Origin of the sequence: Gemmatimonas sp. (genome assembly GCF_027531815.1) — a bacterium.
Lineage (GTDB): Bacteria > Gemmatimonadota > Gemmatimonadetes > Gemmatimonadales > Gemmatimonadaceae > Gemmatimonas.
In genome coordinates this window covers 1-56403 of record NZ_JAPZSK010000013.1, presented here as the reverse complement: position 1 = coordinate 56403, position 56403 = coordinate 1, and the positions used below count along the sequence as shown (strand labels likewise).

Genomic DNA, 56403 nt, shown 5'->3' with positions numbered 1-56403 from the left:
GCGTAGGAGACGAAGGAGAAGTCCGCGCGCAGGTTGAGGATCTTGTTGGGGTCGAGCGCGCGGATGACGTATCCGCCCAGCCCGAAGCCGTTGTTGGTATTGGCGGCGAATTCACCCTTGGGTTCGGTGACTTGAAAATGGAGGCCGACTGCTCCGAGGCCCGACGAGACTCGCTCATCGTTGGCGCGGGGGCGCGGACTATCCTGGGCGGCGGCCCGTCCACTGACGAGGACGGCGGCGGCAAGCATGAGGTGATGGAGGCGCATACCTGCCTATACGCCGAAGGGGCGCAGAGGTGTCACGGTCGGGCTCCCGAAAGTTTCCGAGAGCGTCCCTTGAATCCCGACCGAGGGAATCGACATTCTTCTGAGCTATGCCTTTCCGCCTCGTGTCCACGCTCTGGCTCTGGTTGGCGCTCCTCTGCGGAGCACCGGCCGGCGTTGCCCATGCGATCGCGCCGCGTGCGCCGATCGTGGAGGCCGTGGTCGCGCGTCATGCGGTCGCGCCAGTCGCCGCGCCGAATGCGGTGGACGCGCCCTCACTGCGCCCGGCGCTTCCCGGCGCCTCGCAGCTGTCGGGGAGTGAGCCGGCCGTGCACCGCCAGTCGCGCTCGTGGCACCGCAGCAGCAGCCGCCGCCACCAGCGGGACGCCGGCGGCCTACTCAACGTATCGGGGGGGACGGGGATCATTCCTGCCCCGGTGGCGTTGTATCGTGCGCGTGCGCCATGGCTGCGGCGCGGCGCCCTTGCGGGTCGTGTCACGGGGCGATTCGCGGCCCCGCCGCGCGCGCCGCCCACGCACAACTGACGAACTGCTGGACAACGCCCGTCCCGCCCGCACGTTTTCCCGCGGGTGGGCAGGCAGGCACAACGCGCCTCCGCGTTCGTGCTCCGCCCTTCCTCAGTCCCTTGAATTGCGAGCATGTCGGCACAGGCAACCCGCGTCAACCAACGCATCTCCGAGTCGCTCGGCCTCGACGTCGAGCAAGCCCGCTGGCGTGCGCTGACGCGCCAGATCTCGCAACAGGACCCGCTCCCCGGGCGTATCCGCTCCATTGGCGGCGCTGTGGACATCGGGTTCCTCGACCGCACGCTGAGCCTCGAGGAGATACGCACCGCCATTGCGGAGGGGCAACTGCCGCTGGTGTTGCTCAGTCGCGATGGCAGTGACGCCATCGTTCTGGATCGTGACGAGGAGGGGCGTGCGCGCGCCTGGCTGGTGAAGCCGGATGGCACCGAGCAGCGCATCGATGCCGATACGCCCCAGCTGGCCGACGCGGTCGTGCGCCGGTTGGGGCACACGGGTGCCGTACCGGCGCTGGCTCCCATGGCGCTCCGGTCACCGGTGGCCATTCAGGGAGACGGCGCACCGCACAGCCCGCTCGAGGGGCACGGCGCACACGAGGCCGAACATCTTTCACCGATCGACCGCACCTTCGCGCTGCTGGCGCGTGAGAAGCGCGAAATCACCACGGTGTTCTTCTATGCCACGCTGGCGGGTGGCCTGAGCCTGATCCTGCCGCTGGCGGTGGGTGGCATCGTGCAGCTGGTGCAGGGGCGCCTGTTCCTGCAGCCCGTCGTCGTGCTCATCTCGTTCGTCATTCTTGGCACGATCATGGCCGGTGTGCTGCAGATCGGCATTCTCAAGGTCGTCGAGCGCATCCAGCAGCGCATCTTCGCGCGCATGGCGCTGGAATTCGCCTTTCGCGTGCCGCGCATGAAGTACGCCTCGTCGCTCGAGCAGAACCTGCCGGAGCAGATGAACCGCCTGTTCGAGGCGGTGGCCATCCAGAAGGGCATGCAGAAGCTGCTCATCGATGTGCCCACCGCGCTGCTCACCGTGCTGTTCGGGCTCATCCTGCTCACGGTGTACAGTCCGTGGTTCTCGCTCTTCGCGGTGGTGGTGATCTTCATCCTGTACATGATCATCCGCCTGACCGGACCGGAGGGGTTGGCCACCTCCATCGTGGAGTCGAAGTACAAGTACAAGGCGGTGCATTGGCTGGAGGAGATCGCACGCGCCTTCCATGCCTTCAAGTATGCCGGCGACTCCACGTTGCCGGTGGAGCGCATGGACGATGTCATCACGGGGTACATCAAGTACCGCAAGAAGCACTTCGCGGTGCTGGTGAAGCAGACGATCGCACTGATCGGCTTCAAGACGTTCATCACGGCGGCCGTGCTCATCATCGGGGCCACGCTGGTGCAGACGAATCGCCTGCTGCTCGGGCAATTCGTGGCCGCCGAAGTGGTGATCGTGACAGTGCTGGTGGGAGTGGAGAAGCTCATGACGAGCCTGTCCACCGTGTACGACGTGCTCACGTCGGTGGACAAGTCGGGGCATGTGGCCGATCTGCCGCTCGAGGCGCGCGGCGGCCTGGCCCCCACTCACGCGCCCGGCACGGGAGTGGCCATCGAGACGCGCGACCTGCGCTACCGCTATCCGGGTGCCAAGTCGCCTTCGGTGGATGGCGTGTCGGTGCGTATCGCGCCGGGGGAGCGGGTAGCCATCATGGGCGTGGATGGCTCGGGCCGCAGCACGCTGGTGAAGCTGCTGGCCGGGCTCATCGACGATTACGACGGCACCATCCGCTTCGACGGCATTACCCTGCGCGATCTCGACCGGCCGGCGCTGCGCGCGCGCATTGGTCAGATGCTCTCCTGGGGTGACCTGTTCGATGGCACCATCGAAGAAAACATCAGCGTGGGTCGTGCGCACATCACGCCGCTCGACGTGCGCGAGGCGCTCGACGCTCTGCAGCTGACCGACGAGATCCAGCATTTGCCGCAGGGGATCCAGACGGAGCTGACCAACGGTGCCCGCAACCTGCCGGCCCACCTGGCCAACAAACTGCTGGTGGCGCAGGGCATCGCGGGGCGGCCACGGCTCGTCGTGCTCGACGACTTCTTCCAGAACCTCGACGCGTCGTCGCGGTCGCTCATTATCCGGCTACTCACCAATCGGGAGCGGCACTGGACGGTCATTACCGTGTCCCATGATCCCCAGCTGCTGTCAGCCTTCGACCGGGTGCTGGTGGTGCACGACGGCAAGGTGCTGCGTGAGGGCACGTTCCAGCAGCTTCGCAGCGATCCGCTCTGCCGCAGCCTCCTGCATGAGTACGTGAACGAATCCTCTGCCGCGAACGGAGCCTGATTCATGGCCTCCTCCGACATCAACATCGAGCGCGAACTCAAGGCGCTGCCCCTCGAGACCACGACCCTGCTTGGCGCGGCGGACAGCGGCCGCGTGGTCTCCCGCTGGCTGATCGGCATTCTGCTGGTGCTCGTGGCCATCATGTTCCTGCCCTGGCAGCAGAACGTGCAGGGCAACGGCAACGTCACGGCGCTCAGTCCGGCCGATCGGCCCCAGCAGCTGCAATCGCGCATCGACGGGCGCATCGAAGCATGGTTCGTGTCCGAAGGCCAATTCGTGAAGAAGGGGGACTCGATCGTCCGGATCTCCGAGATCAAGGAAGAGTACCTCAACCCGAGCGTCCTGCCCCTCACGCAACAGCAGCAGACGGCCAAGGAGAGCGCGATCAGCGAGAAGCTCAACAAGGCCGCCGCACTGGCGCAGCAGATCGTGCAGCTCGAGCAGCAGCGTGATTTCAAGCTGCAGCAGACCGCCAACAAGGTGCTGCAGTACCAGGCCGAGGTGCGGCAGGCCACGCTCGAGGATTCGGTGGCGCGCGATCAGCTGCGTCGCCGTGAGCGCCTGTTTCGCGACTCGCTGGGACTCGTCTCGGTGAACGACCTGCAGACCTTCCAGATTCGCGTGCAGTCGGCGGCGGCGAAGCTGGTGGAGAAGCAGCAGATGCTGGCCATCACGCAGACGGACCTGCAGAGCATTCCCGCCGAGTACGGCGAGAAGATCGCGAAGTCGCGCTCCGACCGCGCGGCCACGCTCGCCGAGGTGAGCGAGGGGCGCTCCGATGTGGCGAAGCTCAAGGACAAGGTGGGGTCGCTCACCCTGCGCAACTCGTTTTACATGATCGAGGCCCCGCAGGATGGGTACGTGGTGCGGGCCACGCGCGCCGGCCAGGGGGAAATCGTGAAGGCGGGTGAGCCGATCGTGAGCATCCAGCCGGCGCGCCCCCGCAAGGCCGTGGAGCTGTACGTGAAGCCAATGGACGTGGCGCTGCTCAAGCCGGGGCGCCATGTGCGCGTGTTCTTCGATGGGTGGCCCGCGCTGCAGATCTCGGGGTGGCCGCAGGTGGCGGTGGGGACCTTCGGCGCGCAGGTGGCGGTCATCGACCAGTTCCCGAGCGCCGACGGTCGCTTCCGCGTGCTGCTGGTACCCGACACCACACACGATGAAGACTGGCCCGCCCAGTTGCGGCTGGGTACCGGTGCCGAAGGTTGGGCGATGCTCGACAACGTGACCGTGGGGTGGGAGTTGTGGCGTCAGCTGAACGGCTTCCCGCTGTCGATCAAGCCCGGCGACGCGCTGTCCGGCGATGAAGTGGCGGGCGGCAAGGGCAAGGACGGCGGAGGCAAGAAGTGACGGCGACGTGGCGACTGGCAGCCCTGCTGCTGCTGGGAACGGCGCTGCACGGCCGCACAGCGGGCGCTCAGGCCATGTCCGCCGCCGACAGCGCACGCCTCCGCACCAGCGCGCTCATTGGCATCGTGGTGGATACATCCGGCACGCCGTTCACCTTCCCGGCTTTTGTAGACCTCGTGCTGGCCAATCACCCGGTGGCGCAGCAGGCGCGACTCGTCTCGGAGCAGGCCCGGGCCGAGCTGCGTCAGGCGTGGGGGGCGTTCGACCCCAAGCTCATGGCTTCGTGGGATCAGAAGCGCTACGCCGGCACGGAGTACTTCAAGTACTTCGATGCCGAACTCAAGATGCCGCTGCCCATTGGCGCCGACGTGACGCTGGCGTTCGACCGCACCATGGGGCGCTACTTCAACCCCGATCGTCGTACGGTAGGGAACGGCACCTTCTCGGCCGGCATCTCGCTCCCCCTGGGGCAACGCATCATCACCGACGAGCGGCGCACGGCGCTGCGGCAGGCACGGGCCGCGCGTGATGCGGGCGACGCCGAGCGCATCGGCATCCTCAACAAGCTGCTGTTTTCGTCGGCCAAGGATTACGGCACCTGGTACGAGATGTGGCGACGGCGCGCCATCGCCCAGGAGGGAGAGGCACTGGCCGACTTCCGCCTGCGCGCCGTGCGCCAGCGGGTGGCCAACGGCGAAAGCGCGCCCATCGATACGGTCGAGGCGCTCTTGGAGCTGCAGCGCCGTCAGGTCACGCGCTTCGAAACCGAGGCCTCGTTCTACGTGGCCACGCTCAACCTGATGGCGTACCTGTGGGACGACGCCGGTCGCCCCGCGGCGTTGCCGGAGAATGCCAAGCCGGTGCTTGACGGCATTGGGCGGGGTGGCATCGACTCGCTGCGCCTCGATGGCCTGCTGGCGCTGGCCACCCGGCGCAACCCCGACCTGCTCAAGGTGCAGGCCAAGGTGCAGCAGGCGGAGGCGGAGCGACTGCTCGCCACCCAGGGGCTCATTCCGCTGGCGGAGGCCAAGCTGGCCGGGCTGACCGAACGTGGAAGCGACGCCGCCTTCTTCAATCGCGAGCGGCTGGACAACAACTACAAGGCCGCGCTCACGTTCAGCACGCCGCTGCTCTTCCTCAAGGAGTCGGGCAAGTTTGCCGCCACCGGCGCCAAGCTCGAGTTTCAGGAGTTCGAGCGCGACCGCCTGCGCCGCGACGTGGAGTTCGACGCGCGGGCCGCCATCTTCGAGCTCGCCAACCTGCAGCGGCTGCTCGACCGTCAGGCCGCCAATGTGCGCAACGCGCGCCTCTTGCGCGATGCGGAGCAGGTGCGCTTCGAGAACGGTGAAAGCACCCTGCTGATTCTCAACCTGCGGGAACGGCTGGTGCTGGACGAGGCGACCAAACTGGCGGCGCTGGAGGCCAAGGTGGCGTCCGCGCGCGGGGCGTTGGCGCTGGCCACGGGCGACCGAACGCTCATCACGGATCCGCGCTAGATTGGAGCATGGCCGAACGGATCTGGGATGACGATGCCGACTTCTCCGGCGAGCTTGACGAGGAGCAGGAGGAGGACGACCTCGACGAGGCATACGGAGATGAGGACGCCGAGGATGACTCGGACGAGGACACGGATGACGACGACATGCTCGACGAGGAGTTTCCCGCCGGCGACGGCGCGGCGGACTCGTCGGGGGTGGTGTTCTGCCCGTACTGCGGTGAGTCCGTGGAGATCGCGCTCGATCCTGGCGGCGGCGCCAACCAGCAGTACATCGAGGACTGCCAGGTGTGCTGCCGTCCGTGGGTGGTGTCCGTGAGCTACGACGACGACGGTACCGCGCAGGTGTTCGTGGATGCCAGCGACGATCACGACGAGCACGATGACTGACGTGCGCACGCCGTCGGCGGACGACGTGCGCCAACTGCTCATCGACGGCCTGCGTCGGCCAGCGCAGGAGGGCGCGCGACTGGTGGCGTTGCATTGGCTGCACCAGCTGGCGGCGACCCGCGCCACCTGGCGCGCGATGCAGCGCGAGCAGCTGGCGGGCACCGCGTCGTCATCGAGCGTGGCGGGCGGCGTGGATGCCACCGAACTGCTGCACAAGGCGCGCGTGGCGCTCCGGCGCCTGCGGGCAACAGCGCGCGAGAACGCCCGCGTGCTCGACGGCGCAATCGATCGACGGGCCGCCCGATCGCTGCGGGCGCTCGGTCAGGTCACCAATGCGGTGCGCGATGCCGATGTGCAGCGCGCGTGGCTCGAGACGGAGGAGTCGCGACTGCCGGCCGCTGCCCGTGCGGAAGCCGCGGTACTGCGCACATGGCTGGCCCGCCGTACGTCGCCCTCGTTCGAGTCGGTGGAGCGCGCCTTTGCGGAGCACTTCGACCCGATCGAGGACCGGCTGTTCGCCCGACTGGGGCGCTACGAACTGCTCCGGCGCGTCGGCATCGATTCGGCGCCCATGCCGTTTGCCCGCCACCTGGCCACCCGCATCGTCCGCGCCGGGAACCGGCTGCGGCATGACATCGAACGGGTCACCGATGTGCACGCGCAGGACGCCATGCACGAGGTGCGCATTCGACTGAAGCGGCAGCGCGCGCTCCTGTCGCCGTTCGCGAAGACCCGCCCGGCCATCGGGGGCTGGTTCGACCTGGCCACCCGTGGGCAGGATCTGTTGGGCGCCCTGCGGGACGCCCACCTCCTCGCGCGGCGCGCCCACAAGGCCGGATTGCCGGTGCTGGAGCGCGCCCTACAGGACATCGTGCTGGCGCACTTCCAGCTCTTCCAGCACGACTGGTGCGAGCGCCTCGACGATGTGCTGCGCACCCTCGACGCTGCGGCCAACGCCTTACGGGCCGAGGGGTCGCCAATGACGGCCAGCGGGCTGCCCCTGGAGATCGAGCGCAAGTACCTGCTGCGCGCCTGCCCGCCAGCGGCGCGCGCGGTGGCGCCGGTGCGGATCGAACAGGGATGGATCCCCGGTCAGGCGCTGCGGGAGCGCCTGCGCCGACGGATCGCCCCCGACGGCACCGTCAGCTGCTGGCGCACGGTGAAGCTGGGGCCGGCCGAAGCACGCGTGGAGGTGGAGGAGATTGCCCAGCCCGAGCTCTTCGGAGCCATGTGGGAGCTCACGCACTCGGCGCGCGTGCTCAAAGACCGGTATGTCGTGCCCCACGGCGCACACACCTGGGAGATCGACGTCTTCCTCGATCGCGACCTCGTGCTGGCCGAGGTGGAGCTGGGTGATGTGAACGAGGCGGTCACGCTGCCGCCGTGGCTGGCGCCATATCTGGATCGCGATGTGACGGGCGATCCGGCGTACTTCAACGCGACGCTCGCGCGGCCGGCCGGCCCAGTCAACGGCCCATGCTGATCTCCCTCGCGCCGCTGCGCGATCGCCGGGATCGCGTGATGGGCTACGCCCTGAGCGCGTATCCCGCTGAGACGCGCGGCGCGCCGTTGAGCCCCGACGACGAAGCACGGCGAACGCTTGAACAGATACCGCAGCTGAGCCGCATGGTGGGGCGCAGCCTGCTGGTGCCGGTCACGCCGGCACTGGTGCGCGACGGCACGATGACCCGCTTCGCCTCCCTCGACGCGGTCTGGCTGGTCGCGTCGGAAGCGCTCGACGATGCCACGACGCGACGCGCCATGGACCGGCTCATCGGCTCCGGACTTCACTTCGCGCTGCAGGGCTTTCCCGAGGGCGAGCCCCTGCCCCCGTCGCTCGCCGGCAGCGCCATTGTCCTGGATGCGGCCCGCACGCCGGCGCGGCTGCTGGAACGCCATGTTCGCGCGCTGCTGGAGGCGGGGCTGCGTCCGCTCGTGCGCGGCGTGGACGACCGGGCGACCCGACATCGCGTGCTCTCCGCCGGGGTGCTGATGTACACCGGACGCCAGCTGACCCGCGGCGCGGCGGTGGCGGCCGACCGCCCGACCGAGGACAGCATCCTGCGCGCGATGGCCATACTGGCCGCGTTCAGCGATGGGCGGCCTCCCGATGGATCGTTCGACAGCTTCGTGCGCGAGGACCCGCATGTGGCGGCGTCGCTGCTCAAGGCCATATCGTCGGCCGCGCTGGGGGTGCGTGGTCCGCGCAGTGTGTCGCACGCCATTACGCTGCTCGGCCGTGATGTCATCATTGAACGGCTCGTCGCCGTGACGGCGCGCCTCATCGGGGAGGCCGCTCAGGACCCGGAGCTCGCGCTTGCCGCGCTGCGCCGGGCGCGCCTCTGCGACCGGGTGGGGACGGCGCTCGACGCGGCCCCGCACCCCCGGGCGCGTGTGGTGGCCGGGCTGCTGTCCACGCTCGAATTCGCCCTGGCTTCCCCCTCCCCCCTCATCGCGCAGCGGCTGGGGCTCCCGCCAGCGTTGCGCGACGTGCTGGACGCGCGCGAGCAGCCACTGGGGCAGTTGCTCGACGTGGTGGACGCCATGGAATACGGCTGGTGGGATGATCTCGTGATGCGTTGCCGACGTCTGGGTATCCGGCCGCAGGTGGTGGCCGACGCGTGGCTCGAAACCTGGAAGAGCTCGCGCGACGAACTGGGTATCGCCCGCACTGATTCTTTCTGATGGCACCGGAGCAGACATGGCCGAAACGGCACGCGAGTACCTGATCCATCGCTTTCGCGGCGACGCGCAGGCGCTGCGCTCCCGCTGTGAGGTGCTGCAACGCGGCACGAAGGTCCCGGGGCCTGACCTCCCCACGTCCCGTCAGATGGCGTCGGCGTGCGATACCGTGGTAGGCCTGCTCGAGGCCATCGCTCCGCACCAGGAATCCGCCGCCGGGTTGTCTGCCCTGGTGGCGCTGATCCCCGTGCTCGAACAGCACGCCAGGGGCCACGCCGCGTCGCCGCCGGTGCGCGCCGTGTTCGCCGGTGCGGCCACCCGCATTCGCGAAGTGGAGGCCGTGGAGCAGCGTGCGGCGCCAGCGGCGGCCGATGCTGGTGACGCTGACGATGGCGATGCTGACGATGGCGATGCTGATGATGGCGATGCTGATGACGACCGGGTGGCATGGGCGAGGGAGGACGACGAGGCATGAGCGGGGCACACGACGTGCCGGATGACAATGTGCCAGCGGCGGCGGGCAAGGTCCGCCTCGACAAGTGGCTGTGGGCCGCACGGTTCTTCAAGACGCGGGCGCTCGCTGCCGACGCCATCGACGGCGGCAAGGTGGACGTGAACGGCGACCGGGCCAAACGCGCCAAGCAGGTGCAGGCCGGCGATGTGGTACGCCTGCGGCAGGGGCCGGTGGAGTGGGTGCTCGCGGTGCGGGACGTGGCGGAGCGCCGCGGATCGGCGGACATTGCGCGCGGTTTGTACGAGGAAACGGCCGACGGGCGTCGCAAGCGCGAGGTCGTGACGGAGCAGCTGCGGCAGATGCCCACGGCGTTCTCGCACGGTGACAGCAAACCCGGAAAGCGCGACCGGCGCGCCCTGCGTCGGCTGAAAGGCGGCACCGACTGGTAGTTGGCGTGGCGCCCCCTCCACGCCCATGGTCGTGGCCACGGCGCACGACACCACGGCCGACGTTGTGCGCGCGCTCGCGCGCCTCAATCCCCCCCCAGAACCGCCTCCGCCCGGTGCACGATGCGCTCCATCGTGTCATCGGGCGTCGTGCTGATCACGGGGCAGCAGCCAGCGGTGCGTTTCGCCGTCTCGACCTCGCCGGACAGCGGGCCGGCGACGACGAGTCGCACTCGGCCATCGCCAAGACACTTGGCGAGTTCGGCGGGGCGGCTGGCGCTGCGCACCTCGTGGCCGCGTTCACGCAGCGCGGCCTCGACGGGCTGGCGCCAGCCGCGATCGGTGCTGAACAGGGCGATCATGCGGCCCTCACCGGCCCGGCCATACGCGGGCTCACGCCGCCGGCACCGCCGCGATGGCGGCAATCTCCACGAGGATGCCGCGCAGCTGCGCCCCCACGACCGCCCGCGTGGGAAATGGCGGCGAGAACACGGTGCGATACACCTCGTTGAATGTCCCCCAGTCGTTTTCGTCCGCGAGATACACCGTGACGCTCACGACATCGGCCAGCGTCGCGCCGCCAGTGCGCAGGATGCGTTCGAGGTTGGCCAACGTCACGCGCGTCTGCTCCTCCACCGTGGCACCCACGATCTCGCCGGTGGCCGGATCGCGCGGCGTCTGTCCGGAGACGAAGAGCAGCTGCGCGCCATTTGCGGTTCGCACCCCCGGAGAGTAAGCTCCCGCTGGCGGGGGCAGGTCTGGAAGAACGACAGGCGTCCATTGGCGCGCAGGTGCCGGGGTGTGCTGGGGTTCGGACATTCTCAGGTTGGCGGAGGTGGGGCGTTGGCAACGTATCTCGAGCAACTCGAGACACCGGTTCCGGTCGTGGATCTCGACCGGGTTGCCCACAATCTGGACCGCATGGCGGCATACGCCACCCTGCACGGGCTGCGATTGCGGCCACATGTGAAGACGCACAAGTCGCCGCGCATCGCCGCCGAGCAGCTACGCCTGGGGGCCGTGGGGCTCGCGTGCGCGACGCTGCGTGAGGCGGAGGTGATGGCGGAGGTGTGCCGCGACCTGCTCGTGGCGTATCCGCCGGTGGGGGCGGCGCGCCTCGAGCGCATGGCGCGGCTACCGTCTCATGTTCGGCTGGCGGTGGCGGCGGACGATGTGCAGGCCCTCGACGCGCTCTCCGTGGCCGCCCGACTTGGCCAGCGTTCGATCGACGTTCTTGTGGAAGCCGATCTTGGCATGCATCGGGTGGGCGTGACCTCGCCGGAGAAGGCGGTGGCCATGGCGCGCCACATTGACCGGGCCTCCTCGTTGCGCTTCGCCGGCCTCCAGTTCTATCCCGGCCATGTGCGGGCGCATGTCAAGGATCAGGACGCGGGGCTGGCGCAGGTGGGGCACGATCTCGCGGCGTACATCGAGGCGCTCACGGCGGCCGGATTGCCGCCGCATACCGTCAGCGGGGGATCCACCCCGCTGGCGTGGCGCATGCACGAGGTGCCCGGCGTGAACGAGGTGCGTCCGGGGACGTACGTGTACAACGACCGCACGACCGCGGAGATCGGCGCCTGCGACTGGGAAGACTGTGCCCTCACCGTGCTCGCCACGGTGGTGAGCGTGTCGGTGAAGGGGCAGGCGGTGGTGGACGCGGGCACCAAGGCGCTGGGTCGTGAACCGCTGCGCGCCGAGGGGGACGGCTACGGCGTGCTGCTCGATCACCCCGATGTGATCGTGTCGCGCATGTCGGAGGAGCATGGGATCCTCGACCTTTCGCGTTCCTCGTGGCGCCCGCGCCTGGGCGATCAGGTGCGCATCGTACCCAACCATGTGTGCATCGTGGTGCACCTCTTCGACGAGATCATCGGGGTGCGCGGCCATGCGGTGGAAACGCGCTGGCCGGTGACGGCACGCGGACGCGACTCCAACCGGGAGCTGGACCGCGCGCCAAGCGGGCCGCGCGCCGTCTAGCCGCGTCGCCGATTCTCCCGTCGCCCGTTCACCCGTCGCCGACTGTGCGAGGCTCAGCGGCGGGCAATGGCCGCCGTCGCCCCGCCCGTCAACACCAGCAGGTCGTCCGCGGACAGCGCGATTTCGAGTCCACGGCGCCCGGCACTCACGTGAATGCGCGGGAAGTGTTGCGCACTGTCGTCGAGCACCAGCGGCAGCCGTTTCTTCTGCGCCAACGGGCTGATGCCCCCCACCACGTAGCCCGTGGCACGTTCCGCGGCCTGAGGGTCGGCCATGCGGGCACGACGGCCACCCACGGTGTCGGCAAGCGCCTTGAGATCGAGCGTGGCACTCACGGGGACGACCGCGCAGGCCAGCCCCACCCCGTCCACGTCGGCCACCAGCGTCTTGAAGACCGACGCGGGGTCGAGCCCCAGAAGAGTGGCGGCCTCGAGGCCGAATGAGGCCGCACGCGGATCGTGCTCGTAGCTGAGCACGTCGTGCGGCACGCCGGATTTCCGGGCGAGAAGGATGGCGGGTGTCACCCATGCACGTTGCACGCGTGCGGTAGCTTTCCGCCATGACCCCCGCTCGCCGCATTCTGCTCGTGGACGCCGACGCGTTTTTCGTGGCGGTGGCACGCCAGGTCGATCCGGAGGGGGCCGGACGCGCCGCCCTGCTCATCGTGGGTGGCCGCCCCGGGTCACGCGGGGTCGTGTGCAGTGCCTCGTACGAGTGCCGCCGCTATGGGGTCCGCTCGGCCATGCCCATTGCGCGAGCGCTGGCGCTTTGCCCCGACGCCCTGTGCGTCCCCGTGCCGCGTGCGGCCTGCAGTGAACGGAGCCGCGCCATCCAGGGGGTGCTCGGGCGGTTTGCTCCCGTCGTGCAGGCCTCCAGCATTGACGAGTGGTATTGCGACCTCGCCGGCACCGAAGCGCTCTATGGCCACGAATCCCTCGCCGACACGGCGCGGCGCATCCGCGAGGCGGTCTTCGAGGCCACGGGATTGTATGTCTCCATTGGCGGCGGCACCTCGCGCCTCGTGGCGAAGATGGCAGTGGAGGTGGGGAAACCGAAGCCGGGGAGCGGTGCCACTGGCGTGCACTGCGTGGCCCCCGGCGAGGAAGCCGAGTTTCTCGGCCGATTCCAGCTGGCGGAACTGCCCATGGTGGGACCGCGGCTGGCAGAGACGCTGGCCCGCATGGGACTGGAGACCGTGCGGGAGGCCCAGCGCTGGCCGGAGGAGGCGCTCGTGAGCCGGCTGGGTGAGCGCACGGGGCGGTGGCTCGCACGGCGGGTTCGCGGTGTGGACGACAGCATCGTGTCGCCCCGGGAGCGCCAGAAACAGGTGAGCCGCGAGGACACCTTCGCCCGCGATCTGGATGACGACGACCTGCTGGAGCGGGAGTTGCTGCGGCTGGCCGTGCGCGTGAGCAGCGACCTGCGTCGGCAGGCGCTGCGAGCGCGCACGGTCACGGTGAAGGTGAAGGACGCGGATTTCCGGGTGCGGTCGGCGCAGCGCACCCTGGGCGGATTCATCGAATCGGAAGGGGCGGTGCTCAAGGCCGCCCGCCCCCTGCTCCGTCAGCTGCGCCGCAAGCGCCGCGTGCCGCTGCGGCTGCTGGGGATCGCGCTGTCGCACTTCGACGACGACGACCGGGGCGCCCCCCTCCCAGCCACCCAGCTTGGGCTGTTCGCCGAGCCGACGGCATCGGCCAGCCCCGGGGTCTCCCGCGGTGGCGGTGGAGAGGGGAAGGGGGAGGGTGGCGAGGGCCTCCCCTTCCCCGACCCCACGGAGTCGGAGCGGGACCGGGCCCTCACCCGGGCACTGGATCGCATCCGGGATCGTTATGGCAGCGAGGCCATTCTTCCGGCTCGGCTGGTGGACCCGGCGCACGAGACGGGGCCAAGGGTGGAAGAATGATCCGGGTCCCACTAGGTTCCCCCCGTTGCGACGGACCAGCTCCCCGGTGGATGGTGCGCCGGCAGGCGCTGGTGCCGCGTGTCGCCGATGGCAATCACAACCTGCTCAGGGTGTCTTCATGAGTGCTCAGCAGTACGATCCGAACAAGTTGGGGTGGGGCGCGGCCCTCGTGACCTGCGTCTTCACGGCGGCGCTCGGTTTCGGCGCGTGGACCATCCACAAGAACACCTACCGTCACCCGCGCGATCCGATGGCGCAGCAGGTGTACTACGAGCGCGATCAGGCCAAGCATGCCGCGGGCGGCGATCACAGTGCCGCCGCCGACCATGGCGGCGGTGGGGATCACGCGCCGGCAGCGGCTCCCGCGGGCGAGAAGCACTAGCCCCAGCGGCCGGTTGCACCGAAGAGAGGCGCCACGTCGTGGCGCCTTTTTTCTTGCGCGTTTTATCTATAGGCTTTTTGAATGTGTTTGCGACTAACATTCGATTTGGATTATGCACCGGGTTTGCGCAGACTACGGCCGTGATAGATCGCACCTGCTGGCGCCGGCGTCCCCCTCCATTCCCCCCATGATCGAAACGCTCAAGGCCAACCTGCTCTCGCCCATTCCCCTGGCTTTCGCGCTGGGCATCTTCGCGCGCCTGGTGAAGAGCGAGTTCTCGCTGCCGAAGGACATCTACAGCGCGCTGTCCATCTACCTCCTGTTCGCCCTCGGCCTGAAGGGCGGCGTGGAGCTTTCACACGCCAGCTTCGCTGCCATCGTCGCGCCCGCGGGGGTGACGCTGCTGCTGGGGTGCATCACGCCGCTGACGGCCTACGCGGCCATGCGGTACGTGGGCCGCTTCAATGCCAGCGACTCCGCCGGGATGGCGGCCCACTACGGGTCGGTGAGCGCCGTGACGTTTATTGCCGCGCAGCAGTTCATGGTGCGCGTGGGAGCGCCGGCGGAAGGGTACATGCCCACGCTGCTCACGCTGCTCGAAAGCCCCGGTATTCACATTGCGCTCGCGATTGGCGCCATTCAGCGCAACAAGCAGCTCATCGCCGCGGGCGGCCACGCGGCCGCTCAGGGAAGTATGAAGGACGTGCTGCACGAGGTGCTCACCGGGCGCACGATGATTCTGCTGGTGGGTGGCCTGATCGTCGGCTTCTTCATGGGTGAAGCCGGGTGGAAGGCCGTATCGCCGTTCTTCGACAGCGGCTTCAAGGGAGCGTTGATGCTCTTCCTGTTGGAGATGGGGGTGGTGGCCGGCGATCGCCTCGGTGACCTCAAGAAGGTGGGGCCGTTCCTGCTGGGCTACGGGATTGTGCTGCCGCTCGCGCACGGCGCGCTGGGCGTGGTGCTTGGTGAGTGGGCGGGGCTGTCGCCGAGTGGCGCGGCGGTGCTTGGCACGATGGCGGCGAGTGCGAGCTACATCGCCGCACCGCCGGCCGTGCGCCTCACCCTGCCGGAAGCGAACCCCACGTACTCACTCACGGCGGCGCTCGCGATCACCTTCCCGTTCAACATCCTCGCCGGTATTCCCCTCTACTACGCGCTCGCGCAGCGCCTTGCCGCCTGAGGTTCCCGTCATGCTCACCTTTCCGTTCAAGCTGGTCACGATCATCGCCGAGCCGGTGCTGGAGCCTCGTATCACGCAGGAGCTTCGCCGCCTGGGGGCGACCGGGTTCACCGTCGTCGAAGGGCGCGGTCAGGGATCGCGGGCGCTGCATGCCGCGGAGATCCCGGGGATCAATGTGCGCATCGAAACCATCGTCCCGCCCGACGTGGCGGAGCGCATCGTCGCCCACATCGCCCGCAGCTACTTCACCGACTACGAGGTGATTGCCTACCTGTCCGACGTCGCCGTGGTTCGCGGTGACAAATACCGCCAGTCCACCCCTACCGGAGGCCTCTGACATGTGCACCTCGAACGTTCCCCCTGCAGCCACACCGTCGCGTCGCGCCTTCCTGCATTCAGCCACGATGGCCGGGGCGGCCTTGCTGGGCGGCGGTGTGGCGTCCGGCGCACTGGCCACACCGGCGTGGGGCCACGGTGCCCCGCGGTCGGTGTCGCACCCGTATGCCGATCCCACAGCGGCGCTCGCGGCGCTGTACGAGGGCAACGCACGATTCGTGCAAGGTCAGGTCATGGCGCCCAACCGCAACATGGCGCGACTCAAGGAAGTGGCGGCCGGCCAGAAGCCCTTCGCCGCCTTTCTTGGCTGCGCCGACTCGCGTGTGCCCATCGAGATCGTCTTCGACCAGGGATTCGGCGACATCTTCGTGACGCGCATCGCCGGCAACGTGGCGGATCCGGCCATCATCGGGTCGCTGGAGTTCGGCACGGAGGTGCTGGGGGCGCAGGTGCTGTATGTGCTGGGGCACACGAAGTGCGGCGCCGTGTCGGCCACCATGGCGGGGACCGAGGTGCCGGGACAGATCTCCACCCTGTACCAGCACATCCGGCGCGCAGCCAAGGAAAGCGGCGGCGACGTGAACCGGGCCATTGCGCGCAACGTCGAGTTGCAGGCGGAGATTCTCAAGGAAGCATCACCGGTGCTTGCACGACGGGTGAAGGCAGGCACACTCGTCATTGCCGGTGGTGTGTATGACCTCGACACCGGCAAGGTGATGCCGGTCTCCGTGTGATGGCGCCGCTCTCCCTCAACACCCTCAACTACCAGCATCTGCTGTACTTCTGGGTGGTGGCGCGCGAAGGAAGCATCACGCGCGCCACGGAAGTGTTGCACCTCACGCAGCCCACCATCAGCACGCAGCTCAAGCAGCTGGAGCGCTCTCTGGGCGCGGCGCTGTTCGACAAGCGCGGGCGCAATCTCGTGCTCACCGAAACGGGGCATCTCGTCTTCCACTATGCCGACGACATGTTCCGCACGGGCCGCGAACTCACGGAAGCGCTTGCGCGCGGTGATGCACGACTCCCCGCCAAACTGGTCGTGGGGATCTCCGACTCGCTCCCCAAGCTCACCACCTGGCGGCTGCTGCGCCCGGCGCTCGACGCCCTGCCGGGGCTACGCCTCACCTGCCGTATCGACAAGACGGAGCGGCTGCTCGCCGACCTGGCGGTGCACGCGCTGGACGTGGTCCTCACCGATACGCCCGCATCGCCGGGGTTGCCCATCACGCTGTTCACGCACCTGCTTGGCGAATGCGGCCTCACCGTGTTCGGCACGGAGGCGCTGGCGAACAAGCATCGACGCAAGTTCCCGGCGTCGTTGGACGGTGCGCCCTTCATCATGCCGACCAGCAACACCGCCATGCGCCGCTCCCTCGACGCATGGTGTGTGGCGCAGGACGTGCGCCCCGACGTGGTGTGCGAGGCCGAAGACGTGGCGCTCCTCCAGGTGTTCGGCCAGGAGGGCATGGGCCTCTTCGCCGCGCCATCGGTGGTGGAGGCGCAGATCCGGCGCGCCTATCATGTGCGTGTGGTGGGCCGACTCCCCGACGTCCGGGAGCGCTTCTACGCCATCAGTGCCGAGCGCAAGCTGGCGCACCCGGCGGTGGTGGCGCTGAGCGAAGCAGCGCGGACGCGGCTGTTCGGGTGAGGTGGTGGGCCGAAGGCCCTACGCCGGCACGGTAAACCAGAACTCGGCCCCCTTCCCCACTTCCGAGTCCACGCCGATCTCGCCGCCGTGGGCCTCGACGATGCCCTTGGCGATGTAGAGGCCGAGCCCCGACCCTGCGCGCAACAGGCGCGGGGCCTGGAAGTAGCGCTCGAAGAGGCGCGGGACGTCGTCGATGGCGACGCCCGGCCCCGTGTCCCGTACGCTGATGCGCAGCATGTCGTCGTGCCGCGCCGCGGCGAGCACGATTTCACCACCGTGCGGCGTGAACCGCACGGCGTTTCCCAGCAGATTGGAGAGCACCTGCTGCAGACGATGGCGATCGGCCAGCAGCACCGGCAGGTCCTCGTCGAAACGGCGCACGAAGCGCAGTGCCGCATCGACCATGACCGGCTCGAACATGTCGGCGCATTCCTTGAGGATCTCCGCCGCGGGCACGCGTCGGCGTTCCACGCGCAGGCGTCCCGCCGAGATGCGCGAGACATCCTGCAGATCCTGAATGAGCCCGTCGGCCTGACGCGCAGCGGCGCGCACCGCCTCGACCTCGTCGCGCGCCATGTGCGCCTGCTCCACCTCGGGGGCGATGGCGTCGACGTCCCGCTTGAGCACCGCCCCGGTGAGCATCACGATGGCATTGACCGGATTGCGCAGGTCATGCGAGACAATGGCGAGCATCTCGTCGCGCTCACGCACGGCGCTGCGCGACTGCTGATACAGCCGGGCATTCTCGAGGGCGAGCGCCGCCAGGCCGGCGAACTGGTCGGCTACCTGCTGCTCCTCGAGCGAGTGCGTGGCCGCGGGGCGGGTGCGCACGAGGTGCAGGGCACCGAGCGCGCGTCCGCCTGCGCGCAGTGGCACGAGCAGCACCGCGCTCACGCCAAGTGATTCGGCGCGCGCGCGCGACGGGGCATCGTGGAAGTTCGCCTTGAGCCAGGCGCCAACATCGGTGATGCGCTGCGCCTCCGCTTCGTGAGCCACCCGTGCACCACTCGTGGGCAGCGGATCGAGCTCGAGCGGCTCCGCCACGCGCGACAGGAGCGCCGCCGTGTCCTCGTGACGCTGCAGGTCCGTGTGCACGGCGGCCGCCCGCCGCATGGCGCCGTCGGGGGTGAGCAGCTCGAGCAGGCTCCATTCCCCAAGCAGCGGTACAGGCAGCTCGGCGATGGTGGCCATCGTGGACTCCACGTCGAGCGAGGCCGCCAGCACCCACCCGGCAGTCGAGAGCAACTTCTGTCGCTCTTCGCTCTTCACGCGTTCACTCACATCACGCAACGTCACCATGAAGGTGCGTTCGCCGTCCATCGTGACGCGGGCAATGGACGCTTCGGCGGGGAACATCTCCCCGTTCCGGCGCAGCCCGGCAATGGCGCGGCGATGGGCCATGATTCGCGCATCCGCCGGACCCTCGGCGAAGGTGCGCATATGGCCGCGATGCACCGCGCGCGCACTCATGGGGAGCAGCCGGTCGAGCGGCTGCCCCAGCATGTCGGCCTCCTGCCATTGAAAGATCTGCTCGGCACCACGATTGAAGCGCACGATGCGGAAGTTGTCATCGAGCGCGATGATCGCGTCGGCGGCAATGTCAACGATCGCGGCAAGCGCCGCGTGAGAATGTGTATTGGTCATACCAGAGCAAGCTAATCAGGATTCATCCAGTCCGTGATTTCACCCTTGCGGGGCGCGGTACCGAGCCGCATGGATGAGAGCGTGCGCCGGGCGATTCTGCCACCCTCATGCGAAAACCCGATTGTCCTTCCCCATATCGCCTCCGCCGCTGATCGCGCTCGCGTTCCTGCTGGCCGGGTTCGCCACGCCGCTCGTGCTGTCGGCCGATCCGTGGCGCGATCGCGTGTGGCTGCTGGGGCTGCTTGTCACCGGGGTGCCGGTGGCGTGGCGTACATTGCGCGGCATGTTGCGCGGCGAGTTTGCCGCCGACGTGGTCGCCATGCTGGCCATCGTGGGAGCGCTGCTGCTGGGGCAACCACTGGCCGGTCTCGTCGTCGTGCTCATGCAGACGGGGGGCGAGGCGCTCGATGCCTATGCGGTCGCGCGCGCCTCGAATGCGGTGGCGGCCCTTGAGGCTGATGCCCCGCGGACCGCGCACCGCGTGCGCAAGGGGCGCGTGGAGGACATCGATGCCGGCATCATCGAACCCGGTGACGCCCTGCTGATTCGCCCGGGGGAGCTGGTACCGGCCGACGGCGTGGTGCTCGACGGCACGTCGCATGTGGACACGTCGCGTCTTACCGGCGAGCCCGTGCCGGTGCGAACGGCGGTCGGTGCCCGACTGCTCTCGGGAAGCGTGAACCAGGAAGGCGCGTTCACCATGCGCGCCGAACGTCGTTCGCAGGAAAGCCAGTACGCGCGCATCGTGGACCTGGTGCGCAGCGCGCAGGCGTCGAAGAGTCCGTTGCAGCGCACCGCCGATGTGTGGGCGGTGTGGTTCACCCCGCTCACCCTGCTGGCCTGTCTGGTGGCGTGGCTGGTGTCGCACGACTGGACACGCGTGCTGGCCGTACTGGTGGTGGCGACCCCGTGCCCGCTCATTCTCGCCGCGCCGGTGGCCATCATTGGCGGCATCAATCGCGCGGCGCGGCGCGCCATCATCGTGCGCCATGGCGCGGCGCTGGAGGGGCTCTCGCGGGTCGACACCGCCGTCTTCGACAAGACAGGAACACTCACCGTGGGCAAGCCCCAGGTGGCGCGGGTGATCGCCGGCGACGGAAGCGACCTGCTCACCGTGCTGGCCAAGGCCGCAGCCGTGGAGCAGGGCTCGGGGCACCTGCTGGCACGCGTGATCGTGGCCGAGGCGGAGGCGCGCGGCGCGACGCTGGCCATGGCCACGGCACTGCACGAAACGCCCGGCCGCGGAGTGACCGGTGAAGTGGCGGGCGAGTGGGTGGTGGTGGGGTCACCGGACTTCGTCCGCGAACGGCTGCAGGAGCGAGTGCCCGCAGCGGCCGGACTGCTCGCGACCATGGAAAGCGACGCGACCGGGCTGCGCGCGTATGTGGCCACCGCGGGGGGCGAAGTGGCGCGCATTGAGTTCGCCGACCAGATACGCCCGGAGCTCGCTCCCATGTTCGAGGCGCTGCGCGCGCTCGGGTTGCGCGACCTGTACCTCTTCTCGGGCGACCGGGAGGAGAATGTGCGCGCCATTGCGGAAGCGGTGGGGATCTCGCAGTTCGCCGGCGGCCTGACGGCCCAGGACAAGGCCTCCCGCGTGAGCGCCATCGAGAAGGGAGGTCGCCGGGTGCTCATGGTGGGCGACGGTACCAACGATGCCCCTTCACTGAGTACCGCCACCGTCGGGGTGGCGCTGGCGGGGCACGGCGGCGGGGTGGTGGCCGAGGCGGCCGACGTGGTACTGCTCGTGGACGACCCGGGGCGTATTCCCGAAGCGGTGGAGATCGGACGGCGGGCGCTGTTCATCGCCCGGCAATCGATTGGCGTGGGACTCGGGCTGTCGCTTGTGGGGATGGGCTTTGCGGCCGCCGGTATGCTCACCCCGGTGGCGGGCGCACTGATCCAGGAAGCGATCGATGTGGCCGTCATCCTGAATGCACTGCGCGCGTCAAGCGGTGCGCGCGCGAGCACCTGACAACGGGCCCACGGGCGCCGGCCCCCTCAGTCCGTGGGCAGTGAGAGACCGTCCGCCACGCAGACCCGTTCTCGGGCATGCTGCTTGGCCTTGTACAGCGCCTTGTCGGCGCGGGACACCCAGTCGGCCACCTCTTCGTGCCCCTCGAGTTGCGCCACGCCCACGCTCGCCCCGATCGCGAACTCCATGTTCTGGTGTGGCGCCGGCATGAGACTGAGCTGCTCCTGCAGCCGCTTGGCCAGCGTCAGCGCCATCTTCCAGTCGGTGTTGAACAGGATCACCGCGAACTCGTCGCCCCCCAAACGGCAGAGTACGTCACTCGAGCGCAGAAACGTCCTGGCGAGGGCCTTACCGAGGTTCACGATGGCCGCGTCACCCGACTGATGGCCGTACAGGTCGTTCACGAGCTTCAGCCGGTCGATGTCGACCATGAGCAGCGCCACCGGCTGCCGCCCGAGGGAATGCATCTGCCGCGCCCGGGACGCCACGATATCGAAGTGCTTGCGGTTGCCCAGCCCCGTGAGCGCATCGGTGGTGCATTCGCGACGGGCCTCCTCCAGCTGCTGACTCAGACCCTCGAGCTTGCGACCGAGGCTCACGTACTGCTCCTGCTGCTGCTCACGACGGGTCCGTAGCGCTCCCTCGATGGCGATCACAGCCCCAAGGACCTCCTGCTTGATGGAACCGGTCTGCATACGCTGCAACGCCGTCTTCGCCCGCTCCATCTGCTGTTCCGTGGTGGCATCCACCGCGTGGTCCACCTGCACGGCCTTGTGCACCGTTTCCACGCAGGCCCAGAGGGCATCACGGAGCTCATTGATGGAGGCCTTGACGTACCGGTGCTCGTCGCGTCGCTGCTCGGTGACGGTGCGGACCACCCCGCTCCAGTCACGTGCCGCCACGCCCACCGACGCGTCGTCGTGCTCGGAGAGCGCGCAGCCCATGGTGGCATGGCGACGCCATCTGGTCAGCTCGCGCGAGAGCTCCTCCCCCGATCGGTCGGGGAGGTCGATGGGATACCGCGACAGGGCCGCCAGGATACCGCCAAGCGCATCGAGCACCAGCCCCAGACCGTCGTCGACCGGAACGGACGGCTCACAACCCGCCACCGGCGCAGCGGCCGGGACGGTCGTGGCCGTCTGCACCGCGGCGTCGGTCACGCCGGTGGCCTGGGTTCCTTCAAACGCCGAGCACGGTTCGGAGCTTTTCTTGAAGAACATGGTGTGGGTGAGGGGCTTCCTGAGGGCTTCGGCACCACACACACAATGCTTGAGGCCGGGGGCGGGCTCCGGCCCGGACTGTCACACGGCGGGCACGTCAGAACTCGTCCGCCGACAGCGCCATGACCGGCGCGCTCCCTGCCTGGATGGCCGTCAGCAGCGCTGCCGTGCCGGGAAGGACGCGCCCGAAGTAGAAGCGGGCGGTCTTGAGCTTGGCCTCGTGGAACCGCCGGTCCTCCGCACCCGCCGCCAGCTGCTGTTGCGAGACCGTGGCCATGCGCAGCCACTGCCACCCCACCGCCGTGTAGCCCATGAGATCGAGATATTCGGTGGCCGCGGCGCCCACTTCATCGGGGTTGGCGAAGCCGCGCTCGGCGAGCAGCATGGTGGCTTTCTGCAGCTGGTACAGCGACGCCCCCAGTGCCTTGGCGAACTCCTCAAGCCCCGCCACCGCCGCGGCGGCATCCACGTCGGTCTTGACCAGCTCGAAGAAGCGCCGCACCAGACGACCGCCCTCCATGGGCAGCTTGCGCCCCACCAGATCGAGCGCCTGCACGGCATTGGTGCCTTCGTAGATTTGCGCGATACGGGCATCGCGCACGTACTGCTCAATGCCGTACTCCTTGATGTACCCGTGCCCGCCGAGCGTTTGCAGGGCGATGTTGGTGTTCTCGAAGCCACGATCGGTGAGGAAGGCCTTGATGACCGGCGTCATGAGCGCCACCAGATCGGCAGCATCCTGCCGCACCGCGGGATCGGGGTGCCGATGTTCGAGATCGATGCGAATACCCACGGCGTACGCCAGCGACCGCATGCCCTCGTTGAGCGACTTGATGCGCAACAGCCCCTTGCGCACGTCCGGGTGCACGAGGATGGGGTCGGCCACGCCGTCCGGGTGCTTGGGACCGGTGAGCGACCGGCCTTGCAGTCGCTCCCGCGCATACGCGCGCGCGTTCTGGTACGCCACCTCCGAGAGCCCGAGTCCCTGCAGCCCCACGGCCAGGCGCGCTCCGTTCATCATGACGAACATGGCGCGCATGCCCTTGTGCGGCTCCCCGACCATCCAGCCCGTGGCCTGATCGAAGTCGAGCACACAGGTGGCACTGGCCTTGATCCCCATCTTGTGTTCCACGCTGCCGCACGTGACCCCGTTGCGGGCCCCCAGCCCACCGTCTGCCGTGGGGAGGAACTTGGGGACCAGGAAGAGGGAAATGCCCTTGGTGCCGCTGGGCGCGTCGGGGAGCTTGGCGAGGACGAGATGCACGATGTTCGCCGTGAGATCGTGCTCCCCGGCGCTGATGAAGATCTTCTGCCCCGTGATGGCATGGGTGCCATCGGCATTCGGCACCGCGCGCGTGGTGAGGATGCCCAGATCAGTGCCCGCGTGCGCCTCGGTGAGACACATGGTGCCGCCCCAGCTGCCATCGATGAGCCGCGGGAGGAACCGCTGCTTGAGCTCCTCCGATCCGTGGCTCATGAGTGCGCTGTAGGCACCATGCGAAAGCCCGGGGTACATGGAGAAGGAGAGATTGGCCGAGCAGAGCAGCTCCTCCATGACGAAGCGCACCATTTCGGGGAGCCCGGTGCCACCGTACGTCGGCTCGGCGCTGATCGCGGTCCATCCGTCGGCGGTATAGCGCTGGTACGCCTCCTTGAACCCCGCGGGGGTGGTCACGATGCCGTTCGCGAGATGGACCCCCTCGGCGTCGCCGCTCTGATTGAGCGGAAAGAGCACCTCTTCGCAGAAGCGGGCCCCGCCGCGGAGCACTTCGTCGATCATCTCCGGCGTGGCCTCCTCGAACCCGGGGAGCGCGGCGAGCTGGCCAATGTCGTGCACGTCGTGCAGGAGATAGCGGATGTCGTCGAGCGGCGCGTGGAAAGCGGGCATGGACTGGACTCGGGAAAGAGGTGAATGGAAGCTGCGCCCCGGATCACGCGGCGGCAAGGGGTTTTGCGACGGTAGCGTCATGTTTATGCCGTGGGGGCCATGCCCCGACGGCGCACGCGGTCTTGAGCGCGTCCTGTCCCGGAACCGGCCGCCGCCCCGCCCCGTACCGGTTAATGTGTAGCAGTCCGTACGCTCGCCTTCCCCGGAGCCCCCTCTTATGAAGCAGTTCTTTGCGGCGCTGGCCGCGAATCTCGTCACGATTGCCGTGTGTGTGGTGGTCGGCCTGCTACTGATCGCCGGCATTGCCGCATCCGCCGGATCACGACCGGCCACCGAGGTGCGGCAGGGGGCGGTGCTCATCATCGACCTCGACCGTCCGCTCTCCGACCAGCCTGCGCATCCTGAACGGCGCGGGTTCTTCGATGACGCCTTCGAGCCTGGCGGCACGGCGCTGCCGCTCCGCTCGGCGCTGGTGGGGGTGCGCGCCGCCATCGACGACGATCGCATCAGCGGCATTCTGCTGCGCGGTACCGTCACCGGCGACGGCACCCGTTCCGGCTACGCCGCGCTGCGCGAGTTGCGCGAAGCGCTCGTGGCCTTCGCGGCGAAAAGGAAGCCGGTGCACGCGTACCTCGTGAATCCCGACGCGGCCACGTACTACGTGGCGTCGGCGGCGACCACGATTACGCTCGACCCGTTCGGCTCGCTGCTGCTGCCGGGACTCGTGTCGGAGCAGCTCTTTCTCACCGGGTTGTTTGAGAAGTACGGCGTGGGCGTGCAGGTGAGCCGCGTGGGGCGCTTCAAGGCGGCGGTCGAACCATTCACGCGCCGGGACATGAGCCCCGAAAACCGGCAGCAGGTGGCGTCGTACCTTGGCGACCTGTGGAGCGAGGTGAAGCGCGGCATCGCCCGCACACGCGGTATGGACACGCTGGCGTTGCAGACCTTGGTCGACGCCCAGGGCATCATTGCACCGGCGGAGGCGCAGTCCGCCAGGCTGGTCGATCGGGTGGCCTATTTCGACGTGGTCCTGACCGACCTGCAGAAGATGGCGGGAGTCGCGCCCGCCGACAGCGGCAGCGCCGCGGCAGAAGGAGCCGACAGCAGCCGCGCGGCCCGTCTGGCGGCCGCCCTCGACCAGCCGACGCTGCCGCAGATCACGATCGACAACTATGCGCCGATCGCGGTGGCGAAGGAACGGCTCGTGGGGGCCAGCCAGGCGATTGCCATCGTGTACGCCGAAGGGGACATCGTGGACGGTGAGGGCGGAGCCGGCCAGATCGGCGGCATGTCCTTCAGTCGCGAGCTGCGGGCGCTGCGCAGCGACCGCAAGATCAAGGCGGTGGTGCTGCGCGTGAACAGCCCCGGAGGCAGCGCGGTGGCTTCGGAACAGATTCAGCGGGAGCTCACCCTCATGGCGAAGGTGAAGCCGGTCGTGGTGTCGATGGGGTCGCTGGCCGCGAGCGGTGGGTACTGGATCAGCACGGCGGCATCGCGCATTTACGCCGAACCCAACACCATCACCGGGTCGATCGGCGTGTTTGCGCTCGTGCCGAACATCCAGGCGCTGGCCAACCGGCAGGGCGTCACGTTCGACACGGTGAAGACGGGGCGCTATGCCGACCTCTTCACCATTGCGCGTCCGCGCACCGAGGCGGAACTCGCCGTGTTGCAGCGCGGCACCGACATGGTGTACGACGCCTTCCTGCAGCGGGTGAGCACAGCGCGCGGGCTTCCACTCGATTCCGTACGCGGTCTGGCCGAAGGGCGGGTGTGGTCCGGGGTGCAGGCGCATCGCCTGGGGCTCGTGGACTCCCTGGGCAGCCTGCAGGATGCCGTGAAGGCGGCGGCAGCGCGGGCGAAGCTGACCGGTGACTACGACGTGCGCGAGTACCCGCACGTGAAGACCGCCACCGAGTGGCTGTCCGACCTGGTGGAGGACAAGCCCACGCCGGTGGCGGCACAGCTCGATGCCGCGGTGCAGCAATTGGGGGCGCGCGGGGCGGCGGCCGAGCTCGTGCGTGACATCACGCGCGAACTCGGCGCGCTCATGGCCTACAACGATCCGCGCGGCGTGTACGCGCGGATGCCCTTCATCCTGCGGGTGCGCTAACCGGCTGCGCTCACCCGCGAAGCGCGGTCAGTCGGCAATGACCGGCGTGGACCACGCGCCGTAGGTGACCTTGCGGTGGGTCTCGAGGCGGCGCGCCTGTGCTTCCCACGTGGCCAGTTCGGCGCGCGCCCCCGCGAGGTGCGCCGCGGCCTTGGCAATGCACGGCGCGATCCCGCGCGCCTGCACATCGGCGAGCGCCCATTCGGCGGCCTTCACACGCGCGCGCGCAATGGCCATCTGGTCCACGCAGCGCGTCGCGTGATAGCTGCTCCAGGCGTCGACCGGACGGTCATCGTCGAAGCCGTAGAGCGCCCAGATACCGTCGGTGGTGGGAATGGCATCGAGGAGAAAGCCGTCGAAGTCTTCGGGGATGGACAGCGCGCCGTCGGTGCTGTGCATGCTCATGGGGTGGGGTCGTTGAGGTGAGCGGAACAGATGGTGTGTTGCGACACCATAGCTCAAGCCGGCGCGTTGGCTCCACGGTTCCCGTGTTGGCTCAATGGCGTCCGTGAATCCGGCTCCGCCCCCGACTTCCTCGCGCCCTGCCGCTCACCGCCACTGGAGACTGGTCAGGACGGTGAGGCGGCGCGGCAGCCCCGGCTCGAAGAAACGATTGCGCGTGGCATTGATCACGAGGCTGCCGGCATGGCGCCGATCGAAGGCGTTTTCGAGCGACACGGTGGGCTGCAGGCGGACGCTGCCCACGACGGCATCGAGTCCGGCGCGCCAGTTCCACACCGCGTAGCCGGCAGCGGTCACCGTACCGCCGTCGTTCGCGCTGGCCGACGACGCCGCGGTGACTTCGACACTGCTCCAGAGCGGGCCACGCCGTGCGGTACCGAACGCCTGCAGGTAATGCGCGGGCACGCCGGGAATGGCTTTCCCGGCAAAGGAGGTGTTCCCCACGACGTAGCGGTCAAAGCGGAAGCGCGACCAGGTGTACGCCGCTCCCGCCTCGAACGCCTGCCATGCGGCGCGCACACTGGTTTCCGCACCCGTACGGGTGGAGCGGCCGGCATTGCGGAAAGCCCGGCGCCCCGGCTGATTGGGCACGTCGAAGGGCACCAGCTCATCGAGCACGACGGCGCGGAAGAGCGCCAGATCGGCGCGCACCCGACCGCCCAGCAGCGCCTGCGCGCCCATCTCCGACGTTCGTGTGCGCTGTGGTTCGAGCGTCGCGTTGAGTCCTGCCGCGCCCGTTTCCTGATTCGTGAGTTCGGTGATCGTGGGCGTTTCGAAGGCGGTGGAGAGGTTGCCGTACAGCGACCACTGCGGACGGACGCGCCAGACCAGCCCCAGCATGGGGCTCACCGCCTGCAGCGACCGATCGCCGGAATCGTCGGCGTTGCGCGGCGTGATGAAGCGATCGCGCACACGGAACTGCACCTGATCGTGGCGCAGCGCGGCACTCGCAAGCAGGCCGTGCGGCGCTTCCACTTCGACGCGCCCATACGCCCCCACGCTGGCGGCGCGCTCCTGCTGATCGAGCCGCGTGGCCCCGCGCTCGGTGCCGGGCTGCGGACAGAGCGCCGTGGCCGGTGCCGCCGCGGCAACGGCGGCGCAATTCTCGTAGTTGTAGCGCTCGTCCAGCACCCGTTGCGCATCGACACCCGCCCCCAGACGCACCGGCCACGCGAGCCGTGCCACGCGCCACGCGCCGTGCACTCCTCCGCCCATCACCTTCCGGTCCACCGCCACCATGGCAAACGGGAGCGGATTGTCGAGCGTGCGGGCACTCGTGAAGAGCGAGCCGCGTACCGTGCCGCCCGCCACCTCCCGTTCGCCGAGCAGCGCCAGCTGCGTCTGCACCACGGCCTTGCGTGACCGCCGTGTGATGTTGAGCGAGTCGGGGAGGCGCGGATCGCGCGCCAACTCCTCGGCCGTGAGCGCGCCGGTGTTCTCGGCACGCGGGGCGTCGTAGTGCGTGGCCTGCAACTCAAGGCGCGTCCCCGCCACGGTGGCGAGGCCGCGCGCGAAGAGGCTCGACGCATCGAGCCGCGACCAGCGTCGCGGTCCGTCGCCCTGGGTGCGGGTGGCCGACAGCAGCCAGCCGGCGCGTTGCCACCACCCGGTACTGTCTGCCTGACTGCCCGACAGCTGCAGGTTGCCGCGCTGCACCCCCCCGCCGTCCCACACGCGCGCCTGCGCCGTGAACGGCACCGCCGCCGGCGCGCGCGACCGCATGTCGATCACGCCGCCGGCCGCATTGCCATACAGCGCGGCGGCCGTACCGCGCACGATGTCGATACGGTCGATGGTCTCGAGGTCGATCCAGTCGGTGGGCGTCTGCCCGTCGGGAAGCGATACCGGCACGCCGTCGCGCAGCACGCGCACGCCACGCACCCCGAAGGCCGAGCGTGCACCGAAACCACGGATGGCGATGCGCTGGTCCTGCGACGGATTGGCGCGATCCTGTACCTGCACACCGGGGACGGCCAGCAGCAGTTCATTGGCGCCGGTGCGTCGCAGTGCCGGCCGCGCCGACAGCGGAGCGGTGGAAAGCGCGAAGGGCAGTTCGAAGGGCGTCCGTTCGACGTCGCGGGTGACACTCACCCGCAGGGAGCGCAGCGCTTGCGCACGGTCGCGCCGCAGGGAGTCGGCGGCGGGGCGGGATTGGGCCGAGAGGTCGGCGCTCTGGCCCAGGACCGCCACCAGCAGCAGCCCGCGAACGAATCGGAACGGAGAGGATCGGAGCACTCTCCGATCTATCGCCGCGGGTGGACGGAGGGAATCCCCGTTCGGTGACTATCGTGCGCCGGTGCTGCAGCTGGGCGGCCGTTCAAGCGGCCCCTCGTCGAACAGCTCCCCCGTGCGGGAACAGACGATCCCGGTCTGGGTGTCACGTACCTTGATGAACCAATGCGACGGGGAGGCGTTGGAGGCGAGCACCCGATGCGACATGGGCAGGGCCATTCCCTGCGCCTTGAGCTCCGGCCAGGTGGCGAAGCGCTGATTGATGAGCCGGAACGCGGTCTGCTGATCGTACACGCGGGTCAGGGTGCCCGTCACCTGACCGACGCTGCGGTCGGTGCGCGCGTTGCCGTTTACCTGTAGGCCGACCGCGGCCACCGTGAGCAGCAGGAAGGCCACGACCACGCTGCTCACCAGCACCTGATCCCGGTCGACGTGCCTCGTGGCGGGCGGACGCGCCGGTGCGCTCGCAACCGGCGACTTCGCCGCGCCCCCCGGGCGGGGTACGGGTTTCCCTGATGCGGGCTCCGTGCGGGCACTTAGCGTAGACGACGCCGTCCCACGGCCACGCGGGTCCGGCGGCATCCCACCCTTCGCCGGTGCGCCACGCCCCAACGGCGGCAGCGGCGCCGCGCCCAGAGGACGCTGCGCCTGCAGCATCCGACTGGCGGCCAGCGTCGAGGGGCGACGGCGGGGCGGTGGACTGGGCATTTCACTCATTGTACAAATTGGACGAACGGCAGACCATGGCGGTCGCGCCGTGGAGCGTCACGGCCTCGGCATTGTTGTGAACATCCCCAGCATCGCACGATTCGTCACCAGCCCCTCGGCGTTCCCTTTCGCCCCTTTAGCTTGTTGCCATGTACTTCCGCCAGTTCTACGACACGTCGCTCGCCCAGGCGAGCTATCTCATCGGCTGTCAGGCCACCGGTGAGGCCATCGTGGTGGATCCGCTGCGCGATCCCCGCCCCTACCTCGACGTCGCGGCACGCGAGGGGCTGCGCATTACGCACGTGACGGAAACGCACATCCACGCCGATTTCATTTCGGGGGGGCGCGAACTGCGCGCCGCGACCGGCGCGCGGCTCTTCCTGTCCGCTGAAGGCGGCGCCGACTGGCAGTACGCGTTTGCGGCACACGACGGGGCGACGCTGCTCCACGACGGGGATGTGATCATGGTGGGCAACATCCGGCTCGACGTGCTGCATACACCGGGGCACACCCCCGAACATCTGAGCTTTGTCGTCACCGATACACCACGCGCGGCGGGCCCCATGGGCGTGCTCACGGGCGACTTCGTGTTCGTGGGCGACGTGGGAAGGCCGGACCTGCTCGAAAAGGCCGCCAAGGTGGCGAACACGATGGAAGCCGGGGCCCGCACGCTGTTCCATTCACTTGAGCGATTCCGCGCCCTTCCCGACCACCTGCAGGTGTGGCCGGGACATGGCGCCGGGTCGGCCTGCGGCAAGGCGCTGGGCGCGGTACCATCGAGCACGGTGGGCTACGAGAAGCGCGCCAACTGGGGGGTCGCGACCACCAACGAGGGCGAGTTCGTGCGGATGGTGCTGGAGGGGCAGCCAGAACCCCCGCGCTATTTTGCGGACATGAAGCGGATCAACCGTGACGGGCCACCGGTGCTGGGTCCGCTGTCGCCGCTGCCGCAGCTTTCGGCCGGCGAGGGCGCCGCGCTGCTGGCGCGCTCGGCGCTGTGGCCGATCGATCTGCGCCCCGTCGCGGCTTTCGCCGCGCGACACGCCACGGGCAGCCTCTCCGTGCCCTACGGGCGCAGCTTCAGCACCTGGGTGGGTTCGCTGGTGCCAGTGAGCGCGCCGCTGCTACTGCTGGCGCCGCCGGGAGAGGCGGTGGGAGCGCTTGTGGAGGCGGCCCGCCACGATCTGCGGCAGATCGGCTTCGACGGAATCGTGGGGTGGGTGGACGCCGACGCGCTGCTCACGCTCCTCGACGCCAGCGGCAGCCTCGCCGTGCCGCTGCCTCAGCAGGCCATCACCTCCGCGGCCGTTCGCGACGGGTCGCTTCCGGTGATCGATGTGCGCGGGCGCACCGAGTGGGAGGGCGGCCACCTGCCCCACGCCGTGCACATTCCGCTTGGCGAGTTGGCTGAGCGCGTGCACGAGATTCCCGCAGGCGCCGTGGGGGTTCACTGCCAGGCGGGGGCCCGCTCGGCGATCGCCACCAGTCTGCTGCACCGCTTGGGGCGCACGAACGCCATCGACCTGCAGGGCGGCTACGCGGCGTGGGTACGCGCCGCGCCGGGGAGCTAGTGCTCCGCGTGGTCAGCCGGTACGGCTGACCACGTTTTTGCACGTCCTACCACCAAAGAATCGACGAAATGACGCCCAGATGACACCGCCTCACGAATTATGTTGCCGTCGGGAGTACCGACCGCGTCGCGGTAATGAGCGCGCTCTGACGGGGCAGCAGACTGCAGTCGACTGAGTGAATGAATGCCAATGCGTTTCCCCGAGCCGGCGGGATGGCGCCGGGTCAAGGGGGCGCAGGCTCAGTTGGCGCGCGACGCAATCAGGTGCCGCAGCAGCTCCGCGGCGGCACCGCGCTGGCGCGTCGTGCCCACACGAATTCCGTCGACACAGGCGAGCATCCGGTGCAGCCGCGCGTCACGGGTCACCACCTTGGTGAGGCCGTTGAAAAGGGGCACGAGCGTTTCGCCGCGCACCGCCCCCCCCTCCATGGGCCAGACGAGCGTCCGCACCGCCTCATCAGCGCCAAAGACCGCGGCGAGGTCCGGATGGGCCCCGGCGGTGGGAAGCCCTACCCGCTCGGGGCCGTGCACCGCTGGAAACGCGTAGCGCGCGCCGTGCACGAGGAATTCGTGCAAGGCCGGTTCGGCCACGGTGCGGCTGCCTGGACCGCAGATGCCCGCGTGCTGCAAGCGAGCTACCGAGCGGTGTACGGCGCTGGTGCTGGTCGCCAGGGCAATCGCGAGCGGCTCGTAGCGGTCTTCAGGCACGAGAACCAGACGGAGAGCGACAGCGATGTCGAACGGCCGGAGCGAAGGTTGCGAAGGCACGAGCGTCGGGGACGAGGTGACAGGGCGAAGCGGACGTTACAGTGTACATTCGGCTTTCCCAATTGTGATTGCGGTACAAAACGTGCCGTCCCGCGAATACACCTTTACACACCTGTATTGCACCGTTTGCGTCTATTATGTACGGTTGGGACCGATTCCGCTAAAGTCGACTCAATCCCGCCTCGTCCTCCCCGAACGGGATGGTGCGCTCACGCCACCAAACCGCTGGCGCAGCGTATCCGCCGCTTCCAGCTTTGCTGGATGTCACACGCCATCACATTTCACGAGACGCCGGTCTTTCCGCGCGGCTTCCGCTGCGCCAGCCGCAATGTGGGTCTCAAGCCCACCGCACGCGACCTGACGCTCTTTGCCAGCGACGTGGACGCCGCCGCCGCGGCGGTATTCACGCGCAATCACTTTCCGGGCGCCCCCATCATTCTCGGGCGTGAAACGATCGCCGGTGGCATCCTGCGCGGCGTGATTGCCAACAGCAAGGTGAGCAACGTGGCCACCGGAGCGACCGGCGTACAGCACGCGCGACGCATGGCGCGCGCCGCGGCCGCCGAACTGGGCACGAGTGCCGACCGCATGCTGGTGAGCTCGACCGGAGTGATCGGGGTACCACTGCCAATCGAGAAGATCGAGACGGGCGTGGTGGGCATGGCGGCCGAACTGCAGGACAACCCCATGGTGGGCGCCGAGGGGATCATGACGACCGACTCGCACCCCAAGGCGCTCTCGGCGTCGGTGGGAGAGGCCACGATCACGTGGGTGGCCAAGGGCTCGGGCATGATCGAACCGAACATGGCCACCATGCTGTCGTACATCTTCACCGATGCCGCCTTCGATGCACCCACGCTGGACCGTCTGTTGCGTGCGGCCGTGGCCCCTTCGTTCAACATGCTGTCGGTGGATACCGACACCAGCACCTCGGATACCTGCGCCATTCTCGCCAACGGGCTGGCGGGCCCGGTGGACGAAGCCGAGTTCCTGCAACTGCTCGTGGCGGGGTGCACGCGCATGACCGAGATTCTGGCCCGCGACGGTGAGGGGGCCGAGCATCTGCTGCGGGTGCACGTGCGCGGGGCGAAGAATGCGCGTGAGGCGTACACCGTGGCCAAGTCCATCGTGAACTCGCCGCTGGTGAAGACCATGGTGCACGGCGCCGACCCGAACGTGGGACGTCTGCTCATGGCGGTGGGCAAGTGTTTCGACTGCACCATCCACCCTGATCGGACCGACGCGTGGATCAACGGCTTTCAGGTGGTGGGGCGTGGCGAGCGCCTGACCTTCGACGATGCGATCGTGCGGGAGACGCTCGCGCGCGAGGTGGTGGACATCGCCGTGGCGCTGGGTGCGGGAGAGGCACACGCCACGGCCTACGGCTGCGACTTCACGAAGGGGTACATCGAGGAAAACGCCGCGTACTACTCCTCGTAACGCACGCGGTGGCCGCGTTGCGCGGCCATCACCGATCAGGATTCGGGGAGCGTCGGCACCCCGTCGAGCTGCAGCGCCTGCACCTGCTCCACCCACTGCGTGAGCTGCTCGAGGCGCAGCGCCTGTGACGAGATGTCGAAGTGCTGCACGAGCGCCCCCCGCGGGGCCGTGGCGGTGAGCGCCGTGGCCTGCAGCAGGAAGAAGCGCCGCTTGTCGGGCGAGTGGCAGGGGTACTGCAACTCGAACCGGTCGCGCTTGCCACCGAGCACTTCGCGCAGCCCTCGTCCCACCGCATGCGCCATGGCGTCGTCGGTGGCCGCCATGCAGGTGGCGACGTAGTTGAGGCCAATCCCCGAAACGAGCGCCGGCGGGGCCTCGTTGACCTCGGCGAAGCGCGCCCACTCGGCGTTCGTCTGGACGATGGTGCCATCGGGCCCCAGCACGGCAATCGACGACGGAATGGAATCGAGGATGTGCTGCAGCCGCTCCTCGCCCCGCTTGACCTCGGTCACGTCGATCACACTCACGATGACGCCGTGCACCCCGATCTCCCCGGTGAGATACGGCAACACCTTCACGTGCAGATGCGATCCGTCGGGGGCCTGCACCTCGTGCGATTCGGGCCCGTTGGCGCTCATGACCCGACGGCACATGGCCACGAGATCCACGCCCGGGATCTTGGCGGCGATATGATCGAGCGGGCGGCCGATGTCCTGCGGCATCACGTTGAGCAGGCGCAGTGCCGCGTCGGTGAACTTGCGGATGCGCAGCGAGCCATCCACGAACAGGGTGCCCACGCCGGTGGTCCGGAGCAGGTTCTCGATGTCGTTGTTGAGGCTGATGAGTTCCGCGATCTTCTCCTGGTACTCGGCATTGACCGTCTGCAGCTCCTCGTTCACCGACTGGAGCTCCTCGTTCGTGCTTTGCAGCTCCTCGTTCGACGCCAGCAGCTCCTCGTTGGTGGCCTGCAGCTCCTCGTTGGAGGTTTCGAGCTCCTCGATGGTGGCCTGCAGGTTCTCCTTGGTGTACTGCAGTTCGTGCTCCAGCTGCGAGAGCCGGAGCGCCGACGAGTCGTCCATGGCGAAGCGGTCGGCAATGCCTCCCGCCAGCGGCCTGGGACCGCTTTCGAAGAAGATGACGTAGGCCCGGGCGCGGTCGGGGCCCACATCGAGGGGCCGCACGTGCATGCGAACGGTGGGCTCGTCGGGGGCCACCTCGATGCCTTCGTACAGGATCTCGCGGTGCTCCTTGGCCACGCGCCCCAGCGCGGCCCGCAGCGCCGCGCTCAACGGGCGCGGCAGCAGCTTGAAGATCTCCAGCGTGGAGCGCCCGGCCGGCACCTTGAGCAGTGTACTGACATCACCGAAGGTGTGCAGCAGCTGGTACTCCGAGTCGAGGACGACGCAGCGCAGCTTGAGCACGTCGGTGAGCTCCTGGAACACCCGCTCCAGCAGCCCGTCTTCGGTCGCCGTCCGCGGCGCCCCCGAGCGCGTGGCCAGCACCGCCTGTTCGGCGGCGGTGGCGGCCGAGAACGACTGCATCAGCGATCGCCGCGGGCGTGCAGGAAGCGCCTCGGCCAGGGTGTGCCGCCCCGGCTGCAGCGCCTGGAAGAGCTTCCACTTCTGGTCGACCACATCGAAGAGCGTGGACAGCGTCCCCACGGTCTCGCTCGACCCCAGGAAGAGGAAGCCGCGCGCGCGCAGCGCGTACGCCAGCAGCGCAATGACGCGGCGCTGCAGGTCGGTACCCAGGTAAATGAGCATGTTGCGACAGGACACGAAGTCCATGCGCGTGAGCGGCGGATCCTTGAGCAGGTTGTGCCGTGCAAAGATCACCCGGTCGCGCAAGGCGCGGCTTACCTTGTACCCGTCGCCGTCGGCCACGAACCAGCGCGAGAGGCGCTCGGGGGTCATGTCGGCGGCAATGGAGTCGCCGTAGCGCCCGGCGGCCGCGAACTCCACCGCATCCTGATCCACGTCGGTGGCGAAGACGCGCACGTTGCGGCTCAGCTTCTCGCGGTCGAGCGCCTCGAGGATGAGGATGACGATCGAGTACGGTTCCTCACCCGTGGAGCAGGCCGGCACCCAGACGCGCAATTCGCTGTCGGGGGGCGTGTCCATCACGAGTTGCGGGATGACGCGTTGCTCGAGCAGGCGGAAGGCCTCCTCGTCACGGAAGAAGCGCGTGACGTTGATGAGCAGGTCGCGATGCAGCTGCACCAGCTCCGGCTTGGAGTCCTCGAGCAGACGGACGTAGTCGTCCCAGCCGAGCCCGGGGTGCATGAGCACCCGGCGCTCGATGCGCCGCACGATGGTGTTGGGCTTGTAGCCGGTGAAGTCGGTACCAAGGCGATCGCGGAGCAGCCCCAGCACACGCTGCACTTGCGAGGCGGTGCCCGCCGCCTGTTCGCTGCTGCTGAAGGCGCGGCCGCCCCCCCGGCGCAGAAAGAACTGCGCCACGGTGCCGGGCATATCGGCCACCGACAGCACCTGGTCGGCGAGCCCCGTGGCCACAACGCTGCGCGGCATGCCGTCGAACTGCGCTTCCGTGGGGTCCTGCACGAGCACCAGCCCCCCCTCCGCCTTCAGCTCCCGCGCCCCGCGGGTGCCATCGCTGCCTGTTCCGGACAGCACGATCCCCACCGCGTGTTCGCCCATGGCGAGGGCGAGCGAGGCGAAGAAGACGTCGATGGGCAGATGCAGCCCGTGACCGGCCGGCTGCTCGGCCATGCGCAACACGCCGCTCTCGATGGTGAGGTTCGTCTTGGGCGGGTTGAGATACACCGTGTCCGGTTCGATGCGCATGCCGTCTTCGGCGCGCACCACCTTGAGCGTGGTGTGTCGCCGCAGCAGCTCCACCATGAGCGACTTGTGATCGGGCGAGAGGTGCTGCACGACCACGTACGAGATGCCGCGCGTGGGATCCGCGTTGTCGAAGAACTGCTGCAGCGCCTCGAGCCCGCCGGCGCTGGCCCCGATCGCACAGACCGCGAGGGGCTGGGCGTCGGCGAAGGAGGGCGCGTCGTGTGCGCCGCTAACCTGTTCGGGAGATGTCATGCGTCACTGATGCGGCGAGAGGCGCGTTGGGGGGACCGTCGAGCATGGCCCGCCCCCGGGAAAGAAATTCGTTGGTCGTCTGCGGCGTCTGGATTATGGGGGCGTCGCACGGCGCGTGCACGGGACCCACCGCAGCTCAGGGCATCGGTCAGGGACGGGTCGAACCCGAGCGCCCGATCCCTGCCCCTCCCACATCGGCCTTGGCAGACCAGCTGTTGTCGGCGGGCACGCGGTCGGGGAAACGCCCCTGCGCGTCGAGCGTCACCTTCTCGATCCGGCGCCCGCCGAAGACCAACTCCACCACGTGCTCGCGCCGGCCGTCGAACCAGACGTCCACCGGAACGGTCACCCGTGCCGTGGTGGCGTCGAGCATGACGGCGTTCTTCATCGGCCGAATGGCCGGCCCGGCGGCGGCGAACGTCACGTCGAGCACGATCGGTGCGGGCATCTGCCCCTCCTGCGCCACCGTGACGCGCGTGCGGATCCCCTGCGTGACGACCTTGGCCACCCGGTGGTCCACGCTCTCGTTGCCAAAGAGCCACGCGTTCCAAAACCACCCCAGGTCACGGCCGAGCGCGCGCTCCATGAAGAACATCCAGTCCCAGGGCGAGGGATGCCGGAACATCCAGGCGGTGCCGAACTCGCGGTGGGCGCGCTGCACCGCGCTGTCGCCAACGATGCCACCCAGGGCGGAGAGCATGAGCGGCGTCTTGCTGTAGGTGGTGAAGCCGTAGAACTGCGGGCCGGCGTAGTTGGCGTTCCACATCATGGGCGGCTCGGCCTCGTTGTTGGCCGTCCGGCCGTAGCTCTGCCCAAGCCCATCGAGCACCGCGGGCTTCCCCGCGGCATCGGCGTCGGAGAGGATGTTCATGTACTGATTGAAGCCCTCGTCCATCCAGCCGTACCACGTCTCGTTGTTGGCCACCACCATGGGCCACCACATGTGCCCCGCCTCATGATCGGCGGCGCCCACGTTGGAGTTGATCACCATGGGGTACTCCATGCCGGCGCTGGGCCCATCCTGCAGGGTGAGCTGCGGGAACTGATAAGGGAACCAGAGCTTCGAATAGAACTCGAGGGCATGCCGGGACACGGGGCCGGCCTTGGCATACAGGCTGGCGCGACCGGGCAGATAGACCATGTGTACCGGCACCACCCCCTTGCCCGGAATGGTGGCGCGCGTGGTCTGCCACACGTACTGCTTCGCGGTGGCCCACGCGAAGTCGTTGACGTTGTCCGCCACGTAGTGCCACGTGAGACGCCCGTTGGCGCTGATGGCGGTGGACTGCCCCGGCCCCACCTCGTCCGACCCCACGATGGTGGTGATGTCGTCGCTTTGCGTGGCCTTCGCCAGCTGCGCGCGCGCCTTGTCGGTGAGCACCTGCTGCGGATTCTGCAGCAGCCCCGTGCCGCTCACGATCCATCCCGCCGGCACGTCGATGCGCACATCGTAGCGGCCGAAGGCGTTGTAGAACTCGCTCGGCCCGAGGTACAGCTCGGTGTCCCAGCCGCGCAGGTCGTCGTACATGGCCACGCGCGGGAACCACTGCGTGGGCTGAAAGAGCGTGTCGGCCCAGCGCTGCGTCATGCGGTGCCCGGTGCCGGGACCGCCGGGCAGCTTGTGCGACCACGCGATCTCGAGCTGCGCCTTCGCACCGGGGGCAATGGGGGTGGCCAGGCGGACGCGCGCATTGGTAGAGCGCCCGTTGAGCAGCGTGTTGCCACTGGCCGCATTGGCGGCGGCCGCCTGCGCGTTCTGGATGGCCCGCGCGCCTTCGGCGGCCAGCGCGTTGGGTGCCGCGTTGGAGGCGATGTTGACGGCGGCACCGTTCACGGACATGCGCGCGATGGCGATGCCATCGGTCACCTCGGCGGGGGTCCACGGCGCACTGTGCGGCGCGGTGCCGATGAAGTGGTTGGGGTGCAGCCGCAGTCCGATCTCACGCAGGGGGTCGGGGCTGGTGTTGTGCACCGTGATGCGCGCCGTCCCCGTGAGCCGCGCGCTGCCGGGATCGAGCGACACATCGATGTCGTAATCGGTGCGCAGCTGCCAGTACCGGGCGGTCGGACGTCCCGTGGAATCGCGGCTCCCCGCGGCCATGGCGCGCCGGATGGCGTTGGTCATGGGGACGTCGCGGCGGATGGCGCGCGGCGGCACGGCGGCGACGGTTGCGGGCGCCGAGGCCGACACCGTGGCACGCGGCTGGGCGCCGGATGCGGCCGGGGCCGCCGGAAGCAGGACCGCAGCGGCAAGCAGCAGCGGTGTGCGAATGGTCGAGCTCATGGACACTCGGGGTTGGTGGACCCCGAACGCTACTCGGTCCGTTGGGCCGCCACCAGCAAGGCGTTGAGCTCGGAGGGGAGGACCGGCTTGACCAGGTGATGATCGAACCCCGACGCCTCGCTCCGGCGGCGGTCCTCCGGGTGCCCCCACCCGGTGAGCGCGATGATGAGCAGCGCCCGGTCCCCCTGCGCACGGCGCATGGCGCGCGCGCATTCGTGTCCGTCGAGTACCGGCAGGCCGATGTCCATGATTACGGCATCGTGGTGCGCGCGATCGTACTGCTCCAGCGCATCCCGGCCATCATGGGCCACGTCAACACTATGCCCCTCACGCTGCAGCAGCAGCGCCAGGCTTTCGGCGGCATCCGCGTTGTCGTCCACCACCAGCACGTGCCGTGCAGCAGCAAGGGCGCTCATGACCGGACTCGTCGAAGCAAGACGTGATTGCGAGATACCTGCTCTGCGAACGATCTCCCGGAGAGTAGAGCTCCCGTGCCGCCCCCACAATGCAGCCGCGCGGCTGCATCACGGCGAACGGATCAGTGCGCCGACGGCGTGGGCGCCGCGCCGCTCACGCCTGGGGTCGCCTCGGCCGTGCGCACGGCCTGCGCCAGTCGCTCGGCCGTGATGCGGTGATGCGACGCATGCCAGAGCACCTGCCCGTCCCGCACCACCAGCGCCTGCGGTGACTCGTGGCGGACCGCGGTGACCGTCTCGATGGCCGTGGACAGCGGGCGCTCCTGCTGCACAACCACGAGCCGTGTGGCGACCTGCGGGTGGGCCTGCACAAAGGCATCGTACTGGCGCTTCACGTCGATCGAGATGGAGCAGGTGGCGCTGTGCTTGAAGAGCACCGTCGGGGTACTCGCCTGGACGAGCGCACGCGCCTCACGCACCGCCGGCGTGTCGCCTGTGGGAGCGGGGGCGACCGGGGTGGTGTGGGCCACGGGCTGCGCCGCTTCGCCAGCCGCCCGCGCGGCGAGTCGCGCGTCGAGGAGCTGCGCGTAGGTGGCGAGCGACTGCGCTCCCGTCTGGCGGGCGACCAGCGCGCCCTGATCGAAGAGCAGGACCGTGGGGAGGGCACGCACGTCGAAACGGGTTACCGTTTCGAGGTTGCGATCGGCGTCGAGCATGAGCACTGTCACCCGGTCACGATAGCTTTCCGACAGGCGTTGCATGACCGGCTTGAGGGTCACGCACGGCTGGCACCAGGCGGCCCACACATCCACCAGGACGGGCAGCGGTGACTGAAGAACCCGGGCCGTGAATTCGGCATCGGTCAACTCAGCAGGAAAATCGGAAGCGTTCATGTCGGGAAACCTAGTCACCCCGGGCCACATGCCGGAAATCCGCACGGGCGTGCTGCCGGAGCACGCCGCCCTGATCTCGGCGCTCGAAGCCACCGGCGACTATCGGGTGCTGCAGCGCTTCGAGGCGCGCACGCACTATGCGGCCCCCACGCCGTCCACGGGGGTGCGCCGCGGGCTCATCGTGGATGTGGAAACCACGGGGCTCGATACCACCAACGATCGCATCATCGAGCTGGGCCTGGTGGCGTTCGAATTCGACTCGGCGGGGCGCGTGTACGGCGTACACCCCATGCGCGACTGGTTCGAGGATCCGGGCATTCCCATCCCCATCGAGGCGGTGGAGATCACCGGCATCACCGACGACATGGTGCGCGGCCAGCGCATCGATGACGCCGCCGTCGCGGCCGAGATCGAGGCGGCACACCTCGTCATTGCGCACAACGCGAACTTCGACCGTCGCATGCTCGAGCGCCGCTTTCCCGCCTTCGCCACCAAACACTGGGGGTGCTCGCTGCACGATGTGCCCTGGTCGCAGTTCGGCTGTCGTGGCGCCAAACTCGATTACCTGCTCTTCCAGCTGTGCAGCGCCTTTCACACCGGGCACCGGGCGGGTGACGACTGCCTGGCCACACTGCACGTGCTGGCCACCCCGCGCGATGGTGAGGCCACGCCGCTCACGCGCCTGCTCGAGCGGGCGCGCCGCAACACCGTGCGCCTGTGGGCGATCGGCACCCCCATCGAGACCAAGGAGCTGCTCAAGGCCCGCGGCTACCGCTGGTTCAACGGGTCTCCCGCGCGCCCCAAGACCTGGTTCCGCGACCTCGACGAAAACGACGTGGAGGCGGAGCAGGCGTGGCTGCGCGAGCACGCCTACGGCGGGTTGACCTCCCCGCCGTGGCGGCTCGACAAATACAGTGCGCGGGAGCGGTACTCCGAACGCATGGGCTGACCCGGCGGGCGCTTCACCCCGCGGCCAGCACCTGCACCCGCGTCGGCTGCAGCCGCAAGCTCATGGCCATCATTGCCACCATCACCCCGGCGGCGAACAGGTAGGCCACCTGCAACCCGGCCAGCCCACCGCCGGCACGATCGGCCAACGCACTCAGCACCGCCACGACCATGAGGTTCCCGATGGCGATGCCAATGTTCACGAGGGCCTGCGCGGCGGTCCGCTGCGTGGCATCGACCTCGTCGAGCACCACCGTGCGCAGCGTGCCGCCGACCACGATGCCGACCCCGGCCCCCACGAACAGCGTGGCCGTGATGAACAGCCAGAACGTCGGCGCCGCCACGCCGATGAGCAGCGCCCCCACGGCCAGGGTTCCGAAACCGGCCAGCATGATGCGGCGCGGCCCGAGCCGGTTCTGCAGCCGGCCGAACAGCGCCGACGCCACCGACGAGCAGAGCACGAGCGGCAGCAGCAGCAGCCCGGCCTGATCGGCCGGCGTGGCGAACGCCGCCACCGCCACCGACGAGATGAAGATCACGCTCCCCATGCCGAAGCCGGCCCCCGTGCACAGGACCCATGTGGTGCGCAGCTGCGTCGTGCCGAACAGGGTCAGCGGCACGATCGGCTGCGCGGCGCGGCGCTCCGCCCACAGCAGCACCGGCAGCGCCAGCACCGCCGTGGCCAGCAGCGCCGGCCACACCGTGCGCCCGGTGAGCGTATCCGCCGCGCGGTTGATCCCCAGCGTGAGGCTGGCCAGCATGACGGCCAGCGTCGTGATGCCGGCGTAGTCGAACGGCGGCAGCGCGGCCGGGCGCGTCACCCGCGGCAGCGCGCGATAGCCCATGACGAACACGATGCCCGCGAACGGCAGGTTGATGAGGAAGATCCACTCCCAGCTGGCGACCACGAGCAGCGCCGACGCGAGGATGGGGCCGAACACGAAGGCCATGCCGAACGTCGCGCCGATCAGCCCCAGGATCCGCCCGCGCTGGTCGGCGGGGAACGTATCGCCCACCACCGCGCTCGCCGTGGGGGTAATGCCCCCCGCACTCAACCCCTGAATCGCGCGCCCCAGCAGCAGCACGCCGAAGCTCGACGACCACGCGATGACGAGCGACCCCAGCGCGAAGCCGGCAATGTCCAGCAGGTAGATGGTGCGCCGCCCGAACCGGTCACTCAGCGCCGCCATGAGCGCCGTGCTCGTGAGGGAGCAGAGACTGAAGACGATCGTGACCAGGCCGATCTGCCGATTGTCCACCCCGAACGCCTCGCGCAGCGCCGGAATCGCCGGCGCGATGACCGCGGCGTCCATCGCCGCCATGAACACCCCCGCGAAGAGCACCGTGAGGAGGCGGCGGCGGGCGAGCGCCTCGGGGTTGGCCACGGCGGCAGCGTCGGCAGTCATGGCCCCAAAGCTAACAGCAGGGCATACTTCCATCATGGCGGCGCAGTGCCGCGGTACGGCCTTCCCGCTGCAGGACGAGACAGATGCAACGAGTGGTGGTGATCGGCGCCGGGGCCGCCGGCACGATGGCGGCGATCTTCGCCGCCCGTGGTGGGGCGGAGACGGTGCTGCTGGAACGCACCCGGGACGGGGGGCGCAAGATCCTCATCAGCGGCGGTGGACGCTGCAACGTGCTGCCGTCTCGCGTGGACGAGTCGCGCTTCGTGACCGACTCCTCACCCAATACGCTGCGCAAGATCGTGCGCAGCTGGCCGCTGGCCGAGCAGATCCGGTTCTTCGAGGACGAGGTGGGCCTCGTGCTCGAAGAGGAGGTGGAATCGGCCAAGCTCTTCCCTGCCTCGCACAAGGCGCGCGATGTGCGCGACGGCTTGCTGGCACTCGCGCGGCGGCACGGCGTGGCCGCGCGCTTCGGCTGCCGCGTCATCAGCATCGCCCCGCATGCCGGCCGCTGGCGCATTGGCGTGGAGGATGTGGACACGCTCGCCGCGGACACGCTCGATGCCGACGCCGTGATCGTGGCCACCGGTGGCCTGTCGGTCCCCAACACCGGCAGCGACGGCGCCGGGTTGCGCATGCTCGAGGCGCTGGGGCACACCCTGCACCCCACGTATGCGGCGCTCACGCCGGTGACGGCACCGGAGAATGCCTTCAGCGCGCTGTCGGGGGTCTCGCTGCGCGTCTCGCTCACGGCCGCCTCGCCGGCGCGGCGCGCCACGCACACCGGCGGCTTCCTGTTTACGCACGCCGGCTACAGCGGTCCGTCGGTGCTCAACGTGTCGCACGTCGTGGTGCGCGCTCGTGCCGAGGCCGGGCGCGGAGAGTCACCCGCCGCCGACGTGCGGGTGCAGTGGACGGCACACGACGACGCGGCATGGCAGACGCTGCTGCAACCGCACGGCGCACGGCAGCTGTCCACGGTGATCCGCCAGGAGCTTCCCGACCGCCTGGCCGATGTGCTCATGGCCCAGGCCGCGGTGGAACCCACCCGCAAGCTGGCCGAGCTCACGCGCGATGAGCGCCGCCGCATGATTGACGTGCTGGTGCGCGGGGCGCTCCCGTGGCACGGCGACGAGGGGTACAAGAAGGCCGAGGTGACGGGCGGCGGCGTGGCGTTGTCGGAGATCCACCCGGTGACCATGGAGAGTCGGCGCCACCCGGGGCTCTACCTGTGCGGCGAAGTGCTCGATGCCTTCGGCCCTATTGGCGGCTATAACTTTCTGTGGGCATGGGCCACCGGGCGGGCGGCGGGCATGGCGGCCGCCAACTGACCGGCGGCACGGTGGCCGTCACGGCTGGTCTCCCGGGCCCATGGGCGGACCCATCGTCGTGAGGCCGTACTCGGCGTCGAGCGCCACCAGCTGCTCCATGGGCGGCGCCACCAGGTGGAAGCAGGCCATGGTGGCCTGGCTGTCACGCGCATCCACCAGCACGTGCGTGGTTTCGCCCACGATGTTGAGCGGCAAGGGCGTGCGCGTGGCGCCGGCCGGGAGTACGATGGCAGTGGGCATGGGGAGCGTCTCGCGGGTCAGCGTGGGGGAGGGGTTGGCGACGGCACGGATGCGCGTGCCGCGTCGAGCACTGCCTGCATGGCCGCCACCGCGGCGTCGGCGGCCGCGCCGGCACACAGCGGCCCGCGCTCACGCAGCAGCTGCCAGAAGGGAGCGCTGTAAATGGCGAGGCACTGGGCCACGAGCTGCCGCTGCGCCGCCGGCGGGCGTCCGGCGAGCAGCGGCGCCAGCGCCTCGCGAAACGCCGCGCGCCCTTCGGCCGAGCCGGCCCTGGCGTAGTTGGCCCGTGGCGCGGCCGCGAGCATGGCCCTGGTGAGCGCCCCGTTGCGTTCGAACTGGGCGAAGAGGGCGCGCAACTCGGGCACGATGGCCTCCAGCGTGCGGGGCCAGGTGGTGCCAGTCCGATCGCGCAGCTGCTGCCACACGCCGCGCACGAGATCGGCCTGCGTGGGGAAGTGCCGGTACACGGTCCGGGCCGACACGCCCGCCTGCTCGGCGACGATTTCGTGCGAGAACGGCGCCTGCGGGTGCTCCCGGAGCCGCTCGAACGCGGCGCGCAGTATGCGCTCGGCCGTATCGGCGCGCAGACGGTCGCGGGGGCGTTCGTCGCTCATGACAGTACACTGCCACCATGTCAGTTGACTGTCAACTGCCCCCCGCCGAAGCGATGCCTCCGCATTGCCATGCGCGCACGGTCCGCGCAGTTTGGTGCATTATGACGACGCCCTCTGCTTCCCCATTCGTGACGCTCCGGCATCAGCGCCTCGCTCCCACCGAGTCGGCCCGCCGCGGCGTCGAGTTCGCTGCGCACGCCGACACGCGGCGCACCACGCGGCATTTCTCACCTGAGCCAGTTCCGCGTGCGTGGATCGAGCACGCCATTCGCGCCGGCGGGACGGCCCCCAGCGGGGCGCACCAGCAGCCGTGGACCTTCGTGGCGGTGAGCGACCCGGAACTCAAGCAGCGCCTGCGCGAGGCCGCCGAGGAGGAGGAACGCCGCTTCTACGCCGATCGCATCACCCCCGAGTGGCGGGCGGCGCTGGAGCCGCTGGGCACCGACGCGGTGAAGACGCACCTCACCGACGCGCCGTGGGTGGTGGTGCTCTTCCGGCACTCGCACGGCGTGAACGCCGACGGCAGCAAGCGCACGTTCTACTACACGCAGGAAAGCTGCGGCATTGCGGCCGGGCTGTTCATCACGGCGGTGCATACCATGGGGCTGGTCACGCTCACGCACACCCCGAGCCCCATGGGCTTCCTCGGGGAACTGCTCGGGCGGCCGGCCAACGAGAAGGCCTTCCTCGTCTTGCCGGTGGGGTATCCGGCGGCCGACGCGCAGGTGCCCGCGATTTCGCGCAAACCGCTGGCTGAAATTGCGGTCTTTCGCTGACGGCTGGTGGAGTAGAACCGATGCCGGGACAATCGGGGAACAGGAGAACCGGAGCGTGTGCCCAGGTTCTCCTTTTCCCCGATTCTCTTTTGATCAGTTCCATTCCGCTTGCCGCCGCATGAACGGCTGGTCGGTCAGAAGAGCCGCTGCAATCCCAGGCGGGCGTACGGCACGTTGCCGGGGGCGAGATCGGCCACACTGCGCCCATCGCGCGCGTACTCGAGCCGGCGCAGCACCGTGAACCCGGCATCGGCCGTGACCTGCCACTTGCCGCCGCCCGGCGACCAGCGAGCCTGCGGACCCACGGTGGCGTTGGCGAGCCACAGCTGAGTGGCGCCGGCAATCTGCTGCGCAGGGGAGAGCCCGTACTGCGCACCGGCCAGGGAGGCATTCACCCCCAGGTCGAGACCGCGGCGCGGCATCCACCACACGTCGCCACGAGCCGGCAGCAGCGCATCCACCAGCACACGGCGCGACACACGGGACAGCACGTGCACCACGGGAATGGGGAGCAGCTTGCCGTAGGCCGATCCGTAACTCAGCCCGGCACCCACCGTCGTGCGGGGCGACACGATGCGGTCCACGAACAGCGCCCCCTCGGCGCGCACCGATTCGCCGTACAGTCCCGGCCGCAGCACGCCCACCACGGTGTGTCGCTCTCCCACGGTGCGCAGCAGCATGAGATCGGCCGTGGCCACGTGCAGCGTGGTGAAGGCGTCCGTGTTGAGCGTCGCACTGGCCCGCGGCAGCGCCACCTGCACGCCACGCCACTGCCCGCCCAGCAGCACGATGCTCCGCCCCTGCTCACGCACCACGCGGTGCGAGAGTTGCACCTGCACCCCCTGCTGGGTGTACGAGTCACGCCCCACCGTGCCCGCAGGACGCTCGACCGTCGTGCCGCCAAACGACTCGGCGCGCACAATGACCCGCTCGCGTTGCGCGTGCACCGTGGCCGGCGCAGCGGCGAGGAGACCAGCGGCGAGGGCAACAGTCGTTGCCGCAGGACGAGCAGCAGGGATGCGCATGAGGAGGGCGTCGAGAGGGAGCCGGTGTGCCAGCAGTCGGTCGGGGCACCACGCGTCTTGCGGGTACCGGCGGGAAGAGACAGACTCAGGCATAATGCTGATAAAGTCGGTCGGTAAACTCAACCAGCCCATGCGACCTCTCGCCCTGCTTTGCGCTCTGCTCGTCCCCGGTGTACTGGGGGCCCAGTCCATTCTCCGCGTGGACACGCTCCTGGCGGCCAATCAACTGGCGCCCGCGGTGGCCCTGGCCGATCAGGCGCTGGCCGCCACGCCGCGCGACTACGAGGTGCTCTGGCGCGTTTCGCGCGTGCGGCTGCTGCAGGGGGACGCGCAGCCCGAGAAGAGCAAGGCACAGGACCGGCTGTATCGCGAGGCGCTGGCGCTGGCCGAGCGCGCCATCAAGGCCAACAGCGCGGCGCCCGACGGGTACCTGCGGCGCGCCGCCGCGAACGGCAAGGTGGCGCTCTTTGCCGGCGTGCTCGACGCTGCCGACTATGTCATCCAGACCAAGGAAGACACCGAAAAGGTCATCGCCATGCGCGGCGTACCGCCGCTGACGCTGGCGTCGGCGCATTACATCCTGGGGCGAGCCCACCTCAAGCTGTCGGAAACGCCGCGGCCGCTACGCATGCCGCTGGGGCTGGGCTTCGGCAACGCGGCCGATGCGCTCACGCATGTACGCCGGGCCACCGAGCTGCGCGCCGGGTTCGTGATGTTCCAGCTGGAATACGCGCGTGCCCTGGTGGCCAACGAGCGCGTGGCCGATGCGCGCGCCGTGCTGCAGCAGCTGCCGTCGTTGGCCGAGCAGGAACCTGGCGACGAGCTGCGCAAGCGCGAAGGGGCCGAGTTGCTGCGCACGCTGCGGTAATGCCACGGTGATCCACCTGCTCGATGACTTTCGCGACACGGCGGCGGTCGCGGGAAACTGGAGTGCGTTCAGCGTCCGCGTAATGGGCGGCGTGTCGGTCGCCCATGTGGAGCTGGTGCCGTAGGTCAGCGCTTGCGCACCCAACGAAAGCCGGCGCCAACGGTGGTGAGCCCGGCGCTCTCTCCCCGCACCGTGCCGAGAAAGGTGCGGGTGAGAAACAACGTGGGTGACGAACCGCCCTGGCGGGGCGCCGTGAAGTCGACGCGTACGATGGGGCCGAAGCGCGCTGCGCTGTTCTCCGCGGACACATAGGCGCCGCCCACCATCACACGCAGCAGTGTGGCGCGAATGTCGAAGGCGCCGCCGGTCATGACGGAGGCGCGCTCCTCGAAGCGCGTGTCCTGACATCCCACGGCTTCTGGAATCACCACGCAGGAGCCGCGGTTGCCGAGGTTGAGCGGGGTGACCCGCGCGGCGGCAATCCATGCGCGCTTGGGGACGCGCCACAGCGGCACGGTGCCCATTCCGGAAATCGCAACCGTTGCGGCCTCCACGAACGCCGAAGAGGCCACCACGCTGCCCCCTTCCAGTTCGGCCGAGACGAGCCCGGTGTACGTATAGAAGCCCATGCCCACACCCGGTCGGCGCTGCGCCTCGAGCGAGGTCGCGGACCAGCAAGGCAGACAGACAGCGGCAAGCAGCACGGTGGTGGCGCGCAAGCCGCGCCCGATACGGGCGCGCGGGGACAGGAGGGTGAGCACAGGAGGGAAGATAGTCGAGGAAGAGCGTGACCCTCTGCATACGTCGCATGTGCGGCCGCGGTTCCGCCGAACGGCGACCGGGCGGTAGCGTGCAGGGTGCGCCCCTATTCCGCTGAGGGCTCACGCCAATTGGCGCGGATGGCGCAACCCGATTGGCGGTCGTCCTGTTCAGATTTCGACTCACGAGACGACGGCATGAAGGCCTCAGTAGTGGTACCGCGCCTGAAGGAAGTCGATGCGGTCGTCCGAGACCTTGTACACGAGGCGATGCTCTTGGGTGATTCGACGCGACCCGACGTTGGTGCCGAGCCCCTTGAGTGGCTCCGGCTTCCCTGTCCCCGCGAACGGATCACGGATCACCTGTGCCATCAGGTGCATGGAGTTACCAGACTTGAGTGGAGAGTCGAGTGACCAAATTACGACGCTTTACGGCCTCGCGCCCGCTTGTGGGCCGCCTCGAATTCCTCGGGGCTGATGCCGCCAAGGTGGCTGTGCCGCCGGGTGCGATTGTAGAAATTATCGATGTAGTCAGCGATGTCTGCCAGCGCGGCGTCACGGCTCGTGTAGATCCGCTTCTTGATGCGCTCCTTCTTCAAGCTGCTGAAGAAGGACTCGACCACGGCATTGTCCCAGCAGTTGCCCTTGCGACTCATGCTCGGCTCGAGGTGGTTGGCGCGGCAGAAGCGCCGCCAGGCGTCACTGCCGAATTGCACGCCCTGATCGGAGTGAATCAGGGTGCCACGCGGCCGCCGCTGCTTTACTGCCGATGCCAGTGCGTCCAAGACCAGCTCGCGGTGGATCGTCGGGCCAGCGGCCCACCCGACGACCTTACGGGAGAACAGATCGATGACGACGGCGAGGTAGAGCCAGCCTTGCCACGTTCGGATGTACGTGATGTCCGTCGCCCAGGCCACATTGCGCTTCGTCGGCGAGAACTGGCGCTTGAGCAGGTTCGGAGTCAGCACCGCCGGCTTGCCGACCTCCCAGCGGCGCGTGCGATAGCCGTGTAGCGCCCGCAGCCCTTTTCTCGCATCAGGCGGGCCACACGATGCTTGCTACACGTCTCGCCCGCCTCCCGGAGATCGAGGAACACCCTCGGCGCCCCGTAGATCCCCCGACTCGCCTTGAACGATGCTTGAATCCACCGCAGCAAGCGCGCGTCTTCGACCGCTCGCGCTGACAACGGACACTTCAGCCACTGGTAGTACCCACTGGGCGCGACACCCAGCTCCCGACACATCACCTCGGTCGGAAATTGCTTCCGATGCGCTTTGATGAACTCATACTTCCGACGGACACGATCTGCCCTGGGCTTCGCTGGCACGGGCTCCCCCTCTCGTTGAGGTGCTTGACTTTAGCACCCGCCACGAAAGTCTGGTAACTCCACTACGCGCGGTAAACGTGAAGGTGACAGCGGACTGACGCTGCGTCGTATGTTGCGACGAGGATGCGCTGAACTGTATCACCCGGGGCGGTTCACTTGACGCCCGTAACGTTACAGGCTACACTCGAAATGCGGATTGCGTCGTTCGCGCACAAGGGGCTCCGCCAGCTGTATCACCAGAACAGTGATCACGGGGTACCCGCGCGCTCCGCCCAGAAACTGCGGAACATGTTGGGATTTCTCGATGCGATGAGCGACACGCGGGAACTGCTCGCACCCGTGCTGAAGTGGAAAGCCCATCGCTTGTCGGGAAATCGGGGCGGCACGTGGGCGTTGTACGTGACGGGAAACTGGCGCTAGTCGTTCAGGGTGGACGCGCACGGGCGTTTGTGCAACCTCAACCTCGAAGACTATCACTAACAGTCCGAAGGTCGCAAAGGAGAATCGTGATGCCGATGCATTCACCACCACATCCGGGTTCGTTTCTTCGTGAAGAGGTTCTTGACGCCAATGCGCTCGCCGTGACCGACGCCGCCACGCTGCTTGGCGTGGCCCGCCCGACGCTTTCCAAGCTGCTCAATGGTCACGCTGACCTCTCGGCTGAAATGGCGTTGCGCCTCGAGCAGGTGTTCGGCCTGGAGATGAGCACGATGCTGGCGATGCAGTCGGCGTATGATGAGGCAAAAGTGCGACGCGAACAGTCGAAGCTCCGCCTGAAGCCGTTTCGACCAACTGTTGCAGCCTGACGGGAGGCCTGAGCCGCCTGGCTTCCGCCCCACCGCCAATCGGCGTGAGCCAATCCCGCCGCGGAGTGTGAGCCAAACGCCCGCCAAGCGGCGTGAGCCTGTCTGCCTTGGTTTGCAATCTTCCGGTTTACTTGAAACCCTCTTGCCTTCACCATCGCGACACCCGACATAACGACGAAGGCCCCGGATTGCTCCGGGGCCTTCGTGTTTACCGTGACGATTCCGCGCTTCTGCTGGACGGGCATCCCGCATCGCTACCCACTCGCCCATGCGCCTACCCGCCCAGGCTCGACCTAGATGATCGCCTTCGCGCGAAGCGCCGCCCAAGCGAATGCCGTGACGCCGAGTAGATAGATCACGCCCGGCCAGTCCAACTGCGCCACCGACGCGGGAAACAACACCTCACACAGTCGGCCGATGAAGAGCGCCGCGAATCCGAGGAAGATCGCGATGCCCACCGCACGGGGGGCCGACACCGGCGGAAGGCCCCGCAGGCCCACCACGCTGAGCCCAAAGATCGCGACCGAGGCCGCCTGCAGCGAAAGGACCACCTTGGTCGATGACCGCAACGCTTCGGGGAGAACGAGATAGGTCGCAATGACGACGGCCATTACGACCACGGCCGCCACAAGGCCGCTGGATCGGTTTCGCTGCAATCCCTGATTGATCATTGGGCTTCTTCGGTTGGAATGTCCGGAGCGCGGTGCTGTCGGTGAACGGGGGCTTGATCTCGTGTGTGGCCATCGTCCGCGATACCACCAGAGCGTATCTGCGTTGTCGTGCAGGCGCAAGCGTACATGCTCGCACGAGCGCCGCTGACGGCCCATGCGCCCAGGCACATGCGAATGCCATGTCGGCGGCCAGCGATACGAATCACTCGCCCATCCGGGGCCGCCGTGCGGATGATCAGCCGACAGCCGCGAAGAGGAGCCCACTCCCGATCAGACGGTCGGCCTCGTTTGCCGTCCGCCGGGCCTCTGCTCGCGTCGGCTCCGTGGTGACGACCGCATGCGCCGATTCTGCGCGTCCGCTCGGACGGCAGCGAGTTGTTCCGCGGTGATCCCCTCACGCGCTCGAGCGCGCTGAATGTCCCGAACCACGCGGTCCATCTCTTTCCGCTCCTCGGCCGACGGCGCCTGCAGCAGCACGTCGGGCGTCGCGTTGAGCCCCTGGGCGATGTGGTGGGCCTCGAAGACCGTCAACGTGCGGTTGCCCTGCTCGATGTCCGCCAACCAGCTCTGACTGAAGCCGAGCCGGGACGCCACACCCGACTGCGAAAAGTCTTTCGGGCGTTCGCCAAGCACGAGTCCGAGACCGCGGCGCGCCGCCCGCTCCTCTGCAGCGCGGGCCTCCTGCCGTTGCGGTCGGCTTCGGCCGCGCGCCCTTTCCCACGCCCGTCCCCGGTTTCGGCATGGCGGGGAGAATCGAGTCCGGATTGGACTATTCCGAATTGGACTTACCCCGCCCAGGCGTTCGCGCCGCCTCGGGCGACGGCAGACTGCCCCCCCCGGTCTGCATCGGCGGCGCGTTGTCGCGACCACTGTCAGCGCGGGGGCGGCACCCGGCCGGTACAATGCCACTGCATTGCTTGCGGGTTGCTGGCACAATGCAAATGCATTACCTTACACTGGTCACCCAATCCGGAGCGATCCATGCCCTCGAAGACGCCCTCGACCACGAATGGGCCGACGCCTGCCAAGTCGGGCGCGGCCGCGAAGTCCGCAAAGCCGGCGAAGTCCACGGGCAAGGGGGGGAAGGTCGGCAAGGGCCGCGCCACGATGCGCAAGTTCGTCTCCGTTCGGAAGACGGCGATCACGCGCGGCGCCGGCGACCGTGAGGGCCGCGGGGCGGGCCCGTTCTCACGCACCGACGCACGGCCCGGGATGATCACCCGGCGTATCACCGTTCGCGATCAGACCACGATTCCCCCCGTCGTCCGCGAACTGCTCGGCCTCACGGGTGGCGGCGAGCTTGGCTACGTGATCGATCAGGAAGGCGTCCGCTTGGTGAATCCCCAGGCGGTTGGCGAGCACGTGGACCCCGTCCTCCAGCAGTTCCTGGCGCTCCTCGGCCACCACATCGCGGCAGGCCCCGCCGTGGGCGGCGCCGTCGCGTTCCCAGCGGCGCTGCTGGAGCACGCCCGCGCGCTGACCGCGGACGTGGAGATCGACCATGACGCCCCCCTTGAGGGGGCGATGCGGCTCTGAGTCGCGCGCATGATCGACCGGAAGCCGAAGACGAAGGGGGGCAAGGCAGGCGCGGGCCGCGCTGGGGAGCAGCGGCAGGGCGCAGCGGATGCGTCCGCAGCGGCGACGACGCTCCCCGCTGCGCACGGCTGGTCGATTCTGATGCACCCGCTGCTGCTCGAGAAGATCGAGACGCTCACTGCGGTCGTCGCGCGGGAGCGGGCGAAGGAGCCGCACGGCGCGCCGGGCCCCAACGCGAAGCTGCTGGGGCACCTCCTGGACCTCATGTTCGACAAGATCCCCCAGCGGCCAGGCGACCCGATCTATCGCGGCGGGGATGCATTGCCTGCCGGCTGGTTCCGCGGAAAGACCGGGAACGGCCGCTACCGCTTGTTCTACCGCTTCGACTCGACGGCGCGCCTCATTGTGTACGCGTGGGTGAACGACGAGCAGAATCTGCGGACCTACGGCAGCCGCACCGACGCGTACGCCGTGTTTCGCGACATGGTCGCCGACGGCACCCCGCCTAAGGACTGGGCGGCGCTGCGTGCCGCTGCGGAGGACACGACGGTCCTGGCGCGCACGAAGCGGGTGGCGACCTCCCGGGATGCGCATCGGTAGCGCCGCGCCGGCGGTTTAGGGTTCTATTGCCGTGATGCGAAAGCCTTCTGTGCCGTTTCGGACAATTCGCGGTGCCGTTTCGGAGAATTCGCTGACAGCCGCTCGGAAAAGAAGTTGACAGTTAGGCCGTGAAAAGCATTTGACGGCGTCTGTCAGGGGCGATTGACCTTGGCGGAGGCCGCGTCGGCCGCCGCGCCGACGGCCATGGTCCTTAACTGCACCCCCGCCCGGCGGGCTTCCTCGCCCCCACTCCACGCCGCCGCGGCCGGCGTGGTACCCAGCGTCGGGACATGGGAGTGTAGGTAGATCACGGAAGCACGGGGACTGAACAAAGCGACGGCCGCGCGCTGAAGCAGTAGAACACGGCGCCCGGAGGCGGTGGGTAGGCGCATGCGGCATCATGCACTCTACGCGTCACCTCACAGTCATCGCCTTTCTCGCAGTCAGCGTGCGCGCAGTCGCCAACACGGCCATCAGCGTACAATGATGTTGATCGTGCGTGTACCGCGAGTAGATTTTCATTGAGCTGGGTCTTCGGTCACACTGATCGCGAGGAACGAATGACATCGCTGGACGTACCCCTGCAGGACGGTGAGCCGGCTGATGCAAAGCCGGTACGCGACCACGGAGGGGATGCAGCGACCGAAGGCCGGGGGCAGTTGGCGCTCGGCATCATCTTCGCGTCCTTCCTGCTCATCGCTGCCATGCTCATCCTTGGTTCGCGCCCGGCAAAGATCACGGTGACGCCGTCGTCGTTCTCAGTCCGCGCGGCTGGATACACCTCCGAGATCGCGCGAAGCCGCATCGACAGCGTGCGACTAACGTCGAAGATTTCAGGACTCGGATCGAAGATGGGCGGCTTTCAAGGCGGCAGCGCGTACGCGGGCACGTTTGCGATGCGGCCATACGGCACGGTCCGGTTGTTCGTGAATGTCAGCCGACCGCCGTACGTGACCATCTTCTCACGGGACGGTGTGGTCATGGTGAATGGTGCCACGCCGGCCGCGACGCACCGCCTGTTCGCGGACCTCACAGGAACGGGCGCGGCGAGCCCCCATGACTCCGAGGCGCGTCCGATCACCATCGAACGTGCTCCGTTACTTGCCCTTAGCAATGTTTCACATGCGTGATTTCTGGCGCCGCGTTGCTTTCGCCTGTGGCGCGCTCGTGCTTCTTACCCCCCGTCTCAGCGCGCAGAGCGTGGAGCCGGCGACACTGACGACACCGTCCGGCGTCCTCTCCGGCACCCTGCAGCTTCCGGTGGGCGGTGGGGCACCATATCCACTCGTGCTCATCATCGCCGGTTCCGGCCCGACGGATCGCAACGGGAACACCGTCGGCCTGTCGACCGGACCAGAGATGTATCGCTTGTTGGCGGACAGCCTGGCCGCTCAGGGCATCGCCTCATTGCGGTACGACAAGCGCGGTGTTGGCGCCAGTGCCAGTGCCATGGGGCCAGAGCGTACGCTGCGTTTCGAGACGGCCGCCACCGACGCTGTCGACTGGGTGTCGCAGATACGAAAGGACCGACGCTTCTCGAGTATCGTCATCCTCGGGCATAGCGAAGGGTCGTTGCTCGGCATGTTGGCCGCCGGGACCGCAAAAGCCGATGGCTATATCTCTGTCGCGGGCGTCGCACGTCGTGCGGATCACGTCCTGCATGACCAGCTCGCACAGCAGCTCCCGCCAGCGCTCTTGGCGCAAACGGATAGCGTCTTCGCCAGTCTCGTACGCGGCGATACGGTATCGAACACGCCGGCGGCCTTGGCGGCCCTTTTCCGGCCGAGCGTTCAGCCGTATTTGATCTCGTGGTTTCGGTACAGCGGGGTGACGGAGATAGCGAAGCTGACGATGCCCGTGCTCATCGTGCAGGGAACCCATGATCTGCAGGCGCCCACGTCGGAAGCGGACCTACTCGCCTCTGCACTGCCACGCGCAAAGGTCGCACGGATCGTCGGGATGAATCACGTCTTGAAGTTCACGCCCGCCTCGATGGCCGAACAGCAGCGATTCTATCTCGATCCAACCGTGCCGCTGGTGGGCGAGATGGTCGCGGCGGTCACAGCATTCGTACAGGGCGTACAGCTGCGTCGTTGATGACACGAGCCTAGGGGTCGGCCCCGATCTACGCCGCCGCGGCCGGCGTGGTCCCGAGCGCGGCGTCGCAGGAGTGCAGGTGAGTCACGGAGCCCTGAGGGCCGAATAAGCAGACGGCCGCGCGCCGGAATCGCAGCACGCGACGCTCGGGGGGCGGTGGCTATTCGCATGGCGCACGATACGCGGTCTACGTTATCGCGGTGTCATCGAACTACGTCGGCATGACACACGTACAACTATCACCCGCCGCCGCAGCGCCCATACGCGCCAGTCACCGATTGGCGTTCCTCGCAGACGATCCGCCGTGTCACGTCCGCATCGGCGAGATTACAGAATGCGCTATCGAGCCGGCGATGGCGCTCGCACGTATCGCGATCAACAAAGCGCGCCTTCGTGACGCATGTCCCCTGTTGCGTTGTCGGGGGGCAGATCTCGTACACGACGGGAAGCCGAGTCAACCAAAGTTGGGCGTCACCCGCTGGATGGCGAAGGTGGTCGACTGGGCCGAGCAGCACCCGGTGACGGTGACGTTGCTGATCGGCGCCGGGCAGATCATTGCGCAGCTCGCGGTCGGGGCGATCCCAATAGTGCTACCGCCCGCGCAAGCGCCGCTTATGCTCCCACCGGGGGCCCCACTCGCGGAGTAGGGGCCGTCTGGCCCAACCCGACGAAGTTGTGTACCACGAACGCTTCGACCGCGGAAAGGCGCCGAGAACCACTCACGACCAAGAGCGACAGAAGGGAGGCCCCACGCTGGGCCTCCCTTCTGTCTTGATAGTGTCGCTGAGTGGCAAATCAGTTATCTGGCAGATCGGAAAACCTCAAACCAAGCCAGACACCCCCACAACACACACTGTGGCGGCGCAGGTGGTTTGGAATCTAGGCGCGCGATAAATGGAACATTGCAGCGAACAGCTGTGATGTGAGTAAATAAGCCGCAGACAATGAACCTCAGCCAGGTGCTCGAGGCGTGTTGGCTTGGCGTAGCAGAGCGCCAAGCGATGCAATTGCCACGGCTGGCACCAACGCGCTCCATTTACTCGCTGCCCCTGACCGCAGAATCCTTCTGAAGTTTGAACGCTTAGGCGAAACAAGCGGCGCGCGCATCGCCGTTGTCCGCTAGGTAAGTTTGGTGGCGCCATCCATTCGCACCGTCTGCGGCGCGAGCACGTTCTGTCACCTCCGAGCCTATATGAACCGCACCGGCTTTCGTGGAGACTCGGTTAGTTGAGTGCCAAGCGCTCCGCAGGAGCCGCTTGGGTGCGGTAATACTGATCCTCGAACTCCGCAGGGGAAACATATCCCAAGGGCTCGAGAATGCGGCGGGTGTTGAA

General features: G+C 68.4%; 53 protein-coding genes and 2 pseudogenes (1 of these 55 only partly in view). 30 read left to right on the top strand and 25 right to left on the bottom strand.

Features of this window, described 5'->3' with window-relative positions:
• Nucleotides 1–266 carry the start of a hypothetical protein gene (locus O9271_RS15350; RefSeq protein ID WP_298271543.1) on the bottom strand. The gene continues 463 nt to the left of window position 1, outside the view, so the window shows 266 of its 729 coding nt (coding positions 1–266); the start codon lies at nucleotides 264–266; its stop codon lies beyond the left edge, outside the window.
• 107 nt (nucleotides 267–373) lie between these two features.
• On the opposite strand from O9271_RS15350, the gene O9271_RS15345 reads away from it, so the two are divergent.
• From O9271_RS15345 to O9271_RS15305, 9 genes are all read left to right on the top strand, one after another.
• Nucleotides 374–808 carry a hypothetical protein gene (locus tag O9271_RS15345; protein ID WP_298271541.1) on the top strand — a complete coding sequence of 145 codons (435 nt, stop codon included), beginning with the start codon at nucleotides 374–376 and terminating at the stop codon, nucleotides 806–808.
• 114 nt (nucleotides 809–922) lie between these two features.
• Nucleotides 923–3154, top strand: a complete 2232-nt coding sequence (locus O9271_RS15340) for an ABC transporter ATP-binding protein (protein WP_298271538.1) — start codon at nucleotides 923–925, stop codon at nucleotides 3152–3154.
• Between the two features lie 3 nt (nucleotides 3155–3157).
• Nucleotides 3158–4504: a biotin/lipoyl-binding protein gene (locus O9271_RS15335; RefSeq protein ID WP_298271536.1), complete on the top strand. Its 1347-nt coding sequence runs from the start codon at nucleotides 3158–3160 to the stop codon at nucleotides 4502–4504.
• Nucleotides 4501–6000 (top strand): TolC family protein, encoded by a 1500-nt coding sequence (locus tag O9271_RS15330; protein ID WP_298271535.1) that lies wholly within the window; start codon nucleotides 4501–4503, stop codon nucleotides 5998–6000. The genes O9271_RS15335 and O9271_RS15330 overlap by 4 nt, the downstream gene beginning before the upstream one ends.
• Before the next feature lie 146 nt (nucleotides 6001–6146).
• Nucleotides 6147–6389, top strand: a complete 243-nt coding sequence (locus O9271_RS18495; RefSeq protein WP_343213929.1) for a CPXCG motif-containing cysteine-rich protein — start codon at nucleotides 6147–6149, stop codon at nucleotides 6387–6389.
• Nucleotides 6382–7872, top strand: a complete 1491-nt coding sequence (locus O9271_RS15320) for a CHAD domain-containing protein (protein WP_298271532.1) — start codon at nucleotides 6382–6384, stop codon at nucleotides 7870–7872. Before O9271_RS18495 ends, O9271_RS15320 begins: the two co-directional genes overlap by 8 nt.
• A complete protein-coding gene (locus O9271_RS15315; RefSeq protein WP_298271529.1) occupies nucleotides 7866–9074 on the top strand; it encodes an HDOD domain-containing protein in 1209 nt (402 codons plus the stop codon). The genes O9271_RS15320 and O9271_RS15315 overlap by 7 nt, the downstream gene beginning before the upstream one ends.
• A 16-nt stretch (nucleotides 9075–9090) precedes the next feature.
• Entirely contained in the window at nucleotides 9091–9546 is a 456-nt protein-coding gene (locus tag O9271_RS15310) for a hypothetical protein (protein ID WP_298271526.1), read from the top strand.
• The gene (locus O9271_RS15305; RefSeq protein ID WP_298271523.1) at nucleotides 9543–9974 is read left to right on the top strand and encodes a S4 domain-containing protein; all 432 of its coding nucleotides are present in this window, start codon (nucleotides 9543–9545) and stop codon (nucleotides 9972–9974) included. The genes O9271_RS15310 and O9271_RS15305 overlap by 4 nt, the downstream gene beginning before the upstream one ends.
• An 83-nt stretch (nucleotides 9975–10057) precedes the next feature.
• Here O9271_RS15305 and O9271_RS15300 read toward each other — a convergent pair whose 3' ends face one another.
• Both O9271_RS15300 and O9271_RS15295 read right to left on the bottom strand, forming a co-directional pair.
• Entirely contained in the window at nucleotides 10058–10333 is a 276-nt protein-coding gene (locus O9271_RS15300; protein WP_298271520.1) for a hypothetical protein, read from the bottom strand.
• Between the two features lie 31 nt (nucleotides 10334–10364).
• Complete coding sequence (locus O9271_RS15295; protein ID WP_343213928.1) at nucleotides 10365–10727, bottom strand: Rid family hydrolase; 363 nt, start codon at nucleotides 10725–10727, stop codon at nucleotides 10365–10367.
• Between the two features lie 87 nt (nucleotides 10728–10814).
• Between O9271_RS15295 and O9271_RS15290 the strand changes: the two genes are divergently transcribed.
• Nucleotides 10815–11951: an alanine racemase gene (locus O9271_RS15290; protein ID WP_298271516.1), complete on the top strand. Its 1137-nt coding sequence runs from the start codon at nucleotides 10815–10817 to the stop codon at nucleotides 11949–11951.
• Nucleotides 11952–12004: 53 nt separating this feature from the next.
• Here O9271_RS15290 and ybaK read toward each other — a convergent pair whose 3' ends face one another.
• Complete coding sequence (gene ybaK / locus O9271_RS15285) at nucleotides 12005–12475, bottom strand: Cys-tRNA(Pro) deacylase (RefSeq protein WP_298271514.1); 471 nt, start codon at nucleotides 12473–12475, stop codon at nucleotides 12005–12007.
• A 35-nt stretch (nucleotides 12476–12510) separates the two neighbouring features.
• Here ybaK and O9271_RS15280 point away from each other — a divergent pair, with 35 nt between their 5' ends.
• From O9271_RS15280 to O9271_RS15255, 6 genes are all read left to right on the top strand, one after another.
• Nucleotides 12511–13854, top strand: coding sequence for a DNA polymerase IV (locus tag O9271_RS15280; RefSeq protein WP_298271512.1), 1344 nt, complete (start codon nucleotides 12511–12513; stop codon nucleotides 13852–13854).
• Between the two features lie 118 nt (nucleotides 13855–13972).
• Complete coding sequence (locus tag O9271_RS15275) at nucleotides 13973–14236, top strand: hypothetical protein (RefSeq protein ID WP_298271509.1); 264 nt, start codon at nucleotides 13973–13975, stop codon at nucleotides 14234–14236.
• 187 nt (nucleotides 14237–14423) lie between these two features.
• Nucleotides 14424–15416, top strand: a complete 993-nt coding sequence (locus O9271_RS15270) for a sodium-dependent bicarbonate transport family permease (protein WP_298271506.1) — start codon at nucleotides 14424–14426, stop codon at nucleotides 15414–15416.
• Nucleotides 15417–15426: 10 nt separating this feature from the next.
• Nucleotides 15427–15753, top strand: coding sequence for a hypothetical protein (locus tag O9271_RS15265; protein WP_298271504.1), 327 nt, complete (start codon nucleotides 15427–15429; stop codon nucleotides 15751–15753).
• Between the two features lies 1 nt (nucleotide 15754).
• Nucleotides 15755–16486: a carbonic anhydrase gene (locus O9271_RS15260; RefSeq protein WP_298271500.1), complete on the top strand. Its 732-nt coding sequence runs from the start codon at nucleotides 15755–15757 to the stop codon at nucleotides 16484–16486.
• Nucleotides 16486–17400 (top strand): LysR family transcriptional regulator, encoded by a 915-nt coding sequence (locus tag O9271_RS15255; RefSeq protein WP_298271497.1) that lies wholly within the window; start codon nucleotides 16486–16488, stop codon nucleotides 17398–17400. The genes O9271_RS15260 and O9271_RS15255 overlap by 1 nt, the downstream gene beginning before the upstream one ends.
• An 18-nt stretch (nucleotides 17401–17418) precedes the next feature.
• Here O9271_RS15255 and O9271_RS15250 read toward each other — a convergent pair whose 3' ends face one another.
• The gene (locus O9271_RS15250; protein ID WP_298271494.1) at nucleotides 17419–19044 is read right to left on the bottom strand and encodes an ATP-binding protein; all 1626 of its coding nucleotides are present in this window, start codon (nucleotides 19042–19044) and stop codon (nucleotides 17419–17421) included.
• A 121-nt stretch (nucleotides 19045–19165) separates the two neighbouring features.
• Here O9271_RS15250 and O9271_RS15245 point away from each other — a divergent pair, with 121 nt between their 5' ends.
• Complete coding sequence (locus tag O9271_RS15245; RefSeq protein WP_298271492.1) at nucleotides 19166–21019, top strand: heavy metal translocating P-type ATPase; 1854 nt, start codon at nucleotides 19166–19168, stop codon at nucleotides 21017–21019.
• A 26-nt stretch (nucleotides 21020–21045) separates the two neighbouring features.
• Here the strand turns inward: O9271_RS15245 and O9271_RS15240 are convergent, their stop codons facing one another.
• Together O9271_RS15240 and O9271_RS15235 are read right to left on the bottom strand one after the other, a co-directional pair.
• A complete protein-coding gene (locus tag O9271_RS15240; protein ID WP_298271489.1) occupies nucleotides 21046–22179 on the bottom strand; it encodes a GGDEF domain-containing protein in 1134 nt (377 codons plus the stop codon).
• Between the two features lie 157 nt (nucleotides 22180–22336).
• Nucleotides 22337–24127: an acyl-CoA dehydrogenase C-terminal domain-containing protein gene (locus O9271_RS15235; protein ID WP_298271486.1), complete on the bottom strand. Its 1791-nt coding sequence runs from the start codon at nucleotides 24125–24127 to the stop codon at nucleotides 22337–22339.
• A gap of 217 nt (nucleotides 24128–24344) precedes the next feature.
• Between O9271_RS15235 and sppA the strand changes: the two genes are divergently transcribed.
• A complete protein-coding gene (gene sppA / locus O9271_RS15230) occupies nucleotides 24345–26240 on the top strand; it encodes a signal peptide peptidase SppA (protein WP_298271484.1) in 1896 nt (631 codons plus the stop codon).
• Between the two features lie 27 nt (nucleotides 26241–26267).
• Here the strand turns inward: sppA and O9271_RS15225 are convergent, their stop codons facing one another.
• From O9271_RS15225 to O9271_RS15215, 3 genes are all read right to left on the bottom strand, one after another.
• Entirely contained in the window at nucleotides 26268–26645 is a 378-nt protein-coding gene (locus O9271_RS15225) for a hypothetical protein (protein WP_298271482.1), read from the bottom strand.
• Between the two features lie 144 nt (nucleotides 26646–26789).
• Nucleotides 26790–28937 carry a TonB-dependent receptor gene (locus tag O9271_RS15220; protein ID WP_298271480.1) on the bottom strand — a complete coding sequence of 716 codons (2148 nt, stop codon included), beginning with the start codon at nucleotides 28935–28937 and terminating at the stop codon, nucleotides 26790–26792.
• Nucleotides 28938–28985: 48 nt separating this feature from the next.
• Nucleotides 28986–29345: a hypothetical protein gene (locus O9271_RS15215; protein WP_298271478.1), complete on the bottom strand. Its 360-nt coding sequence runs from the start codon at nucleotides 29343–29345 to the stop codon at nucleotides 28986–28988.
• A gap of 446 nt (nucleotides 29346–29791) precedes the next feature.
• On the opposite strand from O9271_RS15215, the gene O9271_RS15210 reads away from it, so the two are divergent.
• A complete protein-coding gene (locus O9271_RS15210) occupies nucleotides 29792–31213 on the top strand; it encodes an MBL fold metallo-hydrolase (protein ID WP_298271476.1) in 1422 nt (473 codons plus the stop codon).
• Nucleotides 31214–31452: 239 nt separating this feature from the next.
• On the opposite strand, the gene O9271_RS15205 is transcribed toward O9271_RS15210, so the two are convergent.
• A complete protein-coding gene (locus tag O9271_RS15205) occupies nucleotides 31453–31920 on the bottom strand; it encodes a hypothetical protein (protein WP_298271474.1) in 468 nt (155 codons plus the stop codon).
• 321 nt (nucleotides 31921–32241) lie between these two features.
• On the opposite strand from O9271_RS15205, the gene argJ reads away from it, so the two are divergent.
• A complete protein-coding gene (gene argJ / locus O9271_RS15200; RefSeq protein ID WP_298271472.1) occupies nucleotides 32242–33420 on the top strand; it encodes a bifunctional glutamate N-acetyltransferase/amino-acid acetyltransferase ArgJ in 1179 nt (392 codons plus the stop codon).
• Between the two features lie 35 nt (nucleotides 33421–33455).
• Here argJ and O9271_RS15195 read toward each other — a convergent pair whose 3' ends face one another.
• The 4 genes from O9271_RS15195 to ytxJ form a co-directional block, all read right to left on the bottom strand.
• Nucleotides 33456–36476 carry a chemotaxis protein CheB gene (locus tag O9271_RS15195; protein ID WP_298271470.1) on the bottom strand — a complete coding sequence of 1007 codons (3021 nt, stop codon included), beginning with the start codon at nucleotides 36474–36476 and terminating at the stop codon, nucleotides 33456–33458.
• Between the two features lie 148 nt (nucleotides 36477–36624).
• On the bottom strand, nucleotides 36625–38760 hold the full coding sequence (locus O9271_RS15190; protein WP_298271468.1) for a M1 family metallopeptidase: 2136 nt from the start codon (nucleotides 38758–38760) through the stop codon (nucleotides 36625–36627).
• Between the two features lie 29 nt (nucleotides 38761–38789).
• The gene (locus tag O9271_RS15185; RefSeq protein ID WP_298271466.1) at nucleotides 38790–39176 is read right to left on the bottom strand and encodes a response regulator; all 387 of its coding nucleotides are present in this window, start codon (nucleotides 39174–39176) and stop codon (nucleotides 38790–38792) included.
• A 122-nt stretch (nucleotides 39177–39298) separates the two neighbouring features.
• A complete protein-coding gene (gene ytxJ, locus O9271_RS15180; protein WP_298271464.1) occupies nucleotides 39299–40069 on the bottom strand; it encodes a bacillithiol system redox-active protein YtxJ in 771 nt (256 codons plus the stop codon).
• Between the two features lie 28 nt (nucleotides 40070–40097).
• Between ytxJ and O9271_RS15175 the strand changes: the two genes are divergently transcribed.
• Nucleotides 40098–41018, top strand: coding sequence for a 3'-5' exonuclease (locus tag O9271_RS15175; RefSeq protein ID WP_298271461.1), 921 nt, complete (start codon nucleotides 40098–40100; stop codon nucleotides 41016–41018).
• A 13-nt stretch (nucleotides 41019–41031) separates the two neighbouring features.
• On the opposite strand, the gene O9271_RS15170 is transcribed toward O9271_RS15175, so the two are convergent.
• Nucleotides 41032–42423: an MFS transporter gene (locus tag O9271_RS15170; RefSeq protein ID WP_343213926.1), complete on the bottom strand. Its 1392-nt coding sequence runs from the start codon at nucleotides 42421–42423 to the stop codon at nucleotides 41032–41034.
• Nucleotides 42424–42506: 83 nt separating this feature from the next.
• Between O9271_RS15170 and O9271_RS15165 the strand changes: the two genes are divergently transcribed.
• On the top strand, nucleotides 42507–43751 hold the full coding sequence (locus tag O9271_RS15165; protein WP_298271458.1) for an aminoacetone oxidase family FAD-binding enzyme: 1245 nt from the start codon (nucleotides 42507–42509) through the stop codon (nucleotides 43749–43751).
• 18 nt (nucleotides 43752–43769) lie between these two features.
• Here O9271_RS15165 and O9271_RS15160 read toward each other — a convergent pair whose 3' ends face one another.
• A complete protein-coding gene (locus O9271_RS15160; protein WP_298271455.1) occupies nucleotides 43770–43991 on the bottom strand; it encodes a hypothetical protein in 222 nt (73 codons plus the stop codon).
• Between the two features lie 17 nt (nucleotides 43992–44008).
• Nucleotides 44009–44605, bottom strand: a complete 597-nt coding sequence (locus O9271_RS15155; protein WP_298271452.1) for a TetR/AcrR family transcriptional regulator — start codon at nucleotides 44603–44605, stop codon at nucleotides 44009–44011.
• Nucleotides 44606–44706: 101 nt separating this feature from the next.
• Here O9271_RS15155 and O9271_RS15150 point away from each other — a divergent pair, with 101 nt between their 5' ends.
• On the top strand, nucleotides 44707–45381 hold the full coding sequence (locus tag O9271_RS15150) for a nitroreductase family protein (RefSeq protein WP_298271450.1): 675 nt from the start codon (nucleotides 44707–44709) through the stop codon (nucleotides 45379–45381).
• Nucleotides 45382–45515: 134 nt separating this feature from the next.
• Here O9271_RS15150 and O9271_RS15145 read toward each other — a convergent pair whose 3' ends face one another.
• Nucleotides 45516–46499 carry a hypothetical protein gene (locus O9271_RS15145; RefSeq protein WP_298271448.1) on the bottom strand — a complete coding sequence of 328 codons (984 nt, stop codon included), beginning with the start codon at nucleotides 46497–46499 and terminating at the stop codon, nucleotides 45516–45518.
• A gap of 37 nt (nucleotides 46500–46536) precedes the next feature.
• Between O9271_RS15145 and O9271_RS15140 the strand changes: the two genes are divergently transcribed.
• Nucleotides 46537–47274, top strand: a complete 738-nt coding sequence (locus O9271_RS15140; RefSeq protein ID WP_298271446.1) for a tetratricopeptide repeat protein — start codon at nucleotides 46537–46539, stop codon at nucleotides 47272–47274.
• Between the two features lie 125 nt (nucleotides 47275–47399).
• Here the strand turns inward: O9271_RS15140 and O9271_RS15135 are convergent, their stop codons facing one another.
• The 3 genes and pseudogenes from O9271_RS15135 to O9271_RS15125 all read right to left on the bottom strand — a co-directional run.
• Nucleotides 47400–48035, bottom strand: a complete 636-nt coding sequence (locus O9271_RS15135) for a hypothetical protein (protein WP_298271444.1) — start codon at nucleotides 48033–48035, stop codon at nucleotides 47400–47402.
• Between the two features lie 204 nt (nucleotides 48036–48239).
• Nucleotides 48240–48407, bottom strand: a pseudogene (locus O9271_RS15130) (Txe/YoeB family addiction module toxin); the annotation flags it as partial.
• A 44-nt stretch (nucleotides 48408–48451) separates the two neighbouring features.
• A pseudogene (locus O9271_RS15125) lies at nucleotides 48452–49275 on the bottom strand (IS3 family transposase); the annotation flags it as partial.
• 273 nt (nucleotides 49276–49548) lie between these two features.
• Here O9271_RS15125 and O9271_RS15120 point away from each other — a divergent pair.
• Nucleotides 49549–49779: a type II toxin-antitoxin system RelE/ParE family toxin gene (locus tag O9271_RS15120; RefSeq protein WP_298271439.1), complete on the top strand. Its 231-nt coding sequence runs from the start codon at nucleotides 49549–49551 to the stop codon at nucleotides 49777–49779.
• An 89-nt stretch (nucleotides 49780–49868) separates the two neighbouring features.
• Nucleotides 49869–50165, top strand: coding sequence for a HigA family addiction module antitoxin (locus O9271_RS15115; protein ID WP_298271437.1), 297 nt, complete (start codon nucleotides 49869–49871; stop codon nucleotides 50163–50165).
• A 293-nt stretch (nucleotides 50166–50458) separates the two neighbouring features.
• Here the strand turns inward: O9271_RS15115 and O9271_RS15110 are convergent, their stop codons facing one another.
• Both O9271_RS15110 and O9271_RS15105 read right to left on the bottom strand, forming a co-directional pair.
• Nucleotides 50459–50776: a hypothetical protein gene (locus tag O9271_RS15110; RefSeq protein WP_298271434.1), complete on the bottom strand. Its 318-nt coding sequence runs from the start codon at nucleotides 50774–50776 to the stop codon at nucleotides 50459–50461.
• Between the two features lie 330 nt (nucleotides 50777–51106).
• Nucleotides 51107–51706, bottom strand: coding sequence for a helix-turn-helix domain-containing protein (locus O9271_RS15105; RefSeq protein ID WP_298271641.1), 600 nt, complete (start codon nucleotides 51704–51706; stop codon nucleotides 51107–51109).
• Nucleotides 51707–51817: 111 nt separating this feature from the next.
• Here O9271_RS15105 and O9271_RS15100 point away from each other — a divergent pair, with 111 nt between their 5' ends.
• Both O9271_RS15100 and O9271_RS15095 read left to right on the top strand, forming a co-directional pair.
• Nucleotides 51818–52372, top strand: a complete 555-nt coding sequence (locus tag O9271_RS15100) for a type II toxin-antitoxin system PrlF family antitoxin (RefSeq protein ID WP_298271431.1) — start codon at nucleotides 51818–51820, stop codon at nucleotides 52370–52372.
• Between the two features lie 9 nt (nucleotides 52373–52381).
• Nucleotides 52382–52972, top strand: coding sequence for a type II toxin-antitoxin system YhaV family toxin (locus O9271_RS15095; RefSeq protein WP_298271429.1), 591 nt, complete (start codon nucleotides 52382–52384; stop codon nucleotides 52970–52972).
• A gap of 152 nt (nucleotides 52973–53124) precedes the next feature.
• Here the strand turns inward: O9271_RS15095 and O9271_RS15090 are convergent, their stop codons facing one another.
• Nucleotides 53125–53283, bottom strand: a complete 159-nt coding sequence (locus O9271_RS15090) for a hypothetical protein (protein ID WP_298271426.1) — start codon at nucleotides 53281–53283, stop codon at nucleotides 53125–53127.
• Between the two features lie 249 nt (nucleotides 53284–53532).
• Between O9271_RS15090 and O9271_RS15085 the strand changes: the two genes are divergently transcribed.
• Both O9271_RS15085 and O9271_RS15080 read left to right on the top strand, forming a co-directional pair.
• The gene (locus tag O9271_RS15085; protein ID WP_298271421.1) at nucleotides 53533–54102 is read left to right on the top strand and encodes a PH domain-containing protein; all 570 of its coding nucleotides are present in this window, start codon (nucleotides 53533–53535) and stop codon (nucleotides 54100–54102) included.
• Complete coding sequence (locus tag O9271_RS15080; protein WP_298271418.1) at nucleotides 54095–55069, top strand: alpha/beta fold hydrolase; 975 nt, start codon at nucleotides 54095–54097, stop codon at nucleotides 55067–55069. The genes O9271_RS15085 and O9271_RS15080 overlap by 8 nt, the downstream gene beginning before the upstream one ends.
• Nucleotides 55070–56403: the final 1334 nt, after the last annotated feature.

Coding starts and splice junctions, on each gene's coding strand:
- O9271_RS15345 (WP_298271541.1), top strand. CDS start 374: ATGCCTTTCCGCCTCGTGTCCACGCTCTGGCTCTGGTTGGCGCTCCTC.
- O9271_RS15340 (WP_298271538.1), top strand. CDS start 923: ATGTCGGCACAGGCAACCCGCGTCAACCAACGCATCTCCGAGTCGCTC.
- O9271_RS15335 (WP_298271536.1), top strand. CDS start 3,158: ATGGCCTCCTCCGACATCAACATCGAGCGCGAACTCAAGGCGCTGCCC.
- O9271_RS18495 (WP_343213929.1), top strand. CDS start 6,147: ATGCTCGACGAGGAGTTTCCCGCCGGCGACGGCGCGGCGGACTCGTCG.
- O9271_RS15320 (WP_298271532.1), top strand. CDS start 6,382: ATGACTGACGTGCGCACGCCGTCGGCGGACGACGTGCGCCAACTGCTC.
- O9271_RS15315 (WP_298271529.1), top strand. CDS start 7,866: ATGCTGATCTCCCTCGCGCCGCTGCGCGATCGCCGGGATCGCGTGATG.
- O9271_RS15310 (WP_298271526.1), top strand. CDS start 9,091: ATGGCCGAAACGGCACGCGAGTACCTGATCCATCGCTTTCGCGGCGAC.
- O9271_RS15305 (WP_298271523.1), top strand. CDS start 9,543: ATGAGCGGGGCACACGACGTGCCGGATGACAATGTGCCAGCGGCGGCG.
- O9271_RS15300 (WP_298271520.1), bottom strand. CDS start 10,333: ATGATCGCCCTGTTCAGCACCGATCGCGGCTGGCGCCAGCCCGTCGAG.
- O9271_RS15280 (WP_298271512.1), top strand. CDS start 12,511: ATGACCCCCGCTCGCCGCATTCTGCTCGTGGACGCCGACGCGTTTTTC.
- O9271_RS15275 (WP_298271509.1), top strand. CDS start 13,973: ATGAGTGCTCAGCAGTACGATCCGAACAAGTTGGGGTGGGGCGCGGCC.
- O9271_RS15270 (WP_298271506.1), top strand. CDS start 14,424: ATGATCGAAACGCTCAAGGCCAACCTGCTCTCGCCCATTCCCCTGGCT.
- O9271_RS15265 (WP_298271504.1), top strand. CDS start 15,427: ATGCTCACCTTTCCGTTCAAGCTGGTCACGATCATCGCCGAGCCGGTG.
- O9271_RS15260 (WP_298271500.1), top strand. CDS start 15,755: ATGTGCACCTCGAACGTTCCCCCTGCAGCCACACCGTCGCGTCGCGCC.
- O9271_RS15255 (WP_298271497.1), top strand. CDS start 16,486: ATGGCGCCGCTCTCCCTCAACACCCTCAACTACCAGCATCTGCTGTAC.
- O9271_RS15250 (WP_298271494.1), bottom strand. CDS start 19,044: ATGACCAATACACATTCTCACGCGGCGCTTGCCGCGATCGTTGACATT.
- O9271_RS15235 (WP_298271486.1), bottom strand. CDS start 24,127: ATGCCCGCTTTCCACGCGCCGCTCGACGACATCCGCTATCTCCTGCAC.
- sppA (WP_298271484.1), top strand. CDS start 24,345: ATGAAGCAGTTCTTTGCGGCGCTGGCCGCGAATCTCGTCACGATTGCC.
- O9271_RS15225 (WP_298271482.1), bottom strand. CDS start 26,645: ATGAGCATGCACAGCACCGACGGCGCGCTGTCCATCCCCGAAGACTTC.
- O9271_RS15210 (WP_298271476.1), top strand. CDS start 29,792: ATGTACTTCCGCCAGTTCTACGACACGTCGCTCGCCCAGGCGAGCTAT.
- argJ (WP_298271472.1), top strand. CDS start 32,242: ATGTCACACGCCATCACATTTCACGAGACGCCGGTCTTTCCGCGCGGC.
- O9271_RS15195 (WP_298271470.1), bottom strand. CDS start 36,476: ATGACATCTCCCGAACAGGTTAGCGGCGCACACGACGCGCCCTCCTTC.
- O9271_RS15190 (WP_298271468.1), bottom strand. CDS start 38,760: ATGAGCTCGACCATTCGCACACCGCTGCTGCTTGCCGCTGCGGTCCTG.
- O9271_RS15185 (WP_298271466.1), bottom strand. CDS start 39,176: ATGAGCGCCCTTGCTGCTGCACGGCACGTGCTGGTGGTGGACGACAAC.
- ytxJ (WP_298271464.1), bottom strand. CDS start 40,069: ATGAACGCTTCCGATTTTCCTGCTGAGTTGACCGATGCCGAATTCACG.
- O9271_RS15175 (WP_298271461.1), top strand. CDS start 40,098: ATGCCGGAAATCCGCACGGGCGTGCTGCCGGAGCACGCCGCCCTGATC.
- O9271_RS15170 (WP_343213926.1), bottom strand. CDS start 42,423: ATGACTGCCGACGCTGCCGCCGTGGCCAACCCCGAGGCGCTCGCCCGC.
- O9271_RS15165 (WP_298271458.1), top strand. CDS start 42,507: ATGCAACGAGTGGTGGTGATCGGCGCCGGGGCCGCCGGCACGATGGCG.
- O9271_RS15160 (WP_298271455.1), bottom strand. CDS start 43,991: ATGCCCACTGCCATCGTACTCCCGGCCGGCGCCACGCGCACGCCCTTG.
- O9271_RS15155 (WP_298271452.1), bottom strand. CDS start 44,605: ATGAGCGACGAACGCCCCCGCGACCGTCTGCGCGCCGATACGGCCGAG.
- O9271_RS15150 (WP_298271450.1), top strand. CDS start 44,707: ATGACGACGCCCTCTGCTTCCCCATTCGTGACGCTCCGGCATCAGCGC.
- O9271_RS15145 (WP_298271448.1), bottom strand. CDS start 46,499: ATGCCTGAGTCTGTCTCTTCCCGCCGGTACCCGCAAGACGCGTGGTGC.
- O9271_RS15140 (WP_298271446.1), top strand. CDS start 46,537: ATGCGACCTCTCGCCCTGCTTTGCGCTCTGCTCGTCCCCGGTGTACTG.
- O9271_RS15120 (WP_298271439.1), top strand. CDS start 49,549: ATGCGGATTGCGTCGTTCGCGCACAAGGGGCTCCGCCAGCTGTATCAC.
- O9271_RS15115 (WP_298271437.1), top strand. CDS start 49,869: ATGCCGATGCATTCACCACCACATCCGGGTTCGTTTCTTCGTGAAGAG.
- O9271_RS15110 (WP_298271434.1), bottom strand. CDS start 50,776: ATGGCCGTCGTCATTGCGACCTATCTCGTTCTCCCCGAAGCGTTGCGG.
- O9271_RS15100 (WP_298271431.1), top strand. CDS start 51,818: ATGCCCTCGAAGACGCCCTCGACCACGAATGGGCCGACGCCTGCCAAG.
- O9271_RS15095 (WP_298271429.1), top strand. CDS start 52,382: ATGATCGACCGGAAGCCGAAGACGAAGGGGGGCAAGGCAGGCGCGGGC.
- O9271_RS15085 (WP_298271421.1), top strand. CDS start 53,533: ATGACATCGCTGGACGTACCCCTGCAGGACGGTGAGCCGGCTGATGCA.
- O9271_RS15080 (WP_298271418.1), top strand. CDS start 54,095: ATGCGTGATTTCTGGCGCCGCGTTGCTTTCGCCTGTGGCGCGCTCGTG.